The organism is Bartonella sp. AA126HLJHH (assembly GCF_042197425.1).
Taxonomy (GTDB): domain Bacteria; phylum Pseudomonadota; class Alphaproteobacteria; order Rhizobiales; family Rhizobiaceae; genus Bartonella.
In genome coordinates this window covers 59,209-116,879 of the sequence record NZ_JBHIRU010000001.1, presented here as the reverse complement: position 1 = coordinate 116,879, position 57,671 = coordinate 59,209, and the positions used below count along the sequence as shown (strand labels likewise).

The following is a 57,671-nucleotide window of genomic DNA, read 5'->3' as shown; positions in this document are numbered from 1 at the left end:
CAATACAATCCCACAACAGCGGATTTTGAAGCCCTTTTAACAGAATCTTTTCAAACTAATGATCTTAATGAAGGATCTGTTGTTAAAGGTCGTGTTATTGCAATCGAAAAAGACATGGCCATTATTGATGCTGGTCTTAAAGTCGAAGGACGTATTCCTCTCAAAGAATTTGGAGCTAAAGCAAAAGATGGTTCTTTGCAAGTTGGCGATGAAGTTGAGGTTTACATTGAACGCATTGAAAATGCGATGGGTGAAGCTGTTTTATCGCGTGAAAAAGCACGGCGCGAAGAAAGTTGGGTCCGTTTGGAGGAAAAATTCAATGCTGGTGCACGCGTTGATGGAGTGATCTTTAGCCAAGTAAAAGGTGGTTTTACAGTTGATCTTGATGGTGCCGTTGCTTTCTTGCCTCGCAGCCAAGTTGATATTCGTCCCATTCGTGATGTTTCACCCCTCATGCATAATTCACAGTCCTTTGAAATTTTGAAGATGGATCGTCGTCGTGGCAATATTGTGGTCTCACGCCGCACTGTTTTAGAAGAAAGTCGCGCTGAGCAACGTTCAGAAATCGTACAAAATCTTGAAGAAAACCAAATCGTTGAAGGTGTGGTGAAAAATATTACAGATTATGGTGCCTTTGTTGATCTTGGTGGGATTGATGGTCTCTTGCACGTTACAGATATGGCATGGCGGCGTGTTAATCACCCATCTGAAGTGCTCACAATTGGCCAAACGATTAAAGTTCAGATTATTCGCATTAATCAAGATACGCACCGTATTTCTCTTGGAATGAAACAGCTTGAAAGTGATCCTTGGGAAAGCATCAGTGTCCGGTATCCGATTGGTAAAAAAATTACGGGTGCTGTTACCAACATTACTGATTACGGTGGTTTTGTTGAAATTGAACCAGGAATCGAAGGGCTGATCCATGTTTCTGAAATGAGCTGGACAAAGAAAAATGTTCATCCTGGAAAAATTCTGTCTACATCACAAGAAGTAGAAGTGGTTGTTCTTGAGATTGATCCTTCTAAACGGCGTATTTCTCTTGGCTTAAAACAAACATTTGAAAATCCATGGGAAGCTTTTGCTAATAAATTTCCTGTCAATTCGCAAATTGAAGGAGAGGTTAAAAATAAAACAGAATTTGGTCTGTTTATTGGGCTTGAAGGCGATGTTGACGGTATGGTTCATTTGTCTGATCTTGATTGGAACCGTCCTGGTGAACAAGTTATTGATACTTACAATAAAGGCGATATCGTTAAAGCTGTGGTCCTTGATGTTGACATTGAAAAAGAGCGCATTTCTCTTGGAATTAAGCAGCTTTCCAGTGATAAAGTTGGAGAAGCAGCTGCTTCTGGCGAATTGCGAAAAGGTGCAGTTGTAACATGCGAAGTGATTGCTGTTAACGACAATGACATTGGTGTGAAATTGATTGACCACAACCTTGAGACAACCATTCGGCGTGCTGATCTTGCGCGTGATCGTGATGAGCAACGTCCTGAGCGTTTCGCAATTGGGCAAAAGGTTGATGCTCGCATCACAGCATTTGATAAAAAAACACGTAAAATTTCAGTATCGATTAAAGCTTTAGAAATTGCAGAGGAAAAAGAAGCTGTTGCACAATATGGTTCTACAGATTCAGGTGCTTCTCTTGGTGATATTCTGGGTGCAGCTTTGAAAAAACAAGAACAAGATTAATCATCAATCATTAAAGTTGGTGTTATTATTAAGGTCACTCATTAGGAGTGACCTTTTTATTTTCTAAAAAAAATTGTCTGCTTATTTTTAAATTATTGAAACAAAAATTATAAATGCTTGCAAATAAAAACAAAAAGTTTGTTTTTTGTCTAACAACGGTTCACTATTCAGATAAAATGCTTACAATTTAAATAAAAAACGATGTAATTAAATAACAATGGGACATGGCGTGCATAATACCCTTCATAAAATACTTTTTTCTCAAAAAGAGAAAAAAGATCATTTTATTAATACGGATTTTCCTCTTCGTGCAATCTATAAGGTACAGGAAGATCTTTATAACTTAGGGCATGATATAGCTTCTGGTAAAGAAATTTTACTCCCTGAATATGAAGGAGTAGGAGATTTTCGCAAGAGATTGAATGAAAATGCTAAACTTATTCTTCATGCCTTTCATACCAGTGATTTTGCTGCCCGAAATGATGAAACCATCGCACCATCTGCTCAATGGCTCATTGATAATCATTACACCATTGATAAAACCATACAAAAGCTACGTCGTAATCTACCCAAGTCCTTCATAAAGCAACTTCCTCTTTCTACACACAAAGCCGGCATACCACGAATTTTTGCTTTAACTTGGCTTTATATTGCGCATACCGATAGCAGCTTTTCACAAGAAACACTCACTGCTATGACCAACGGATTTCAAGAAGTTTGTGCGCTCACAATTGGTGAATTGTGGGCTCTTCCTTCAGTTATGCAAATGCTGCTCATTGAAAATGTCCGTCGTCTTTCAGTACGTATCGAAAAAGCGCGACATATGCGCCATCTTGCTAGTCAAGTAGCTGATAAAATTTCTCTTGTAGAAAATAAAACAAATCCACACTCTCTTTTTACGCAGTATAAACCATTTACTGTTGATCCAACTTTTTCAGCACATTTATTCTATCGCCTGCGCAGTGCATCTGTCGATTCAACCGTAGCATTAACTTGGCTTGAAAAGCAATTGAAAAGCCAAGGTAGTAGCTTAGAGATTGCAACAGCTGATGAACATACCCGACAAGCAGCAGATGGTGTGACCATGGGAAATATTATCCGTGCTCTTAAAGCTATAGATGATGTTGATTGGACAGCATGGTTTGAAACAGTGAGTTGTGTTGATTCTATTTTGCGTAAAAATAGTGATTTTTCTGAAATTGATGCTCACTCACGCAATATTTATCGACAAGTCATTGAAAAAGTTTCTCGCTTTTCGCCTCTTAGTGAACTGGAAGTTGCACATAAAGTTGTAGAAATGGCAAATTCCACTTCTAAAGATATGCCTCATCATTCTTGTGTGGGGTGGTACCTTGTTGATGATGGTCGTGGCATATTTGAAAAGGCTTGTGGGTATATTCCGCCCTTTCTCATAAAATGGACACGCGCTTCCTGTTGCTCAAAATTGAGAGTCATCGCCGTTCCTGTCTCTTTTCTGACGCTTGCTCTTTTGCTGGTAATTTACGCCCTTTTACAAATATCTGGCATGACACAATGGATATCTTTTTGCTTTACTGTATTGGCGCTTTTTCCTGCTATGGATGCTGCTTTTGCTTTATTTAACACTGTTGTTTCGTGGTTTGTCCCATCAAAACAACTCATTGGTTATGAATATAAAGAAGGTATTCCAAAACATGCACGGACAATGGTTATTGTACCTACTTTGATGACATCACGCGATGATATTGATGAACAAGTGCGCAATCTTGAAGTGCACTATCTTTCCAATCCTAAAGGTGCCATTCATTTTGCACTCATTACAGATTGGGTGGATGCTCCATTGAGAGAAACGCAAGATGATCTTGATTTATTGCACTATGCGCAAAAGAGTATTGATAAACTCAATAGTCGTTATCATCGTGATGAACTTCCGCTTTTTTTCCTTTTACATCGCCGACGCCTTTATAATACAAGCGAAAAATGTTGGATGGGATGGGAACGAAAGCGAGGAAAACTTCATGAACTTAATCGGCTCTTAAGAGGCGATAAAAATACAAGCTTTTATCCTCCCAATCCACATCTTCCTATGGATTGCCGTTTTGTTATGACGCTGGATTGTGATACACGTCTTACTCCAGAGAGCGTCGCGAAACTTGTTGGAAAGCTTAACCATCCACTCAATTATCCCGTTTTTGATCCACAAAGTGGAAAGGTTGTAAAGGGCTATAGCATTTTACAACCACGCATTATTCCTTCTCTTACAACAGGAAAAAAAACATCAATTCTCCAACGGGTTTTTTCTATAAACCGTGGCATTGATCCTTATGTTTTTGCTGTTTCTGATACTTATCAAGATCTTTTAGGAGAAGGCACCTTTATCGGTAAAGGTCTTTATAATATTGATGCATTTGAACAAGCACTTGATGGCAAAATTAAAGAAAATACTATTCTTAGTCATGATCTCTTAGAAGGAGGTTATGCTCGTACTGCTCTGGTAAGTAGCATAGAAGTCATTGAAGACTATCCAACCGCTTATAATATTGATGTTATGCGTTATCATCGTTGGGTCCGCGGTGATTGGCAGCTTTTGCCTTATCTTTTTTCCCACCGTCAAATAAGTTCCGTGACGCGTTGGAAAGTGCAGGATAATTTACGTCGTTCTCTCACTCCACTTATGTGGTTAATCGCAGCATTTGCAGGATGGGCTTTTTTGTCTTTAAAGAGTGCAATCGTCTGGCAACTATTCTTGTTGTTTAGCTCCTTCATTTCACCCATTCTATGTGTATTAAAAACGCTTGTCTCATCCAATATAGATCATTCTTTGCGTGGACATTTTCAATTAATTTGGAACAAAATTGCTCTTACAAGCGCTGATATATTTCTTAAAACGACGTTTCTTGCTCATTCGGCGTATTTTATGACCGATGCGATTATTCGTACACTCTATCGTATGACGATTTCAAAACAGCATCTTCTTGAATGGAAAACTTCTGCCGCAACAAAATCAATACCCAATAGTTTGCGTTTCTATGTTTTTACAATGGCACCAGCATCGCTTATTGGTATTCTTACTATAGCACTCCCTCTTTTTTCTGATAGTTTTGCAAGCTTGGTTGCTTTGCCTTTTGGGATAGCATGGTTTTTTTCACCCTTCATTGCTTGGATTGTGAGTCAACCTTCAACCTTTCAAGATAGCCTTTATCTTTCTTCAAAAGATGAAAAAAAACTCCGTTCTATTGCACGGCGGACATGGCTTTATTATGCAACCTTTGTCAATGCACAAAACAACCATTTGCCTCCCGATAATTTTCAAGAAGATCCTGAACCTCTTGTTGCTCAACGTACATCGCCTACGAATATTGGGGTTTATCTCCTTTCTATTATTGCTGCACGTGATTTTGGTTGGATTGGTTTTGAAGAGACCATTACCCGTATTGAATGTACATTACGCTCTCTTGCAAAAATGGAAAAGTTCCGCGGTCATCTCTATAATTGGTATGAAACGGATACACTCAGGCCTCTTTTGCCTACTTATGTATCAACCGTTGATTCAGGAAATCTTGCCGGTCATTTGGTAACACTCTCTTCTGCCTTAAGTGAATGGGCTGAAAAACCTCATGTTTTTTTTCAAAGTGATCGAGAAGGCTTATCGGATGTTCTTGCTATTCTTGAAGAAACTGTCAGAGAAATTCCAGATCATCAACCCAGTTTACGCTCTTTACGCCAAAAAATCGAAGAAAACATCACTCGTTTTCATGATTCTATCTTCACTTTTATAGAACAAGAAAATACGATTCCTTCTCACATCATAGATCTTTCACTTGCAGCCCATGATATTGTGCACTTAGTCGGTGAACTTGACCACAAAATTCAAACGATAGAATCTGCTCGTGCGCTTTCTTGGGCTAAATGCCTTATCGACACCTGTAACGCTCATCATAATGATGCGACTGCTCATTGTGATACTGAAAAATTACGTAAAAAACTAAACAGGCTGGCTATAATGGCAAGGCAAATAGCCTTTGATATGAAATTTGACTTTTTAGAACAGCCTAAACGGCATCTCTTATCCATAGGATATCGTGTTCAAGAAAACAAACTCGATGAAAATTGTTATGACCTACTTGCTTCAGAAGCACGTCTTGCAAGCTTTTTTGCCATCGCAAAAGGAGATATAAAACTTAAACATTGGTTTCGTCTTGGTCGACTTCTCGTACCCATAGGTGGGAAAGGTGCACTCCTATCATGGTCTGGATCAATGTTTGAATATCTTATGCCATCTCTCGTAATGCATGAACCTTTAGGATCTCTCCTAGATCAAACAAATCGATTGATTATTCGTTGTCAAATACAATATGCCCATAAACGGGAATTGCCATGGGGTATTTCAGAAGCCGCATTTAATGCTCGCGATCATTTAATGAATTACCAATACGCTCATTTTGGTGTTCCAAACCTCGGACTCCAACGTGGTCTTTCACGCAATGCTGTCATTGCTCCCTATGCCAGCCTTCTAGCGGCACAATATGCTCCTGCTTGCGCTGTCGCTAATTTAAAACGACTCCGTGATCTTGGAGCTTTAGGAACATATGGTTATTATGACTCTGTTGATTTTACTCTAACACGCGTGAAAACAGGGGAAAAATACGCCATTGTACGCAATTATTATGCGCACCATCATGGTATGTCTATCCTTGCTCTTAACAATGTTATTTTTCAAGGGCGAATGCGTGATCGTTTTCACCGTGATCCCGTTATTGAAGCAACACAATTGCTCTTACAGGAAAGAGCGCCTCATCTCATTCCTATTATTCATACCAAAGCTGTTAATCGTATGCGCAATAAGTCTCAAGCATTTGACGCAGCCCCTTTGCGCATTATTACAAACCCGTTACTCAAACCACGAGCAACTTTACTTTTGTCTAATGGCTTTTATTCTACCATGTTAACAGCGAACGGTTCTGGTTACAGCCGTTGGCACGATTATGCGATTACGCGCTTTATTCCTGATGCAACAGAAGATCAACAAGGTACTTTATTCTTCTTACGTGATACGCATAGTGGACGGTGGTGGTCTGTTACTGGTGAGCCAACACGTGTTATTGAAGAAGACGCTGTCAGCATTTTTACAGATGAAAAGGCTGAATATACAAAAATGGTTGATGGTATTAAATCAACACTTGAATGTCTTATTACATCTGAAGGATGTGGCGAAGGGAGACGTATTCAACTGATGAATACGACAAATAAAGACCGACTCATTGAAGTGACTTCTTATGGTGAATTAGCACTTGCCACGATGGATACAGACCAAGTTCATCCTGTTTTTTCCCGTATGTTTATAGAGACAGAAATTACTGAAGAAGGTAAAACAATTTTTGCCAAAAGGCGCAAACGCTCGCCTAGTGATCCTGAAATCTATGTTACCCATTTTGTTTCTAGTACAACAGATATTCTCCAAGAGACAGAAGCTGAAACAGATCGCTCTCTGTTTATTGGTCGGGGGCGATCCATTCATCGACCCGCTGCATTTGACCAAAATGCTCGTTTCAGTAACAGTCAAGGTTGTGTTCTTGACCCTGTTATGTCATTGCGATGCCGTATAAAAATTTCAGCCCATGAAAAAGCAGAACTTATTTTTTGGACTTTTGCTGCTCATACAAAAGAAGCGCTAAATAATCATATTAAACATTATCGACAACCTGATATGTTTCAAAAAGAACTTTCAATGGCATGGACGCGCTCACAAGTCGCACTGTATCAGAGCGGAACCCAGCTTAAAGAAGCTATTGTCTATCAAAAATATGCAACACCGCTTATTTATCCAGAAAGAACGTGGCGTCTTCCTTCTGAAATATTAGCAAAAACGCTAGGAAAACAGTCTAATCTTTGGCCCATGTCTATCTCAGGAGACAATCCACTCTGTCTTCTTAGATTAAATAACGAGGGAAATATAACTGTACTGCGCGAGCTCCTTAAAGCACATGAATATTGGCGTATGCGTGGACTCATTGTTGATTTGGTCATTCTTAATGAACAAACATTTTCTTATATACAAAGTACACAACGCGCTCTTGAGTGGGTCTGTGAATCTTATTATCACCACACGCAAAAAGCAGATGAACGCCAACATATTTTCATGCTTCGACGCGATCAAATGAGTGAACAGAGTTTTAAAACGCTTCTTGCATCAGCGCGTATCGTTCTTGATGCCCAAAATGGCTCTTTATCTGAACAACTTAAACGACTTGATGAGAATGATTTTAATCTCACAATTCGTAAAAATTATCAAGAACCTTATGATCAATTAGACTTGCCAAGATATAACGAAGGACAGCAATTTACAACACAAACTGAACAAAATCTTTTTTCTTCCATTGGTCTTATTAGCCAACAAAAACCATCCTCTTTTCTCCCAAATGGAGAAGATCTAAGATATTGGAATGGTTACGGTGGTTTTAATCAGCACAATCATTATGTAATACGTCTTCATGGACGTACCACTACACCGCATCCGTGGATTAATGTCATTGCTAATCACAGATTTGGTTTTCATGTCTCTGCTGAAGGTGCAATTTTTACTTGGGCTAACAATAGCCGCGATTATCAACTAACTCCTTGGGCGAATGATCCAACGTCTAACCGACCAGGAGAAGCTCTTTATCTGGTTGATCGCCAGTCTTTAAAACGTTTCTCACCCGTTTCTACTGTTGAATGTGACGAAAATATTGTCTATGAGGCGTGTCATGGGTTTGGATTCTCAACTTTTAAATCAACACATTCAGAAATCGCATTAGAACTGACTCATACACTTGATCCCGAAAAACCTATTCGCTTTTCACGTCTTATCCTTACGAATGAAGGGAAAAAACCACGCAGTTTACGCCTTTATAATTATGTTGAATGGGTTTTGGGAAATGTCCGTACAAAATATGCCCCCTTTATTGTTTCCTCTTATGAGACCAGATGGGGTGCACATTTTATTCAAAATCCCTATCACATCGAAAAATCTCAACAAGTTACATTTTTATCAGCGTCCGAAATGCCAACCAGCACGACGACCAATCGCGCTGAATTTATTGGTGCAACGGGAACCGTAACACGTCCAAATGCGATCCGTAAAGCCGCTGCTCTTTCGAATACCATTGAAGCAGGATGTGATCCTTGTTCAGCATTCGCCTATGATATTGATCTTCAACCAGGGCAAACAAAAGAAATCATCTTCTATCTTGGCAGTGCTGAAAATAGGCAAGAAGCTGAAAAATTACTCAATCAAGTACGTGCAAGTGATTTTGAAATTCAGCTCACAAAACAAAAACAGCAATGGAGTGATTTTGTTTCTCCTTTCCAAGTCAAAACACCTGATGCTTCTTTTAATCTTATGGTCAACCATTGGCTTCCTTATCAAATCTACGCATGCCGCATCATGGCACGCGCAGGCTTTTACCAAGCGAGTGGTGCATTTGGTTTTCGTGACCAGTTACAAGATAGCTTGTCTTTGTTATTGCTGGAACCACAATTAGCACGTGAACAATTGTTAAATGCAGCAGCGCACCAATTTCTTGAAGGTGATGTGCAACATTGGTGGTTGCCTGACACAAATGCTGGTGTTCGTACATACATTTCTGATGATATCGTTTGGCTTGCATATGCAACAGCTCTTTATGTCACTACCACTGGTGATGACGCTTTTCTTGATACGCTCATTCCTTTTATTGAAGGTGATGTTCTCAAAAGTGGGCAACAGGATGCTTATTTTCAACCCACCCAATCCCCAAAGGTTGCAACAGTTTATGAACATTGTGTTGTAGCTTTAGACCTTGCCATTAAACGCTGCGGATCACATGGTCTCCCTCTTATTTTAGGTGGGGATTGGAATGATGGCATGAATTTGGTCGGTGTGGAAGGAAAAGGCGAAAGCATTTGGTTAGGATGGTTTCTTGGGTACACATTACAAGCATTTATCTCTTTAGCCAAAAAACGTGGTGACAATAGCCATATGCAAATATGGAGTACGTACCTTGAACATTTAACAAAATCCCTAGAGAAAAATGGTTGGGATGGTGCTTGGTATCGACGTGGTTATTTTGATGATGGAACACCTCTTGGCTCTAAAATCAATGATGAATGTCAAATTGATACCATTGCTCAATCTTGGGCTGTCATTTCTCAAATGGCATCGCCTGAACGTCAAAAACAAGCAATGACATCAATGTTGGAACATCTCTATGATAAAAAAGGCGGACTCATTCGCCTTTTTTGGCCGCCTTTTGATAAAAGTACGCTCGAGCCTGGTTATATAAAAGGTTATCCTCCAGGAATTCGAGAAAATGGTGGTCAATACACGCATGGTGCCATTTGGAGTATTTTTGCGTTGGCTGAAATGGAACAAAACGATAAAGCTTATGCTTTATTTTCTATGATAAACCCAATTACCCATGGACAAGATCCTGAAATTTATCGTGTTGAACCTTATGTAATGGTCGCAGATATTTATGCTGTTGAACCACGATGTGGTCAAGGCGGTTGGACTTGGTATACAGGTTCAGCCGGTTGGTTTTATCGCGCCGCAACACAAGCTATTCTTGGAATACAGCGTCAGGGAGACCTATTGTTTTTGCAGCCACATTTACCCTCTATTTGGCCAAAATATGAAGCAACAATGAAGTTTTATGATGCCATTTATCGCATTAAAGTAAAATGGGGACCTAAAAATATGCTCTATATTAATAGCAAAGAATATACCGAAGTTCATACAGGGATAAAGTTACAAAAAACAGGTCAGCATGAAATTATACGTATTGTCAAATCTTAAAGATTAAAGATGAAAAAAGAGAGCAGACTTTTTATTCTTGTCCAAAACTGTAGAGTTGTTATATTGCACCGCCTATATTAGCCGTGTTGGTGCATAATATTTTAGATTTTATGAAAATGAAAGAAAAAGGTTATGAATCATCCGGATATTGCTAGACGTGTTTACAATCACACTTGGAAACTTGATCCCATTATTCGGTCACTTCTTGATACGGATTTTTATAAGCTTCTAATGGTGCAGATGATTTGGGGGTTATATCCTAATGTTAATGTTACTTTTTCCCTCATAAATCGCTCTAAAACAATACGTCTTGCCGATGATATTGATGAGAGTGAATTGCGTGCCCAACTTGATCATGCTCTTAGTTTGCGCTTTACAAAAAAAGAAATGATTTGGCTTGCTGGTAATACATTTTATGGACGCAAACAAATTTTTGAACCGGATTTTCTTCAGTGGCTTGAGAATTTTCAACTTCCAGAATATGAACTCACCCGCAAAGATGGCCAATATATCCTTCATTTTCATGGACCCTGGGCCCATAGTTCCATGTGGGAAATTCCTGCCCTTGCTATTATTAGTGAATTACGTTCACGTGCTGCTCTCAAAAAACTAGATCGTTTTGCTCTTGATGTACTTTATGCGCGTGCTAAAGCAAAAATGTGGAGTAAAGTTGAACGTCTCAAAAAATTGCCTGATATTAAAATATCTGACTTTGGGACAAGGCGTCGCCATTCTTTTTTATGGCAGCGCTGGTGTGTGGAAGCATTAAAAGAAGGCATTGGTCATTCTTTTACTGGAACTTCTAATGTTCTTCTTGCCATGGATACGGATTTAGAAGCTCTTGGAACCAATGCACACGAATTGCCTATGGTTATTGCGGCTCTCAGCAACAATGATGATGAATTACGCAGAGCTCCGTATCAAGTCTTGCAAGATTGGAATCGTTATTATGGTGGAAATCTTCTCATTGTATTACCTGATACCTTTGGTACAGAAGAATTTTTACGCAATGCACCAGATTGGGTCGCTGATTGGACGGGTTTCAGACCCGATAGTGCGCCTCCTATTGAAGGTGGTGAACGTATTATTCAATGGTGGAAAGAAAAAGGAAAAGATCCACGCAAAAAACTTTTAATTTTTTCTGATGCTCTTGATGTCAATACAATTGAAAAAACCTATCATCATTTCCATGGTAAAGTGCGCATGAGTTTTGGATGGGGCACGGATCTTACCAATGATTTTACAGGCTGTGCACCTCAGGAAATCGAAACTCTTGATGCTCTTTCCCTTGTTTGTAAGGTGACCTATGCCAATGGTCGACCAGCCGTAAAACTTTCAGATAATCCTGAAAAAACGATCGGTGATTCAAAAGAAGTACAACGTTATCTCAATTTTTTTGGTAATAAAAAGCGAATTGCTAGACCTATAAAGACATAGTTTCCGGTTCTTTAAAACAAGTATATTGATCCATCATATTGTTTATAAGATTGATTTTTGTCCTACCCTAAGGACGAGGATTCTTAACCTTTGCTGGTCTGTAAACAGTTCGGCTGTTTTTGAGCAGATTCTACTTGGCCTACCACGTATACGCTTCACTTACATAAGGCGCGATAGATAAGACTTAAAAATATTTACGACGCATTAAAAAAACACTTAACGTGCCAAGGAAGTTTAGCCAAGGAGATTTTCTCATTTTAACCCTGTTAAATCAAGCACACTCATCTCCTTGCATGTATGAAGGTTTTCAAGTTCTAAGGGTTATTGTTGTAGTTTGACAGTAGGTTTTATACTAAGTAGGAAGAGGTTGGATTAAGTAGGAATACGTGGTAATTTGTTGTTTTTATGTACAATTTTGACCATTAAATGCGCGTTTTATCAAAATAGATTTTGACACCTAAAATTGCAAAAATTACCGAAAATCAGAAAAAAGTGCGTTTCCATAAGTAAAAATGAGAAAAGGCTTTCAAAACCCTTTGAGAACATCTTTAAACTCTTTGAAAAAAATAAATTGGTACAAAATTTAGTGTCAAAATATACAAAACCAGATGACAAGCTATAATTGTAGCATTAGGAATTACTAAGGCAACATTGGAGGATGACAAATAGCATGGTGACTGTCGGTGTGTATTTTGCAAGGCAAGGATGATGGTGCTCAAATAGATTTTATACATGTTACAGGAGATTTTACTTTATCCATGTATAGTCTGCTATTATGAAATGAGTAAAGCGTTGAGAAATGTTTCATTAAAAATAAATGTGTAAATAACATGATTTGGGAGACCTTTTGTTTTACTTGAGGGGCATGACTTCATTAAAAAACAAAGAATGCAATAATATTTTTATTTCGAATAAGCTTTATACAAAGACAGAAAAATTATTTATTCGCATATTATAATAAGAATGCGTGTATATATAAAACCATTTGAAAAACTCTGTTGTTTCTTATGAATTATTCTTAAGTTAATAACAGATGTAACATTAAAGATTGATATAATAGACCGGCTTCTTAACTGTATAAGTATAAAAATGATGGTGTTTAGTAAGCTTTGTATTATATCCTCATTAAGAAATATGAAAAAAACGAAATGTCTTTTAGAAAGAAATGACTATCATATCAATGACTTTTTAATGATGTATATGTAGAGATTCATACAAACATGCTTTACAGAAATAAAGACTCTCTTCCATGAATGTGATTTATCATTGTTTACCAAGAGAGAACATTTTGAGTGTTCATAAACAATTTTCTTTGTTCATAAAAATTATTTCACAAACATATTATTAATTAATTGCGTTCAAAAAGCTTGCTATTTCATATGCATTTTGGAAATGGAGAGCTTATATTCAAAACTTAAAAGTTCTCATAGTTTTACAAATAAGCCGAAGCTAAAAAGAGTATCCCATAAAGCCTTTTTTATCATTAGGAAGATGGACGTGTTACAATATAAATGGCAATCAGCAATAATATAACCGCAACAAGTAAAGAAATCCACAAAGGAGGGTGTAGCATTACAAAAAAGGATAAAAATCCTCCTGTCATACTCATCATTGCAAAAACTTTAACAAATGGAGAGATTGCTTTTTTTTCTTCCCATCGCTTAATAGGGGGACCCAAAATACGATGATTATTCAACCATTGATGAAAACGTGGAGAAGAACGCGTAAAACACCATGAGGCAACCAATAAAAAAGGCACAGTTGGCATAATAGGTAATACGACACCGATAATACCTAATATAACCATCGCCCACCCTGCTATATAATAGCAGATACGTAAAGGGTGCGATATCTTCAAATCTTTTTTCATTTTCTCGTACTATTTTCCTCTACGCAAAACCCTATACAAAAACATTGTATCTGTTTTTTTCTGTTTACATGTCTGAGTGCACAATTACGCTCTACCCCTTCATGTGTAAGTGTCTTTGCTGTTATAAGTTCCTTGAAAATACCGAATAGCTTACACAATATTATAATCATTTTAAATGATTTCAAGAAAAGAGGAGAGATTTTAGAAAAACAAAAAAATAAAAAGGCTGCAGAAGAAATCAATGCAGCCTCTTAATTAAGAATGCAGTTTTGGGGGGAGAAAATTTACTGCATTCACCTGCTAGATATTAGGAGGAAAAATAACCTAGCACCCCGGACTCTAATTAAAATAAAAATGAGAAACAATATATAAAAATGCATGGCTGATATGCATGAATTTTAACACTTTCAAGTCTCTTGAACTGTGTTTCGACGAAAGAAAATCATCATGAAAATAGCCATAAAAATCAACGTCAAGATCAACACAATTGTGGAAGCAGAATCAGAGCCGATAAATAAGCTGAGATAAATCCCTAAAAAACCAGAAAAAGCTGCAACAAGTATCGCGATCATTAACATAAAAGAAAACCGCTTTGTGACAAGATAGGCAATTGCTCCTGGTGCTATCAGTAAAGAAATAACGAGTACGATACCTACAGCTTTCAAAGCTGCAACAATTGTAAGAGAAATCATCGTTAGCAGGGTATAGTGGAGTAGAGATATTGGTAACCCCATTGCACGTCCTTGAACTGTGTCAAAAATATACAGCATAAAGTCGCGCCATTTTGCTGCTAAAATAAAAGTGACAACAGCAGAAATGATTGCTGTCTGCGTTATATCAAGCCAGTTAACACCCAAGAGATTACCAAATAGAATATGATTCAAATCTAAGCTACTATAAATAGACGTGGCTAAAACAAGCCCCAAACCAAACATTGAAGAAAAGACCACACCCATCACCGTGTCCTGTTTGATACGGCTATTGCTCCCTAAAAAACCCGTTAATAGTGCACACACCATTCCTGCAACAAAAGCACCGCAAGTAATCAAAGTCATTGTAATATTCTCTGGACGCATATGCTGAAACCAAGCAAATGGCAAAGAAGTTAAAAATGCGATTACCCATGGTGTTGTCATATAACCAACAACAACACCTGGAAAAACTGCATGAGAAATGGCATCGCCTAACAGCGCCCATCCTTTCAAAATAAGAAAACAGGAAAGCATCGCCATGGGAATAGAAAGAATCATGACAATAAGCATACCCTTAAGCATAAAAGAAAACTGAAACGGAAGCAGTAATTGATCAATCATGATAATATTACACCCTTTTTTGCCGCATTTATGCGTAAGCGCGCAGCAATAAACCCATGTTTAGGAGCAAAAATAAAAGCCAAAACAAATAAAGATGCTTGAAAAAGCACTACAACCCCCCCCGTTTGTGCATTCAAAAAATAACTCACATAAACACCCAAGACACTTGTGAAGGTTCCAATTACAACTGCAATAACCAAGATGTTCACGAAACGATCACTTAAAAGATAGGCCGTTGCCCCAGGTGTCACAACAAGACAAATGACTAAGAATGCTCCAACGGTTTGCATCGCAGCAACGGTACAAGCGGCAAGCAATGTGAAAAAGAGAATCTTTAAAAATTTTACGTTTAATCCAATGGCATGCGCATGCGTTTCATCAAATAATGACACAAGAAGATCTTTCCATTTCAAAAGCAATATAAGCAACGAAACAAAGCCGATAAAAGCCAATTGTAGAATATCTGTTGAACTCACTGCTAAAATATTTCCCAAAACAATCGTATCAATATTAACAGCCATTGGTTTTAATGATTTGAGAAACAACCCAAAGGCAAAAAAGGAAGAAAAAATGAGCCCAATAATGGTATCTTCTTTAAGCTTTGTCCGGTGGTTAAAAAAGAGCATTGCTGCTGCTGCAAGACCACCAGAAAAAAAAGCGCCGAGTGAAAAAGGTAACCCTAAAAGGTAAGCTCCTGCTACACCAGGAACAATCGAATGGGAAAGTGCATCACCAATCAATGACCAACCTTTTAACATCAAAAAAGCTGAAAGAAAGGCACAAACACACCCAACTAACCCAGAAACCCACATTGCATTCACCATATATTGATAGCTCAGTGGCTCAAGCAACCAAGAAATCATGCAACGTGCTCCACTCTTTCAATATCTTCACAAACGGTAGACTGCTTTCTTCCCATGAAAACATCATTTTTTTTTGTGGTTTGAAGATCAAAAATATGGTGATGCAAAGACCCTCCAAAAGTTTTCTCCAGATTTTCCTTTGTAAAGATTTTTTCTGTTAACCCAGAAGCTAAAACAGTACCTTTTATTAAAACTGTATGATCACAAAATTCGCGAACAGAACCCAAATTGTGAGTTGAAACCAAGATCACTGCTCCTTCTTTACGGAGATCTTGTAACAAAGCAATGATTTTATCTTCTGTTGTAACGTCAACCCCTGTAAACGGCTCATCTAATAAAATAGCTTTTGCTTTTTGTGCAAGCGCGCGCGCTAGGAAAACACGCTTTTTCTGTCCACCAGAAAGTTCTCCAATTTGGCGCTTGGCAAAAGCCAACATATCAACGCGTTCTAAGGCAATACGAACGGCCTCATAATCTTGTGTACGGGCATAGCGAAAGAAATTCATATGACCGTATCGCCCCATCAATACAACATCTTCAACCAAGACAGGAAAATTCCAATCAACATCTTCACTTTGAGGAACATAAGCAATAAGATTTTTTTTCAAAGCTATATCAACGGGCAAATCAAACATACGAATTTTTCCCTTTGAGGGGCGTACAAACCCCATAATCGCTTTAAATAACGTTGACTTACCGGATCCATTAACACCAACCAATGCCGTAATAGAACCCTTTGGACTTTCAAAATTCACTTCGCGTAAAGCTGTATGTCCATTACGATATGTTACCGTTACTCCTTGGGCAAAAATTCCACATTCCGTCATTGGTTTTTTACTCCCTCTACTAAAGCATTGCTAATACGCCCACTCGTGACACGTAATAAATCAATATAAGTGGGTACCTCACCATTTTTCTCACTTAAAGAATCAACATAAAGAACACCACCGTATTTAGCTCCTGTTTCTCTGGCAACCTGCTTAGCAGGCGCAGGGGAAATAGTGCTTTCAGAAAAAACTGCATGAATATTGTATTTGCGAACCATATCAATAACATGCTTGACCTGCTGTGGTGTTCCTTGTTGGTCAGCATTGATGGGCCATAAATAAAGTTCTTTTAGATCAAAATCACGCGCCAAATAGCTAAAAGCCCCCTCACTGGTCACAAGCCAACGTTTATCTTGCGGTACAGCTTCTAATTCAGCCCTAATTGGATCAATCGTTGCACGAATTTTCTGTTTATAAATTTCAGCATTCTGTTTATAAATTTCAGCATGTTCAGGATCATATTTTACAAAAGCATCGCGAATATTATCAACGTAAATCAAAGCAGAGGTCGGTGACATCCACGCATGAGGATTGGGTTTACCGCTAAAGGGGCCCTCACCAATTTTAATGGGTACAATACCTTTTGAAACAACAACACTTGGAACATCCTTGATATTTTGAAAAAACTTTTCAAACCAAAGCTCTAACTCTAAACCATTCCACAATACAAGGTTAGCTCCCTGAGCACGCATAAGATCGCGTGGGGTGGGTTGGTATTCATGAATTTCCGCACCTGGTTTTGTAATGGATTCAACATCAGCGGCATCACCTGCTACATTGCGTGCCATATCAGCAATGATAGTGAATGTCGTAACAGCTTTAAATTTACCAGCACACAAAGCAAAATTGGGTGTAAAAAAAATAACACTTCCAAAAACTATGGTGAAAAACGTTCTTACGTTCATTGATTCTCTCTTTCCTTTATATGCCTTCTTTTTATTGCAAATAATTTGCATTATCATTTAGCAATAGCAGTTATCTTTTACATTTGCAATGAAGGATTAAGAGAAAAAATAACTTTTCAAGATGTTTAAAAACAGTTTTTTCATATTGAAAAAATTGATGATTTAAGCAGCTTGTTTTGGTAAGGAGGTTCCCTTTCAAGAAGTTCTATAGCTCTTGAATGCCAAACAAAAAGGGAGCACGCAAAGATGCTCCCACTTCATGTAAAATATCTCATAAAAAATGAGAATACTCAGTAGCGCAAATATGCACCTGTCATTTTGGTAACATTATCCACGATCTTTGAGGCAAGCTTTTCTAAATCTTTATCTGTTAGAGTCCGTTCTATGGGCTGAATAGTTACTTCAATTGCAACAGATTTTTTATCTTCACCAAAGCTTAAATCTTCAAAAATATCAAAAACCCGCACTGAATGAATAAGTTTTTTATCGGCTCCACTTGCCGCCCGAATAATAAGAGAAGAGGCAACAGTTTTATCCGCTATAAAGGCAAAATCACGCCGCACCATTTGAAAAGGTAAGAGTTTCAAAGGAGGACGGCTTTTGGTCGTTTTTTTCTTTGATTCTGGAATTCGATCTAGAAAAATTTCAAAGCCGCATAAAGGGTCACTGACATCTAACTTTTCTAATGTAGCAGGATGAAAAACACCAAAAAAACCAAGAATAATCTTTGATCCAAGTTTTATGACACCTGAACGACCAGGATGATACCAATCCGGTGCTCCAACTTCAATCTGCACTTTCCCAACATCCATATCGCATGCTTCTAAAATAGCTAAAGCATCTGCTTTGGCATCAAAAACATCAACGACGGTTGCATTTCCATTCCAAAAACGCCCAGCCCCTTTAAATTGCTCTGTTCCGCGACGAATTCCACTAACAACACGGTGTTGTTTATCAGGGGTGTCGCCCTCATAAATACTTGAAACTTCAAACAAAGCAAGATCGGAAAAACCACGATCAGCATTTCTTTGTGCCGCCATAATCAAGCCAGGTAAAAGGGAAGGACGCATCATTGACATATCAGCAGCAATAGGATTAACTAATTTAAGCTCTTCTTGACCTCCTCCAAAAGCAAGAGCTTGATTTTCAGAAATAAAAGACCATGTCACCGCTTCTTTCATACCACGTTGCACTAGAGCCAAACGTGTAGCACGTGAACGAATTTGTGCGCATGGTAAAATTTGATCTTTTCCTTCTGCAAAGTTTTCCAAAGGAATAGGTTTAATTTTATCTAACCCATAAATTCTCATAACCTCTTCCACCAAATCGGCTTTACCCATAATATCAGGGCGCCATGATGGTACTTTTACCGTAACGACTTCTCCTTTTCCTTCAACAAAAAATCCAAGTTTTGTTAAAATAGAGATGACTTTTTCAGGTTCTATTTCCAAATTTGTTAAACGTTTAATTTCAGAAAAAGGAAAAGCGATCTGTTTGATTTCTTGTTGCTGATAGCCAACGATCTTCTTTTTAGATACTTCACCACCACAAAGACGTAAGACCAATTCTGTTGCAATCTCAAGTCCTGTTTCTATAAAAGCCGGGTCAACACCTCGTTCAAATCGATAACGTGCATCACTGATAAGACCTAATGCTCTTCCTGTTTGTGCAATGCTTCGCGCATCCCAAAGCGCCGATTCAATAATAATGCGATGTGTTGTTTCATCACAACTCGTTCTTTCACCGCCCATGATACCGGCAATCGAAACAACCCCCTCGTCATCTGCAATGACACAATTTTTAGGGCCCAGATGATAGATTTTTCCGTTCAGTGCTTGAAGTTGCTCTCCTTCACGCGCGCAACGTACACACAAATTACCTTTAATTTTATCTGCATCAAAAACATGGAGTGGACGACCAAGGTCAAAACTGATGTAATTGGTCATATCAACAAGCGCATTAATCGGTCTCAGACCAATTGCATTCAAACGCTGTTGCATCCACTGTGGTGATGCACCATTTTGAACATTGCGCACTTCACGCCAAGCAAAACCTAAACATAATGATGAATCTTGCAAAAAATCTAATGAAACATCGAGAGGTGTTTCAAAGGAAGGATCAAATTTTGACAGGGATAATTCTTTTAATTTTCCCATTCCAGCGGCAGCAAGATCACGTGCAATACCACGAACACCTGTGCAATCGGAACGATTAGGGGTCAAACCAATATCAATAACCGGATCATCTAAACCAGCATAAGCTGCAAATGAACCTCCAATAGGACTATCTTCTGGAAGTTCAATAATCCCATCATGCTCATTTGATAATTCAAGCTCCGCTTGTGAACACATCATCCCAAAACTTTCAACACCTCGGATTTTTCCTACAGATAATGTTACATCAAGTCCTGGAATATAAGTGCCTGGTAGTGCCAGAACACCAACAAGACCTGCGCGTGCATTTGGTGCTCCACAGACAACTTGAACAGGTGTGGAAGTCCCTGTATCGACTGATAAAATTTGAAGTTTATCTGCATCAGGATGCTTTATTGCTGTTAAAACTTTTGCAATCACAAAACCTTTTAAAGAAGACCGATCATCAACGTAATCAACCTCAAGACCTATAGCGGTTAATTTTTCACAAATTTCATTCAAAGATGCATTTGTTTCTAAGTGATCTTTTAACCAGGACAATGTAAACTTCATTTTAAAACCTCACATGAAAGCGATGACTAAGATCACACATTTCTATTAGGAAAAAAAGCAGGCATATCAAAGCAACGAAAGCCATAATGGTCTAACCAACGCAGGTCAGCATCAAAAAAAGCCCGCAAATCAGGCATACCGTATTTCAACATGGCAATACGATCAATGCCCATGCCCCATGCAAAACCTTGATATTCATCTGGATTTAAACCAACATTTTTCAACACCTGGGGATGCACCATTCCGCATCCTAAAATTTCCAACCAATCCTGTCCTTCTCCGAACTTTACTTCTGAACCAGAACGATCACATTGAATATCTACCTCCATAGATGGTTCGGTAAAAGGGAAAAAAGAGGGACGAAAACGCATTTTTACAGAGGGAACTTCAAAAAATGCTTTACAAAAGGTTTCATGTAGCCACATCATATGGGCTATGGTGGAGGTTTTATCGATGACAAGACCTTCTACCTGATGGAACATGGGAGAATGTGTTGCATCCGAATCCATGCGGTAAGTTTTTCCAGGAATAATGATCCGTATCGGTGCTTTTTGTTTTTCTAGTGTACGAATTTGTACGGGTGATGTATGGGTTCGCAATAATTTTCGTTCTCCCATTTTATCAACATCAAAAAAGAAGGTATCATGCATTTCACGCGCTGGATGCCCTTCAGGAAAATTCAATGCTGTAAAATTATAATAATCTGTTTCAATATCAGGTCCCTCTGCAAGAGAAAAACCCAACTTTGTATAAATGGCAATAATTTCCTCAATCACTTGTGAAATAGGATGAATGCGTCCCCGTTCTATAGGTGAAGAGCGAACAGGCAAGGTAACATCAACTTTTTCACGAGAAAGACGGGCATCCATTGCCTGTCTTTTCAGAAGATCACGCTTTTGTGCCCATAATTCTAAAATGCGATTTTTTAATCCATTAAGAACTGGTCCAACTTTATGGCGCTCGCCAGCATCCATTTTTCCTAATTCTTTTAATTTTTCAGAGATACTACCTTTTTTACCCAATGCTGCAATACGCACTTCTTCAAGTGCTTGTTCATCACCTGCTGCCTCTAAGGCTAAACAAATTTCTTGTTCCAGACGCTCAATATCATTCATATTTTTGCCTATTTTTTAATAAAGAAAAACCCGCACTCGCAATAGCCAGCACGGGACCTCGAATAAATGAATGCTTTAAGAGAACACGACTGGCTTATTTGACAGCGCCTTCGAAAGCATTAGGTGTCGTATCTTTTAAATATTCTAAAGCTTTTTTTGCCGAAGCTACTAAAGCAGAAAATGCTTCTGCCTCATGGATTGCTATATCTGAAAGAACCTTACGATCAACCTCAATACCGGCTTTTGATAAGCCATCAATAAAACGTCCATAAGTTAAACCTTCTGCGCGAACAGCCGCATTAATTCTCTGAATCCACAAAGCACGGAAAGTACGTTTCCTATTTTTGCGATCACGATAAGCGTATTGCTTTGAACGATCAACCGCTGCTTTAGCTGCACGAATGGTATTTTTACGACGACCGTAAAAACCTTCAGCCTGTTTAAGAACTTTTTTGTGCTTAGCGTGTGCTGTCACACCTCTTTTCACACGAGCCATATTATAATCTCCTCAAAATCAAAAGCGTAAGGTTTAAATACCATTCGGCAAATAATGCTGAATGACTTTTTTAGCATCTTGTTCACACAAAACCATTGTTCCACGTGCATCGCGAATAAATTTATTCGAACGCTTAATCATGCCGTGGCGCTTACCGGCAGCTGCTACTTTAATTTTGCCTGACGCAGTGATTTTAAACCGCTTTTTAGCGGATGATTTGGTCTTCATCTTGGGCATTTTGCTACTCCGTACATTAATTTATTCAATCAAACATTTTATTCACTCAAGCGGACCAACGCTTGAACAAGCATTTAAACAGCCACGGCATGCCCTGCCGGGCGGCTCTTAAAGACGTTTTCATAAGCTAGTATACACAAAATAGCAAGACCGTATTACAAAAAAATCGGCGCTCCATTGTCTTGAAGCTCAACCAAAGGTGCTGGAATTGCATTTGTTTTGATGGCTGCTTTACATAAATCGGCAATAATGCATTGCGTACATTGTGGTTTACGGGCTTGACAAATATAGCGACCATGTAAAATCAGCCAATGATGCGCATGGCGAATATAATGAACCGGTATAATCTTTAATAATTTTTTCTCAACAATTTCTGGTGTTTTTCCAGGCGCCAAACCAAGACGGTTGCTTAAGCGAAAAATATGTGTATCTACTGCCAATGTAGGCTGACCAAAAGCAACATTCAAGACCACATTAGCCGTTTTGCGCCCAACTCCAGGAAGGGCCATGAGTGCTTCACGCGTATCGGGTACTTGACCACCATATTGATTAATTAAACAGTTGCAAAGCGCATAAACATTACGTGCTTTTGCACGCCAAAGGCCAATTGAACGGATATGATTTGCTATTTCTTCTTCCCCTAATGCAACCATTTTTTCCGGTTGATCAGCAAGGAAAAATAATTCTTTTGTCGCTTTATTAACGCTTACATCTGTCGCTTGAGCCGAAAGCACAACGGCAACTAAAAGTGTAAAAGTATTTATATAGTTAAGATCACTCTTAGGTGTTGGGCGTTGCACAGAAAAACGGCGAAATATTTCCGCAATTTCATCTTTATTATACAATATACTAGATAAATTTCGCACCTTTGATAATTTTATGTTACTTTGAGGCATTGAACTCTCTTAAATCTTCTCTCTTGAAGTTATCATTCATGCTCGCCATATGAGAGGAGTGCAGCGAACACTTTTATAGAGTTTGGTCAAGTAAAGCCGTTTTAAAGAGGATACTCATGAATGACACATGTGACGCCTTTCTCCAATCCTTTTCTTTTAGGGTTTGAAACCGTAGAAAAAATATTGCAACGTATCGGTAAAGCTGATGAGGCTTACCCAGCCTATAATATTGAACGTTTGCATAAAAGTGATGATGCAAATCATATCCGGATAACTTTGGCTGTTGCTGGATTTAAGATTAACCATCTTAATATTTTACTCGATGATAATCAATTGGTTATTCATGGTAAACAAACAGACAACCAAAATCATCAATATTTATATCGCGGTATAGCTGCGCGACAATTCCAGCGAACCTTTGTTCTCGCGGAAGGGATGCATGTTACAAATGCAGAGTTGAAAAATGGTCTTTTATCAATTAATCTGTATCAACCAAAATTAAAAAAAGAAATAAAACAGATTCCAATTAAAGTCAGTAGTGGTGAGTCATAAAAGTTAAGGCGTAAAGGAACAGTGAAATGGGAGAACACAAACAAAACTTGTCGTTTCAGAACACATCCTACTCTGATGCGGGACAGATTGCCTATTTAAAAAAAGTTTGTACAGATGATCTGGCTAAAAACTTTCCAGATCTTCCACCAATGACCCCAGGCATTACGATATGGGCTCTCTTTGGTGAAACAGGTTATCCTATCATTTTATCCGATGAGCGTTCTATCGCCCTTGCTGGAGCCAATGAGCATGAACTACAAATTGTAACTCTGCACTAGATTACCTTACGAGAAAAAGCTGTACTCTTTATAAATTCTATCTGTTTTTTCGTAAAGGGTGTAATGTGAGTTATAATTAGATTAAGTATTGATTTATATTCATAATTAATTTTTTACAACTGGAATGAGAGTCCCAAATATCATAAGGTTCTCTCATTTGAGATCTTCTTATATTGAAACAATTAAAGTCACTTGCTTGATGTCATAAGCAGGGAGAGCCATGTGGATAAAAACACTTGAAGAAAGGAATAAAAATATCTCTTTTTAATTGTCTCAATTACCAAGGACGTTCACGATATGGGGATAAAAAAATGTATGATGGTGTCAGTTTTCTTCTTCATAAGTGTGAAGATGTCCCTTATAGATTTATATTATTCACGGGGGCTGTTATACCATTCATAGGCGCTATCGTGAAATGGGCTCGAGTGCAATGAGTATAAAGGCTATACAAGTGTATTTTGTTTGGTGTGTTTTGTTCTTCCTGAGGGGAGTAGCTCTATTGAAGAGTGTAAAAACAAAAGCATGAGATAATGCGTCATTATTATTTAAAAGATATTTTTATGAATGCGTTTGAAAGGTGTAAAGCTGAATTATAAGGAGATGATAGATTTTTATCACGATTTCTTTATATTCTTTCCAATTCCAGAAATTACGCAAACAGATAGATGCAATATACTAACCAAATCTGGCATACAAAAATCTGGAACAGTTCGTGTCATACTGAAGCGTTTTGATATTTGTCTCAAACGTGGACTCGCACAGGGATTAGATGTTGATTAACAGGTAATAAAAAACAAAGGCTTTATGAAAAAGTTTATGCAGAGCTTTTAATTTTGTGCTTCAAATGCCGCAGTACAAGGTATTTTTCTCTTTTGAATATTAAAGCTCTTGTTTTTATAATGAAGTTACAGCACAACAAGCAAAATGGAATTATTTGAGGGGAAAAAAATAATGCCTTCTTACCGTTCAAGGATATCGACCCACGGGCGTAATATGGCAGGAGCCCGCGGACTTTGGCGTGCAACAGGGATGAAAGATACTGATTTTGGTAAACCCATTATTGCGATTGCGAATTCTTTTACACAATTTGTACCAGGGCATGTCCATTTAAAAGATCTTGGGCAATTAGTCGCACAACAGATAGCAGTTGCCGGTGGTGTTGCGAAAGAATTTAATACCATTGCTGTAGATGATGGAATTGCGATGGGGCACGATGGAATGCTCTATTCGTTGCCCTCACGTGAAATCATTGCTGATTCTGTAGAGTATATGGTTAATGCACATTGTGCAGATGCACTTGTTTGTATTTCTAATTGTGACAAAATTACGCCTGGTATGTTAATGGCTGCTTTACGGTTGAATATTCCGACAATCTTTGTTTCAGGCGGTCCTATGGAAGCAGGTAAGATTAAATGGAAGGATCAAGATCTAACGGTTGATTTGGTCGATGCCATGGTTGCAGCAGCTTCAGAACAAAATTCAGAAGAAGAAGTTGCTGAAATGGAGCGTGCTGCTTGTCCTACATGTGGTTCTTGTTCAGGAATGTTTACGGCCAATTCTATGAATTGCTTAACGGAAGCATTGGGGCTTTCTCTTCCCGGAAATGGATCAATGTTAGCAACACATGCAGATCGACGAATGCTTTTTGAAGAAGCTGGAAAACAGATTGTTGCATTGGTTAAACGTTATTATGAAGAAGATGATGAAACAGTTTTGCCGCGCTCTATTGCTTCACGCAAGGCTTTTGAAAATGCAATGACCGTTGATATTGCCATGGGGGGATCAACCAATACAGTACTGCATCTTTTAGCTGCAGCGCAAGAAGGTGAGGTGGATTTTACCATGACGGATATTGATCATCTTTCACGTTGTGTTCCTGTTTTATGTAAGGTTGCTCCTGCTGTTGCAAATGTACATATGGAAGATGTTCATCGCGCTGGTGGTATTATGGGGCTTTTAGGTGAACTGGATGCGGCAGGACTCATTGATACATCAACTTATACGGTTCACGCAAAAACAATGAAAGAAGCTCTTTACCGCTGGGATGTAAAGCAAACTAATGAGCCAACAGTTCATGCATTTTATCGTGCCGCTCCAGGTGGTATTCCAACACAGACAGCTTTTAGTCAATCTTGTCGCTATGAGACCCTTGACCTTGATCGTGAAAAAGGTGTGATTCGCGATAGGGAACACGCATATTCACAAGATGGAGGATTGGCAGTTCTTTATGGAAATCTTGCAAAAGATGGCTGCATTGTAAAAACAGCAGGCGTTGATCAATCAATTTTAACTTTTAAAGGTCCGGCAAGAATTTTTGAAAGCCAAGATTCAGCTGTTTCAGCTATATTAACTGATAAGATTAAAACAGGTGAAATTGTTTTAATCCGTTATGAAGGCCCACGTGGTGGACCTGGAATGCAAGAAATGCTTTATCCAACGAGTTATCTCAAATCTAAAGGATTAGGCAAGGTTTGTGCACTTGTTACAGATGGACGTTTTTCAGGTGGAAGTTCAGGGCTCTCAATAGGACATATTTCACCAGAAGCTGCTGAAGGAGGAGCAATTGCGTTGGTGGAAGAGGGGGATATCATAGAAATTGATATTCCAAATCGTAGAATTCATATGTTGGTGGATGACGTTGAGATGAAGCAGCGCCGTTCTAAGATGGAAGCAAAAGGAAAAGGCGCTTGGCAACCGATTGAGAAGCGTCAGCGTAAAGTTTCAAAGGCTCTCAAAGCCTATGCAGCGATGACCACATCTGCTGCAAAGGGTGCAGTACGTAATATTTGATGAGTTGAATAGAGATAGTGCTCTGATTTTTTGCATCTTTTGCACGATATTCTAAGCTAATTATTTTATGAGTTTATGAACTTATCAGAATATTTCGAGTCATGATGAGTATGATTAAAAAGCTATCAATACAACTAAAAACTGCGGTAGATTGCTTATTTTAGCAGCTATGTAAAACAGATACAGTATAATTACTTTTCATATCATATTCCAATCTTATATGAGATTATGATTTCTTATTACTCATATTTATGAAAGATATTTATTGTACTGGTGGCATTATCTTGTTGTACCGTAAAACACTGTCATTTAGGACTGTGATATACGGCATCTTCCTTAAATATTAAGTGTGTTTTTAGTGTGTGGTGAATATTCTTAGACTTGTTTGTAAAGCTTTGAGTTTAAGAGAAGCGCATGATTAGGAAGTCAAGGAAAATCCGTTAGAAGTTGGACTATTTGCAGACTTGATTCGAATGAAAATCCTTATCCATTAAGGTGTGGGAAGGAGTTGAAGGATGTTTATGAAAATAAAGTACAGCTGTGATATATCTGATTATATGTTTCATATGAAAACAGTAAAAGAGCTCTTTATAACTTAAAATGTGAAGAATAACTTAAAATGTGAAGAAAATACGAGACCCATTATCCATGAATTTATTATGCAAAATGGGATGGTATTCCAACACTGACAGTTTTAAACTAAAAATATTGCTATGATAACAATAATATTGATCGTGAAAAAGCATAATTCATTAAATATGGCGTATTTGCAACGTGGAGGAGATTTCATGACAATCTTTACAAAAAACGACTATCTTGTAAAAATAGTCGATCTTGACCAATTTTTTGTATAAGAGCCAATATTAATCTAAGGGAATATGAAATATAATGCATAGGGTTTTGCCTATAGGCAATTACACTTATCAAAATATATTATGTAGAAAAGCGATGGGAATACGATAAATAACTGTTTATGCTGTGGTATATCAAAAATGGTTACGTTATCTCCTATTAAGAAGGTTTTTTAATAAAAAATAACATCTGTTTTCTATAAAGGGTTACTCTTTTCAAGCTGTTTGAGGTGGTAAATTGCTTCTAAAGCTTGTTTAGGAGAGAGTTCATCGGGATGAATATTTTTTAAAGCTTCGTGAAGTATACAATGTTTGTTTTTTGCTTCATTGACGGGAGATGTTGCTTTAAGAGAAAAGAGTGGTAAATCATCAATGAGTTTATGTCCTTTTCCAGCCATTTCGCCTTGTTCTAATTGATGGAGTACATCTGTTGCTCGTGTAATAACGGCTGGGGGAAGTCCAGCAAGCTTTGCGACTTGTACACCATAGGAACGGTCAGCCGCTCCTGGTGTGACCTCATGAAGAAAAACTACATCACCATCCCAGTTTTTGACTTTCATGGTTACATTATGCAGTCTGTCAAGTTTTTCGGTAAGTGCGGTCATTTCATGAAAATGGGTAGCGAGAATAGCACGACAATGGTTAACTTCATGGAGATATTCAACAGCAGCCCAAGCAATAGAAAGTCCATCAAAGGTTGATGTTCCACGTCCTATTTCATCAAGAATAACAAGGGAATGGTGGCTAGCATGATTGAGAATCGTTGCTGTTTCAACCATTTCCATCATAAAGGTTGAGCGCCCTCGTGCAAGATCATCGGAAGCTCCAACGCGACTAAATAGGCGATCTACGACACCAATATGTGCTGAAGTTGCTGGAACGAAGGACCCCATTTGCGCCATAATAGCAATAAGAGCATTTTGCCGCAAAAAAGTTGATTTTCCTCCCATATTAGGCCCTGTCAACAGCCAGATTGCTGCATATTGCTGATTTTCTTGCACAGAGAGATCACAATTATTGGCAATAAAAGGTTCTGCTGCTTGTTTGCGGAGTGCTTGCTCGACGACAGGATGGCGTCCTGCTGTAATGCGAAAGGTAAGTGAAAGATCAATTTTAGGGCGGCAATATCCTTGTTCTTCAGCAAGATATGCTAAAGCGACAGAGACATCTAAAATAGCAAGTGCTTCAGAGGCTTTACGAATAAAATCAACTTGTTCGGTAATTTCATGAACGAGAATATCAAAAATCTCTAGTTCAAGTGTCAATGCGTGATTGGCAGCATGGGCAATACGGCTTTCAAGGTCAGCGAGCTCTGTTGTCGTAAAACGCATAGCGTTTGCCATTGTTTGCCGATGAATAAAACGTGCTTTAGCTTGTGGATTATTTGTAAGGGAAGATGCTTGTGTGCTGGTTACTTCAATGAAATAACCTAGAATATTATTATGCTTTATTTTAAGCGTCTTAATATCTGTTTCTTGGGCATATTGCGCTTGAAGTTCAGCAATGACACGGCGAGATTCATCACGTAAAGCACGCATTTCATCGAGCTCTTTATGATAATTAGAACGAATAAAACCACCATCACGTTTAAGGAGTGGGAGATCATCAGCTAATGCCTGTTCTAAATGAAAGTATAACGCTGTGGGTAATTTTGAGAACACCTGTTGTACATCACTTATTTCTTGAGGCAGAAGCTCATTATCAAGAAGTTGATGCAATTCACGAATGATTTCAAAGCCACGCTGGATTGTCGCCATATCACGGGGACCTCCTCGTCCAAGAGCCAAACGTGAAACGGCGCGGGGCATATCTGGTCCCCCCTTTAAAATAAGCTTTATCGCTTCTGCAAGAGAAGGATTACGTAGAAAAAAATCGATAGAATCCAAACGCATATCAATAGCTGAAGGAGTGGTGAGGGGAGCAATAAGGCGGTCAATAAGAAGGCGTGATCCTCCTCCTGTTACAGTGCGATCAATAGCTTTTAATAAACTTCCATCCCGTTGACCTGATGTCGTACGAATAAGTTCAAGGCTTAATCTGGTTGCGGCATCAATAAAAAGAGTCGCACTTTCATTTTGGCGCTCAGGCTGCATGAGGGGAGGGCGATGTGTGATTTGTGTTTTTTCGATATAACGAATAGCAGCTACAATTGCAGAGAGTTCACAGCGTGAATAATCGGCAACGCCTTTAAGAGTTGAGAGTTTAAAATAATTGCAAATATCGCGTTCAGCGGTGAGTGCATCAAAGAGACAAGCAGGTTGAGGTGAAACGATACGATCAAGAACACTAAAAAGTGACTTGTGAAATTTATCATGAAAAAATGAATCAGCAACAATGATTTCTTGTGGATCAACACGCATAATATCTGCTAAAAGTTTTTCTTGGCGGCTTTCTGTTACACGAAATATGCCTGTTGAGATATCAATCCAAGAAAGAGCAAATTCCTCTCCATCGCTAGTTTTTATACGGGAAAGTGTCATCAAATAATTTGCGCGTGTTGGATCAAGGAGTTTTTCTTCTGTTATTGTTCCTGGTGTTACAAGGCGAACAACATCACGCCGAACAACAGATTTTGAGCCACGTTTTTTTGCTTCAGCAGGATCTTCTATTTGTTCACAAACAGCAACTCGGTAACCACAAGCAATCAGTTTTTGTAAATAATCATCAGCAGTATGAACGGGAACACCACACATAGGAATATCTTGTCCTAAATGTTTTCCACGTGCTGTGAGTGTAATTCCTAAGGCCTGAGCAGCTTCAATCGCATCATTAAAAAATAATTCATAAAAATCCCCCATTCGGTAAAAGAGAAGGGAATCATGATGGACGGCTTTGATTTCTATGTACTGCTCCATCATAGGTGTAAGACGTTCTTGAGAGGAAGCAGATGGGGAGGCAGGCTGTGGAATTAAATTATTTTTATGATTGTTTTTTTTATCCATTTGTACGAGGCCTGTTTCCTTTAAGTGAAGTTTTTACTCTTTTTTGTTTACTTCAATATCTATTTATCTCTAAATTGCAACGCATCATCAGATTTGCTAAGGCAAGAATAGCGATTTCTAATATATGAATCAAATTTAATGACTATACGCATTATCAAGCAAAATTTACACTGTTTTTGGAGAAAATAAAGTGAGATGAAAAAGAGCGAGCAAGATCAGAAAATGTCTCAAACTGTTTACAGTGCGAGCGAAAGAGAAGCTCTAGATTTTCATAGTCGTGGTCGACCAGGAAAGCTTGAGATTGTTGCAACAAAGTCTATGGCAACACAGCATGATTTAGCACTTGCTTATTCACCAGGTGTTGCCGTTCCAGTTAAGGCAATTGCTCAAAATCCAGCGCTAGCTTATGATTATACAGCAAAAGGCAATCTTGTTGCTGTTATTTCAAATGGTACAGCTATTTTAGGGTTAGGCAATTTAGGTGCACTTGCCTCTAAGCCGGTCATGGAAGGCAAAGCAGTGCTGTTTAAGCGTTTTGCGGATATTGATTCCATTGATTTAGAAATTGATATAAATGATACGGAAAGTTTTATCAATTTGGTGCGTCATTTAGAACCTTCTTTTGGTGGAATCAATCTTGAAGACATTAAGGCACCTGAGTGCTTTATGATTGAAAGCCGCCTACGCGAGGTGATGAATATTCCTGTTTTTCACGATGATCAACATGGTACAGCGATTATTGTTGCTGCGGGTGTTCTCAATGCTTTGACTTTAACAGGGCGCGATATGCAAAATACGCGGTTAGTCTGTAATGGTGCTGGTTCTGCTGGGATTGCTTGTATTGAACTGATTAAAGCAATGGGCTTTCGTTCTGAAAATATCATATTATGTGATACAAAGGGTGTGGTCTATGAAGGTCGTAAAGAGGGAATGAATCAGTGGAAATCTGCGCATGCTATTCAAACGGATAAACGTACGCTTATGGAAGCAATGGAAGGAGCAGATATATTTTTCGGGGTTTCTGCTAAAGGTGCTCTTACCCCTGAAATGGTAAAATCCATGGCGCCGCAGCCGATCATTTTTGCTATGGCCAATCCCGATCCAGAAATTACACCGGAAGAGGTTATGCAAGTGCGTCATGATGCTATTGTTGCAACAGGGCGTTCCGATTATCCAAATCAGATTAATAATGTTCTCTGTTTTCCTTATATATTTCGTGGTGCGCTTGATGTGCGTGCAACAGTTATTAATGAAGACATGAAGATTGCTGCGGCAAGGGCTCTTGCCGATTTAGCGCATGAGGAAGTACCTGACAGCGTTGCAGAAGCTTATCGTGGAAAGCGATTAAAATTTGGTCCTAATTATATCATTCCCGTTCCTTTTGATCCGCGTTTGTTCACAGTTGTTTCAATAGCGGTAGCAAAAGCAGCAATGGAAAGCGGTGTTGCACAAAAGAACATAGATGATTTAGAGGCCTATGAGCGTGATTTAAATGCGAGGCGTGATCCTACTTCTTCGATAATGCGTGGGGTTTATAACCACGTTCGTCAAGCGCCAAAACAAATTGTTTTTGCAGAAGGTGAAGAAGAACAAGTTATGCGGGCAGCCGTTTCTTATGTTCATCAAAAATTAGGACAAGCGATTTTGGTTGGTCGGGAAGAGCAAATAAGAGAAGCAGCTGTTATCGCTGGAATTGATTTGGAGCGTGAAGGTATTTCTATTATAAATGCCAAGCTTTCTTGCCGTACAGATGCTTATGCGAATTATCTTTATAAAAAGATGCAGCGTCAAGGCTGGCTGTTGCGTGACTGTCATCGTCGTATCAATAATGATCGCAATTATTTTGCTGCGTGTATGGTGGCACTAGGAGATGCTGATGCAATGGTTACAGGGGTGACACGCAATTATGAAACAGCGTTGATCGATATACGTCGGGCAATTGATGAAAAACCAAAAGAACGATTGATTGGTATTTCAATGGCCATTTGCCGTGGCCGAACTGTGTTTATTGCCGATACAGCTGTTTATGAAAATCCTAATGCTGAAGAATTTGCTGATATAGCGGAACAAACAGCTTCGTTTGTACGTGGATTTGGGTATCAACCACGGGTAGCATTTTTAGCATTTTCTACGTTTGGCTACATGAAAGGGCAGACGACGCAGCAAATTCAGGATGCAATTAATATTTTGCACGAACGCAAGGTTGATTTTGAGTTTGATGGAGAAATAAGCGCTGATGTGGCGCTCAATTCCAAATTGATGCAGCAATATCCATTTATGGGATTAACGGAGCCTGCTAACATTTTGGTTATGCCTGGATATCACGCATCTTCCATTGCAAGCAAAATGTTACAAGAACTCGGTGAAGCAACTATCATTGGTCCTATTTTAATTGGATTGGAAAAATCTGTCCAAATTGTACCGTTTAGTGGGAGCGATACAGATGTTGTCAATATTGCAATGCTTGCGGCTTATCATGCCGCAAAAGTCGTCTAAAGGAAAAAAGCCCCTAATATACCAATAATATATCAAGGGGCTTTTTGATAGCAAAAAAATAAATTTTTTAAGAGGGCTGTATTTGATTGTCTTTTTGCTCTTCAGAAAGACGCTTTTGGAAGAGTGCTGCAAAATCAATAGGATCAATCCACAAAGGTGGAAAACCACCACTTTGAGTAGCATCAGATATAATTTGGCGAGCAAATGGAAATAAAAGACGGGGACATTCAATAAAGACCAGTGGCATAACATGTTCTTGTGGAATGTTTTTAAGGTGGAAAACACCACCGTAAATAAGTTCTACATGAAATAAGGTTTCAGTTTCATCATTGGCTTTGACGGAGAGAGACAAAACGACATCATAATTGTCATCACCAATTGGGTTAGCATTGACGTTAATATTGATATCAATTTGTGGTGATTTTTCACGTGCACGTAATGAACGAGGAGCACCAGGGTTTTCGAATGATAAATCTTTTAAATATTGAGTTAATACAGCAAAAACCGGCTCTCCACCACTGTTATTCATTTCATCTTCGGCCATACGACAAACCTCTTCCATTATAATATGTATATTTATTTTAGATCTAAAGACCAGATTGGTTATCACGCCTTGCAAAAGGTTGCAAGAAATGCGCTCTTTATCTTGAATATTTTTTTAGTTTGTTACAGATTTTTTAGGCATTTCAATGGTTATCATCATTTTTGCGCCATGGAGATTCTGTCGTATCATGAATTGTGTAATCTTCTGCTTTTAGATCAATTATTTTTTCAGAGTCATTTTTTCTTTTAGTATTGGGATTCATTTTGTTTTTTAATGATGCAAAGAAATGCCAAGCAACAGAGCGAATTGGTTTAATAAGAAGTAATATTCCCAAAAGGTCAGTTACAAAGCCGGGAAGAATAAGTAAAATTGCACTAAACATGATGAAAGCATCATTAATAATATTATTCTCTAATGTGCGTCCTTGGATAAGTTCATTTTGTATATTTTTTAAGAGGCTAATCCCTTGAATTCGCAATAAAACAACCCCAACTATGGTTGTGAGAATAACCAAGCTCAAGGTTGCCAAAATACCAATTTCTTGACCAACAAAGATAAAACCAGCAATCTCGATTAAAAGAATGCAAAGAAAGATAACAACAAAAAAACGAGGATTTATAGAATAAAGTTTTATCACATGAAAGTTTCCTTCTAGATGAGTAGGGGGAGAAATTCTTAAGAGAACTCCGTTTAAATACAAAATCTATAAAAATATTTGAATGATAAGATTCCTTATTTTACATATTTATTGATAAATGGTATTGACTGCAATGTTTATTAGAGACTTAAGCTTTGGAGATTGACAGCGCCTATGGAATTTGACGTTATACTTGTCATAGCTCTTGTTGTTATGGTTGTTATTTTTGTGCAACTCCGTAATGTATTAGGGAAACGAATTGGGTTTGAAAAGCCACCCTTTGATCCTTATTCACGACGTTCTAAAAAACAAGTTGAAGCAGAAACGGCTGATAATATTGTTTCGTTCCCTCATCAGAAAAATTCACAAAAAGACGACTTTAGTGAAATTGATAAAATTTCACCGGAGGGGAGTGTTTTGAATAAAAATTTGCGGGAATTTCATAGAATTGATCCTCATTTTTCTCCTCAACTTTTTATAAAAGGTGCACAAATTGCGTATGAAATGATTGTAACAGCTTTTGCCAAAGGTGATCGCAATCAACTTAAAAGCTTGCTTTGTCAGGATGTTTTTGAGAGCTTTTGTATGGCTATTGAGCAACGAGAAAAAAATAAAGAAAGAATAGAATTCACTTTTGTTGGAATTAATAAGGCCGAATTTGTTGCGGCGGCAATACAAGAAAAAGATGAACTTTTAACGATACGTATTGTCAGTGAGATGATTTCTGTTACTTATAATGAACAGGGCGAGCGTATAGACGGTGATCCTGATGCTATTGTAGAAATCAGGGATATTTGGACTTTTGTTCGCAATAGTTTATCGTCAGATCCCAACTGGAAGCTTTTTGCTACAGAAAATGAAAATTAAAATACTTTTTGTTTTTCTTCCATAAGCATTCAATGATTTATGAGAAATTAAAATGTCCTCAAGTAAATGGAGACAAAAAAGAGATTTATTGGCTTCACAAGATCGTCTTTTATGGGAGATGGTTTGTCGTACGATAACACCGCTTCACGGTAAGATGCTCTCTTCTGCTTCAGAAACTATTGCAAATATTAATGATAAAAAACAGCCTGTAACTCAAATCTCCTCATTGTCTCAGGAAAATCAACAACCCTCGACAATTATTAAAAGAGAAAAGAGGTCAGTTACACAAGCACAAAAGATTCATTTCTTTGATCATGTTGCATATCGTAAAATTTCCCAAGGTCGTTGTCCTCTTGAGGCGCGTCTTGATCTCCATGGTTATATGCAGGAAGAAGCTTATTTTTTCTTAAAAAAATTTCTACAGTCCTCTCAGCAGAGAGGATTGCGTTATGTCCTTGTGATTACAGGAAAAGGACGATCCGTTGGGAGCGATGGAGCTTTGTATAGATTTGTTCCGTATTGGTTATCAACACCAGCTTTTCGATACTATGTCCACGCGTTTGAGCAAGCAGCGCGTCAGCATGGCGGAGAAGGTGCGCTTTATGTTTGGTTGCGCCGTTTTGTGTCGGGAGAAGGAAAGTGATGTTATTGTGGTCGCTCTAGATTTTATATTTATTTATACTTATAATTTATTGTTTTTGTATATTTCGTAAGAGCCTTGAATACAATATTCCCTTCTTTATAATTTTTTATAAAAAATTATAAAGATATTATTTTACATTCTACGTATTGCTTCACGCTTTTGTTTATCGCATTCTTTAACGGGGCACATCCCTCACGCAAAACAGAATGATATTGAATTGCATATATTCACAGGCTTGTTTTAAAGAAACATCTCTCAACGCTCCCAAGCCTATTTTGCGACGGCATCCATGAAGAGTATAATGATAAATCCATGAAGCACACCCTATCTTTATACTTAATAAAAGGGCAATCTGGCATCATCACACACTTTGCCATCTCCCAATGTTGCAACAACCCTTTAAGTCCTTGGCACTTGAAAGCATTTATAAGAGGCATGCTTTTCTTTAAGTGTTTTTAACTCTCCACAGTTCTCATCTCGCTCGTGACGCCCAAACAAAAGATTTTGATTGATTCAATATAAGAGGACTTAAAATGAGAGAGATATAAATGGATCTCATTCAGGTTGCAAAGCGATAAATTATTTTTATAAACCACAGCATTACTCTATATAAATACACGAAGAATAAAAACATGAGAAATTGAGAAACTAGCTTATTCAAAAGATGTCACTATGGATAGTGTTAAAAGCAGTACAACTAAATTAAAGAAAATTGTGAAAATAAACAGGAATATAACTTTACAACACACAGCTGCGCAATAGCACCAAAAGATACAGTTTCGTTGAATAGTTTCATGAAGAAATTTTTTCATTTATTAAAAGCTCCATTAAATTTCTTTCTCATAATAATTCGATAATTAAAATTTAATAGCGAAGCGCAGAAGGCGTAGAATACGAGATTCAATTGAGGATATTACACTCTTATCCGACGTCTTTCAGATATTGGTTGAAATGCTAGCTTAGCATGAAAGGCACAATAGGGGCTATTTTCATCAGAATCTGCACCACAAAAATGAAAATCTGCTGATAATGGATCGCCAACCGGCCATCTACATGTATTTTCACTCAATTGTAGAAGATTAAGTTGACGTGATATAGGCACAACTACATTGGATTTTGTGGACATATCAACTTCTTTTACATCTTCCACTACAAATTCTGTCTTTAAAGCGGTTTCTTCAATACTTACAGATGATGTGTTTATTGGCGATACCGTGGATGTGTTGCGACGCACACGTGGAGATGATGGGCTGCTACTTCCCACGGGAGTTTTTTGCGCACGCGTGCTTCCTTGTGCTGTCTTACCACGTCCTGGTAACTTTAATCGATGTACTTTGCCGATGACTGCATTTCTGCTGACTCCACCTAATTGAGCAGCAATTTGACTTGCACTTAACCCTTCACTCCAAAGCTTTTTAAGAAGCTCAACGCGTTCACATGTCCAACCCATACCAGCACTCCATTCCGATTACGTCACTAAGATGCTCTCCCCCGTTGCATCTTCAAATGTTTAAATAATGTTTTCATTACGCTGAATGAAAGAACTTTACACTCTACGTGAGCATAAAAAAATCATCCAACCTGTGGATTTACAAATCAAAACACATCATCTTGCTTATTATATTGTAAATTACAATATGCACTCACTCTATGACAAGAGTCTTTACCTCTTGAAGAGTTTATTTAGAATGTTTTCCCCAACTTGCAAATCAATCATAGGTTAAACTTTCACTTTTGTTTAAGGCTTTTTCCCAAAATGCTTATTTGTAGAACCTTCATTGACTTTTTTTCAATTGGTGTAATGATCTATTCTATAGGTGTAATCACTAATCGTAATGAAATGTTGAAAGCACCGTAACGAAATATACCATGCTGTTTTATTTGTAGTGTTGCTTTATATATATATTGAAAAGACTAAAATATAAAGGGAATTATGATGGATGCCGTCTCTATACAACCACTTTATGAATGCTTCGCAAGACGAAATTTGCATTTTGAACAGGGGCATGGTGTATGGCTTATTTCCGATAAAGGAGACCATTATCTTGATTTCACATCTGGCATTGCTGTTAATGCATTAGGATATTCACATCCAAAATTGGTTGATACGCTCAAGATACAAGCTGAAAAACTTTGGCATGTTTCTAATATTTTTCAATCTCCTGAACAAGCATCTTTTGCCACGCGGCTTTGTGCAAATAGTTTTGCGGATAAGGTTTTTTTCTGCAATTCAGGCACTGAAGCATTGGAGTGCGCATTCAAAACGGCACGTCATTATTACTATGCTACTGGTCATTCAGAACGCATTGAAATAATTACTTTTGAAGGGGCATTTCATGGACGTACACTTGCTGCACTTGCTGCGACTGGGCATGAAAAGTATCTTGAAGGCTTTGGACCTAAAGCTGGTGGATTTATTCAAGTACCTTTTTGTGATGAAATCGCTTTGCGTAACGCTATTAATAAAAATACCGCCGCTATTCTTATTGAACCTATTCAAGGAGAAGGAGGAATACGAACGGTTTCTCATGAATATTTAAGATTTTTGCGTAAAATATGCGATGATAATGGTCTGTTGTTGATTTTGGATGAAGTGCAAACGGGCATGGGACGAACAGGAAAGCTTTTTGCTTATGAATGGAGTGATGTCACGCCTGATATTCTTACCCTCGCAAAAGGACTAGGAGGTGGATTTCCATTGGGCGCTTGCCTTGCAACGGATAAAGTTGCAAAAAGTATGATACTTGGAACGCATGGATCAACCTTTGGAGGAAATTTGCTTGGAATGGCTGTAGGAAATAGTGTTCTTGATGTTTTGTTAGAGCCAAGTTTTCTCATCCATGTTCAGCGCATGGGTGATAAACTAAAAAGTGGGCTTTTGCACATTCTCAATATCTATCCTGATATTATCTGCGCAGTTCAGGGGATGGGGCTTATGTTGGGTATTCAGTGTATTGTGCCTTCAAATCTTGTCGTTAATGCTTTGGAAAATGAATATCTCTTAAGCGTTGCAGCCAACAACAATGTTGTGCGCTTATTGCCTCCTCTTATCATTAGGGAAGAAGAAATAGATGAAAGTTTGCATCGTATTGAAAAAGCAATTTCCTATCTTTCGCAAATAAATAAAGAAAGACAAATATCACACATATGACAAATGCTCTTCGTCATTTCACGGATTTATCCATTTTAACGCCAGCAATGGCACGTGCACTGATTGATTATGCAAAAATTCTTAAAGCATCTTTTAAGGCAGGAAAAGGTTCAAAACCTTTTATAGGTAAAACACTCGCGATGATTTTTGAAAAACCATCCACACGAACCCGTATTTCATTCGATATCAGTATGCGCCAGCTTGGCGGAGATACGATCATGCTCACGGGTTCAGAGATGCAACTTGGTCATAGTGAAACCATAGCTGATACGGCGCGCGTTTTATCCCGTTTTGTGGATATTGTGATATTGCGAACAACGAAACACCAACGTATGCTCGAATTGGCGCAATATGCACAAATTCCTGTCATTAATGCCCTTACAGATGATACACATCCTTGCCAAATTCTAGCAGATATCTTAACCTATGAGGAACATAGAGGGCCTATTTCTGGTAAAATATTTGCGTGGATGGGGGATGGTAATAATGTGCTCCATTCCTTAATTGAAGCCGCAGCTCTTTTTGGTTTTCATTTGCGTATTGCTACTCCAAAGGGCAGTGAACCACAGGAAAAATTTATACATTGGGCACGTGAGCGAGGAGCACATCTTATGCTAACCCATGATCCCCAAAAAGCAGCTCAAGATGCTGATTGTATTATGACCGACACATGGGTCTCTATGGGACAAGAATTTCGTGCTCGCAGTCGTTCTATTTTTCAGCCTTATCAAGTCAATGAATCTCTCATGAAATTAGCAAAACCTGATGCTCTTTTTATGCATTGTCTTCCTGCTCATCGTGGTGAAGAAGTGGTTGATTCTGTGATTGATGGACCGCACTCCGTTGTTTTCGATGAGGCTGAAAATCGTCTTCATGCTCAAAAAGCAATTCTTTCTTGGTGTTTACAAGATGCGTTTTTCTCTCCACAATAGCCTCCCTACAACAAATTATATAAAAAAGGCAAAGCTATGAGTGAACAAGCTAAAGATGAAGCCTCTCTCAACAACAACTTCTTGCATGAAGATGATAGTGTTATTCCCTTTCAAGTTGAAGAACTTGATATCCGTGGACGTGCCGTACAACTTGGGGAAACTTTAAATTCTATTCTCACAAGACATCAATACCCTGAACCGGTTTCTTATCTTCTAGCAGAAGCTTTACTTTTAACGGTTCTGCTTGGAACTTCTCTAAAACTTACGGGAAAATTTATTTTACAAACTCATTCCGATGGACCAGTTAATATGTTGGTGTGCGATTTTTCGCCTCCTTCCAGTTTACGTGGATACGCTCGTTTTGATAAAGAACAGCTTAAACAAGCCATAGACAATAATCAAATCTCTTCAGAAATACTTTTAGGAAAAGGCACTTTAGCTTTCACAATTGATCAAGGTCCCCATATGCAACCTTATCAAGGGATAGTTGCATTAGATGGATCAAATTTACAAGAAGCTTCTCGTATTTATTTTGATCAATCAGAACAAATTCCTACCGATATCCGTTTGGCTGTTGCTATATTAATTAATCGTGACCAACAAGGAAAACCGCAGAAAAGCTGGCGAGCTGGAGGTATTTTGACCCAACTTTTGCCCCAATCATCGTCTCATCACAAGCGAGAAGAAACGAAAACTCATATCCAATTGGATAACCAATGGCAGGAAGCTAAAATACTCATGAAAACGATTGAAAGTTCAGAATTAACGGATCCCCAGGTCGGTAGTAAACAGCTCTTGTTCCGTCTTTTTCATGAACAAGGTGTTAGAGTTTTTAACCCTTTTTCTCTTGTTGATCAATGTTCTTGTTCACACGAAAAAATTAAAGGAATCCTAGAAGGCTTTTCTATTGATGAACGCAATAAAATGGTTCAAAATAAATATATTTCAGTTACATGTGAATTTTGCTCAAAAATGTATCGTTTTACAGCGCAAGAATTTTTGGAAGAAAAAACATAATCAAACATTTTTCATTAAAAAATGATGATTGCAACAAAAGCCTATTTTATTTGCGTCATAAAAGTTTACGCATAAGCTCATATGAACTTCTAGAATATTTCTTTCTTTAGCTTTTTTCGATGTATGCCAATGATCTTTCTTTTGCAATCAGTATTAATATCATACAGTACCTTCAATATATTGATTTATAATAGTAATTTATCGTTTTGCATGTTGAATGAGAGTCCAGAATATTGTAAAGTTCTCTCATGGCAAATCTCTTTTATATTGCATCAATTAAAATCACTTGCTTGCACGTTACAAGCAGAGCTGGCGTGGGGGTAAAACACGAAAAAAGGTGTAAAAATCCTTCTGAATCGTCTCAAGTGCCAAGGCTATGTCGTAATACCCCAGAGCTGGCAAAATGTGTGGTGATAATAGCTTGCTATTTATATTAAGCGTAAAAATGGTGGTGCTCTATAAAACGGTATACATAGCGTGGTAAAACTGGATGTTTTTACTTACAAGTCTGCATTATTATATTTTTCAACTTAAAATATTGCCAATTATTTTCATATTTAGATGATTCATAAAAAGTATTTTTAGCCTTTTCTTAAACATTTTTTTAATTCAACATAAAGAAATTTGAAAAAATCTCATAGTATTCGGTGTTTTCATTTAATAGATAAAAATGGTAAAAATTATTTAAAATCAATATGTCGATATTTTATTTGTCTTCTGTCATAATCGCTTGTTCAATTTTTGGTAGAATTTTTTTTTGATAAATTTGCCATGTTAAGGGACCAGCATGTTTGGCAATAATAATACTCTCTTTATTCAAGAGAAAGGTTTCTGGTGGTCCATACACCCCCCAGTCAATAGCTGTATATCCTGAGACATCAAAGCCAATAAATTTAAAAGGATTACCAAAACTGTTTAAAAAGCGCAGGGCGTTTGTTTTATTGTCTTTGTAATTAATACCAATCAGATCAAAACGTTTATCTTGTGCAATTTGCATAAGAATAGGATGCTCTTCGCGACAGGGCAAACACCAAGAGCCCCAAAAATTGACCAATGTAACACGTCCTTTAAACTGTTTTGAATTGAGATAACTTTCTTTATCAAGAAGAGGAAGATGAATATTGGGAGCAGGTTTTTCAGCCAATGCGTTTGGGAGAAGAGAAGAATCTTGAAGGTGTTTTTTATCCATAAAGTTGAAAAAAAACATCATGAGAAGAAGAAAAAGCACAAATGGTCCAAAAAAAACAAGCAGAACAGGTAAAGATATATTTTTTTTAAGTTTTAGAGGGATGTTTTTCATTATACTTTTCTTTTTGGGACAGCTCTTTTTTGTTTAGCTGTTGGAGAATTTTTTTTTGGTATAGGGCTTTGCAAAGAATATATCCAATAAGACATAAGAGGGATATTGCAGAAAGCACATAGCTTAAAACAACAATTTGCTCGTGTTTAAGGGTGCTCAGGAAAAAATCAATTTTCTGAGATAGATTTCCTAAAAGTCCGCCGTGGATGCCATTTAGGTCGAGCATGATGAAGCGTCCTGTTGTTGTGCACGACGGGATTTTTTAATCTGAAGTATTCGGATATAATGACGATTGATTTCATTTCGCATAGCCATCAAATAAAGAGCAATAAACATAAAGATGAAACAAAAGAGCATTGTTATAAGGGGCCATAACATAGCATTGTCGATTGTTGATCCTCCAGCACGTAACAATGATGCTGGTTGATGCAATGTATTCCACCAATTAACGGAAAATTTAATAACAGGGATATTAACAAATCCAACAAGTGTAAGAATTGCAGTAGCACGAGCGGCTTTTACTTGGTTGTCAAAAGCACGCCCAAGCAGGATAATGGAGAGATAGATAAAAAGCAGAATTAAAACTGATGTTAATCGTGCATCCCAAACCCACCATGTTCCCCATGTAGGTCGCCCCCAAAGCGCTCCTGTCATGAGAGCCAAGGCGGTAAAAATTGCCCCAATAGGCGCTCCACATTTAAGTGCTACATCAGCAAGATGATATTTCCAAATCAGGTTTCCTAAAGCCGCTGCACTCATCGTTACATAGCAGAATGTAGACAACCACGCAAAGGGTACATGAAGGTACATAATCTTAACAGTAATGCCTTGTTGATAGTCATCAGGGGAATGCATCACTAGAATAAGCCCTAAGATAAGGAAACACAATGTTATGCCGGCCAACCAAGGTAAGACGACTCTGCTTATTTTCATGAAAAGGGTGAAACTTGCAGGGAGTAACCTGATTTTATATGTACGAGATAGTTTATTCATAAAATTCATAATAGGCAGAGTTTTGCTATGCGGCAATCATCTTTTATTATTCTGATAAAAGTTTAAGCGTTATCGCAGCAACAAAAGAGCTAAAGAGACTCAAAAGAAGTGAAAAAGCGCTGAGAAGAGCTAGAGAAGTGAGAAAAGAGGTATTTGGGTTTATTGGGGCTGTAGCAGCGGAAACACCAAAAATCATAATTGGAATGATCCACGGCAAGATAATGATAAAAATAAGCAAAGTACTGTGCAACAATGAGGTTGCGAGTGCAGCGCCTATAGCACCAATAAAAATAATAGCTGGTGTTCCGCATAAAAGCGTAAGTATTGTTGTAAAAGTTATTACTACATCTAAATGGAGCATGAGGGCTAAAATAGGTGTGGCAAAAATAAGAGGAAGCATTGTTCCTACCCAATGGGCAAGACATTTTGTAAAGACAATTAGTGTAAAACTTTGTCTTTTTCCTGAAAGGATAAATTGGTCGAGATTACCATCATCGCGATCGATTTGGAAAAGTTTGTTCAGATTGAGGAGTCCTGCAAGAAGGGCCCCAAACCACAATATACCTGGTCCTATTTGTGCAAGAGTTTTGGGATCTGGTCCAATGGCAAAGGGGGTTATGACAACAACAGCGATAAAAAACAATAATCCTGTTAGTGAAGTGGCTTGTAGCGCTAATAATAGTTTAAGATCACGCCAGAACAGTGCTTTCATTTTATTCTCTCCTAGAGAGGTAAAAATTTTTCCAGAGCGATTTTATGGTTTTCTGGAATGCCTATGGAATTATGAGTTGCAGCGATAATCATACCACCTTGATTGAGATGACGCTGGAAAATACGAGCAAGGAGTTTTTGAGCATGGTTATCAAGCCCAGATATTGGTTCATCTAAAATCCAAAGAGGACGATAGGAGAGCAAAAGGCGAGCAATAGCTACGCGTCTTTGTTGTCCAGTTGACAGAGCGTTAAAGGGTAAATGTTCAAGGTTAGAAAGACCAATATCGGCAAGAGCTTCATGCGCAAAACGTAAATGTTGACCGTAAAAATCTGCCCAAAATTGCAAATTATCAATAACAGATAAGAGAGGTTTCATAGCATTTTGAGGACCAAGATAATGACAAGCAGTTGCAACAGGGTATATTTGATCATGGTCTTTAAGTATTATATAACCTTCAGCAGCCTCAAGAAGACCGACAATGATTCGGAGTAATGTAGACTTTCCGATACCATTAGGACCGGTGATTGTCATAAGTTGCTGTGAAAATAAACAAAAAGAAAGACCTTGAAACAGAACTTCCTCGTTTCTGTAAGCGGCTAAATCTTTGCCTGATAACACCATGTGATTGCCTATTTTGTTTTTATTTTCATATTCTTTATTGCATTATAGAATAAAAAACACATTTTTTATGCAATTGTACCTAGAATAGTTCTAGAAATAGTTCTATAAGGGATGCCTTGCATCAATATCTGGTGTAAAATGGTTTCTGGCGCTGATTTCCGCATTATGCCTAGAGGGTGGAGGGGAAATGGATGGCGGAGGTAATTGCGTCTGCGCTCAAGCTGCGACCTTGACTCGTAGTTTGTGTTGTTCATTCCTGGAAATTGGGTGGTTATAGTATGAGGGTGGACAGTCATGACTCAAATTGATAGCTTTAATTGTCGTAGAGTATTAAATGTTGGTGGCAAAGAATATACTTATTATAGCTTGATTGAAGCGGAGAAGAACGGACTTGAAGGTGTTTCTCGTTTACCGTTTTCGATGAAAGTTATTCTCGAAAATTTATTGCGATTCGAAGATGGTCGCACAGTTAAAAAAGAGGATATCTTCAATGTTGCTAAGTGGTTAAACGACAAAGGGAGCGCTGGGGCAGAAATTGCTTACCGTCCTGCACGTGTTCTTATGCAGGATTTTACAGGTGTTCCAGCAGTTGTTGATCTTTCTGCAATGCGTGATGCTATGGTTAAACTTGGCGGTAACGCTGAAAAAATCAATCCTCTCATTCCCGTTGATCTCATCATTGATCACTCAGTTATTGTTGATGCTTTTGGCAATTCCATGGCTTTTAAGGAAAACGTTGAGCATGAATATGAACGTAATGGTGAACGCTACCGTTTCCTTAAATGGGGGCAACAAGCCTTTCAAAATTTTCGCGTTGTTCCTCCAGGAACAGGGATTTGTCATCAGGTTAACTTAGAATATTTAGCACAATGTGTATGGATGAAGAATGAAGAGGGCTGTGAGACGATTTATCCTGACACCTGTGTGGGAACTGATTCGCATACGACTATGGTAAATGGTTTAGGGGTTTTAGGTTGGGGTGTTGGTGGTATTGAAGCAGAAGCAGCAATGTTAGGCCAACCTGTTTCTATGTTGTTACCTGAAGTGATTGGTTTTCGTCTAACAGGTAAACTTAAGGAAGGTGTAACAGCCACCGATCTCGTATTAACGGTGACCCAAATGCTACGTCGGAAGGGTGTTGTCGGTAAATTTGTTGAGTTTTTTGGTCCTGGTTTGGAGCATATGACGCTTGCTGATCGGGCAACGATTGGAAATATGGCACCTGAATATGGAGCAACGTGTGGTTTTTTCCCAATTGATAAGGAGACAGTGCGTTATCTCAATATGACAGGGCGTGATGAAAGTCGGATTGCCTTAGTGGAGGCTTACACCAAAGCACAAGGGATGTGGCATGATGAAATGGTGGCTCATCCCATTTTTAGTGATACAATTGAATTAGATATGGGAACCGTTGTCCCTTCTATGGCTGGTCCTAAACGTCCTGAAGGACGTATTGCATTGGAAAATGTTGGGCAGGGTTTTGAGAAGGCATTGGTCGAAGACTATAAGAAGACTTCTGGACAAGATAAGCGTTATCAGGTTGAAGGTGAAGAATATACGCTTGGTCACGGTGATGTGGTGATCGCTGCGATTACGTCGTGTACGAATACATCGAATCCAAGTGTTCTTATTGCTGCGGGTCTTTTGGCACGAAATGCTGTGGCAAAGGGTCTTAGGAGTAAACCATGGGTAAAAACTTCTCTTGCACCTGGTTCACAAGTCGTTGAAGCTTACCTTCAAAATTCGGGTCTGCAAAAAGATTTAGATGCATTAGGATTTAACTTAGTAGGATTTGGGTGCACAACATGTATTGGGAATTCTGGTCCTTTGCATCCAGCTATTTCCAAAACGATTAATGACAATGGTATAATTGCATCTGCGGTTCTTTCAGGAAATCGTAATTTTGAAGGGCGTGTTTCCCCTGATGTGCAAGCGAATTATTTAGCTTCACCACCGTTAGTTGTTGCACATGCGCTCATCGGGACGGTGTGTAAAGATTTAACCAAGGAGCCTCTAGGTGAAGATTCAAATGGCCATCCCATTTATTTGAGAGATATTTGGCCAACTTCTCAAGAAATACAGGAGTTTATCGAAAAAAATGTCACGCGGAAGGTTTTTGCCGAAAAGTATGCAGATGTTTTTAAGGGAGATAAAAATTGGCAAAAAGTTCAGATTCCTACGGGTTCTACCTATTCTTGGGATGAGCAATCCACCTATGTACGCAATCCACCTTATTTCGATGATATGCAGAAAACACCTGATATCTTACCAGATATTAAAGATGCACGGATTTTAGGTTTATTTGGTGATAAAATCACGACGGATCATATTTCTCCTGCTGGTTCTATTAAAGCAGCTTCTCCTGCCGGAAAATATTTAATGGATCATGGTGTTAAAGTGGCTGATTTTAATCAGTATGGAACGCGTCGTGGGAATCATGAAGTTATGGTGCGTGGGACCTTTGCCAATATTCGCATTCGTAATTTCATGTTAGGGGAAAATGGTCGAGAAGGAGGTTATACGGTTCATTATCCGTCAGCGGTAGAACAAACTATTTACGATGCAGCAATGGCGTATAAACAAGAAGGTATTCCACTCGTTGTTTTTGCAGGTATTGAATATGGTAATGGATCATCCCGCGATTGGGCTGCCAAGGGGACCAATCTTCTTGGTGTCAAAGCAGTGATTGTGCAGTCTTTTGAAAGGATTCATCGCTCTAATCTTGTTGGTATGGGCATTGTCCCTTTTGTCTTTGAAGAGGGGCTAAGTTGGAAATCTTTAGGCTTAAAGGGAGATGAAAAGGTGACAATTGAAGGGATTCATAACTTGAAACCTCGTCAAAAGACTGTAGCGAAAATTACTTTTTCTGATGGTACGGTAAAAACCGTTCCATTATTATGCCGTGTTGATACTGAAGATGAGCTAGATTATTTGCATCATGGTGGAATTTTGCAATATGTCTTGCGTAAGTTAGCCGTTTAAATTCTTTTGTTTGTTAAGGAATATCTATTATTAAGCTATAAAGTTGCGGATCAAAGAGTTTAGCTTCGTTTTTTTATGGCTATCTTTGAAAATCTAATTGACGTTAGCTTTAGGATTGCGCTATAATCCACACGGTTATAGGCAGATTTATAGTTTTGCTTGGGTTGGATTTATTTATATTGGTAGAGTTGTTATTGAGACTCATTTTACCAAGGTGTTGAAAGAGAGATTATATTTATGGCGAATACACCTTCTGCTCGAAAAGCGGTGCGCAAGGTTGCGGCGCGCACACAGGTTAATAAGGCCCGCCGTTCACGCGTTCGTACTTTTATACGTAAGTTTGATGACGCTTTAGCGGGTGGCGATAAGGCATCTGCAGAGATTGCATTTAAGAATTTTGAGCCTGAAATTATGCGTGCAGTTTCTAAAGGGATTTTTCATAAAAATGCTGCTGCGAGGAAAGTATCACGTTTAGCTAAACGTTTGAAGGCTCTCAGCGTTTAAGCTTTTCTCCTTTAATTGAGAACAAAGCCAGTATCCATGAGGATGCTGGCTTTTTGTTTATTATTTCAAAAAGTTTCTATTGAAAATAAGAATCGATAATGATTCTCCACTTGAAAAAGGAGAGAAAGTTTATAGGGGGAGGTATGGTTATCCACAAGCTTTGTGGATTTGTACAGAGTCTTTTTTGTCAAGCATTTTATTTTTTTTTTTAAATCTGAAGAGATTCTTTAATTATTGGTAAATTTAGAGAAAAAAAATGAATTGAATCAATATTTTTTTCAGTCCTCATTAATATAAGCATTTTTTTTGGGTTTTTTGATTTTATTTTGACCTCTTGCATTTTACCTCTGCTGTTTTGTATGGTTCTTATGAAGACTAAGAAGCATGAAGGGGTCACATCAGCGCATTATTCTGTATTTTGTTGAATACAAGATGTTTTGATTTAGGCTTTTCGAAACTTTTGTGTTGGAGAGGTTTTCTGACGGTTTTTTAGTTTTCTTAATGGATATGTTTACCATTTTAGAAGGGTGGGTCATATCATGAGTGCAAATAAATCTTATTGGTCATCTTTGTTAGTGGGGTTGTGATGAGGCTATCCTAGGGGAGGGTGAGTAATCTTATTTGGGGTAGGGCGTTTTGCCTTCGCTAGGTTTATTTTAGTTGTTTGGCAGGACAAAATTTTATTTTTATCAGGATGGAAGATGGTGGATAAATTGAACTCTAAAGCTAGTTCCTTTAAAAGGGTTTCGGTAAATATCCTGTCGGCAGAGAACATAATAAAGAATAGGATGACGGAAAGTGATGAGAACGTTTGTAGAAATGCTTCTATAGGGCATTCTATTGTTTCAGAGGAGGAAAGTGCGGCGGCTTTTATACGTGTTATGGCGCAATTAAAGGTGCAGGTTGGTGTTGAGGCTTATACCAGTTGGTTTGGACGTGTGAAGCTTGCTGAATATAGTCATACTCTTGTAAAGCTTTCTGTTCCTACTGCTTTTTTACGTTCATGGATTAATAATCACTATGGTTCTCTTTTGACTCATTTATGGAAACAAGAGAATTCAGCAATTCTTCGTGTTGAAGTTATTGTTCGTGGTATGGAACGCGTTTCAAGAGATGTCGTTTGTAAAAGAAGTGTTCCTCCTGTTGTGCTAGAGGAGCAGGCGACTTCATCGTTTGTTGAAAGTTGCGCAGAGCATTCAGTTAAGAATTCTCAAACGGGAGTTTTTGGATCTCCACTTGATTCTCGCTATACTTTTGAAAGTTTTGTTGAGGGGGCTTCTAATCGTGTTGCTTTAGCAGCTGCGCGTTCCATTGCAGAGGGGCATAAAAGTGCCTTACGTTTTAATCCTCTTTTTATTCACGCATCTGTTGGCTTAGGAAAAACACATTTGCTTCAAGCGATTGCTGCTTCTGCATTGAAGCGTTTAACGTCTGTGCGCGTTATTTATTTAACTGCTGAATATTTTATGTGGCGTTTTGCAACAGCTATTCGTGATAATGATGCTCTTTCTTTTAAAGAACAGCTTCGTGATATCGACCTTTTGATTATTGATGATATGCAGTTTTTGCAGGGTAAGTCGATACAACATGAGTTTTGCCATTTGCTTAATATGTTACTTGATAGTGCAAAACAGGTTGTTGTCGCTGCAGATCGTCCACCAGCAGAATTAGAATCGCTTGATCTTCGCGTTCGCTCTCGTCTTCAGGGAGGGGTAGCTCTTGAAATTGAAGCACCAGATTATGAAATGCGTTTGCAAATGTTGCGCCAGCGGTTGAAGGTGGCACAACAAGATGATGGCATGGTATCAATTTCTGATGATATCTTGGAATATATTGCGAAAACGGTTTTAGGGTCGGGGCGTGATATTGAAGGTGCGTTTAATCAGCTCTTGTTTCGTCAATCTTTTGAGTCTGATTTATCTTTAGAGCGGATTGATGAATTATTAGGTCATTTGACACGTCCTGGTGAACCTAAGCGTATTCGGATTGAAGAAATTCAGCGTACGGTAGCACGCCATTATAATGTTTCTAAACAGGACTTGTTATCTAATCGTCGAACACGTACGGTTGTGAAGCCACGGCAAGTTGCAATGTATTTAGCAAAAGTATTAACTCCTCGCTCATTACCAGAAATTGGGCGCCGTTTTGGTGGGCGAGATCATACAACAGTTTTACACGCTGTGCGTAAAATTGAAGATTTGGTTTGTGGTGATCAGACCTTGGCTAAGGAACTTGAGTTGCTTAAGCGGTTGATTGGAGAACAGGCTGTATAGTGTTTATCGTTTCTTTCTTTGGAGAGACTTTAAAGAATTTAATGAAAAGATTTATTTTTTCTTATGCAGGAGTGACTTGCCATTTTAAGAGAGGTTTAATAAACTCTAGCAGGCGATTCTCTAAAGGGATCTATTCTTTAATTCTAAGGAATTCTTATAGTTTTTAGTAAATCATACGGGGCTTTTATGCGTATTACAGTTGATCGCAGTCAATTTCTCAAGTCTCTTGGTCGGGTTCACCGTGTGGTAGAGCGCCGTAATACTGTTCCTATTTTATCGAATGTGTTGATTGATGCAGAAAATGGCCGTGTACAGTTAAAAGCAACAGACCTTGATTTAGAGGTTATGGAATCTTTTGCAGTTAATGTTAAACAAGCTGGAGCAACAACTGTTCCGGCACATTTGCTCTATGATATCATTCGAAAACTTCCTGATAGCAATGAAGTTGTATTATCCCTCGATGAGAATCAAGCAGGTACAATGTCCATTGTTTCGGGTTGTGCACATTTTCAGCTTCAATGTCTTCCGAGGGCAGACTTTCCAGAGTCGCTTCCTGGGCAATTTGGTTATCGTTTTTCTCTATCGGCATCAGGCTTAAAACATTTACTTGATTGTACACAATTTGCTATTTCTACTGAAGAAACCCGTTATTATCTTAATGGTATTTATTTCCATATTATTAATGATGGTGTTTTGAAATTGCGTTTGGTTGCAACTGATGGTCATCGTTTGGCACAAGTTGAGATGGAAGCTCCTTCGGGAGTTGAAGGAATGCCTGGTGTTATTGTTCCCCGTAAAGCTGTAGGAGAATTGCAAAAACTTCTTTCAGAAGAAAATGATAGCGATGTATGTATAGAGCTTTCGGAGACAAAAATTCGTTTTTCTATAGGCTCTGTGATTTTTACATCAAAATTAATTGATGGAACATTTCCAGATTATCAACGTGTTATCCCTCTTGGAAATGATAAAGAATTAATTGTTAATAGGCAGGACTTTTCTTCTGCAGTTGATCGTGTTTCAACGATTTCAAGTGATCGGGGGCGTGCAGTTAAATTAACGATTGAGCATGGACAGTTAAGGCTTGTTGTTAATAGCCCAGATTCGGGCAGTGCAGAAGATCAATTATCAGTAACTTATGCATCTGAACCGCTTGAGATAGGATTTAATTCACGTTATCTTTTGGATATTGCTGGGCAGCTTTCAAGTGATGAGATGGTTTTTATGTTGGCTGAGGCTGGAGCACCAGCTCTGATTCGTGATAATGATGATGCGGATGTGCTCTATGTACTGATGCCTATTCGCGTTTAGGGGCAGTTGTTTTGCAATGCATAGCCAGTCATGTGCACAAAGTGGCAGTGAGGCAGCTGAAGCTTTTACGTTATCGCAATTATTCTTTTTTCAATATTCATTTTTCTGGTCAGCATGTGGTTTTTACTGGGCATAATGGTGCTGGTAAGACGAATCTTTTAGAGGCGTTATCTTTTCTTTCTCCTGGTCGTGGTTTGCGGCGTGCTGTTTATTCTGACGTTAGTTTTGTAGATGGTGGTGGTGGAGGATTTGTTGTATTTGCGCGTCTTGAATGCGCTCTTTATGGTGAAGTAAAGATTGGTACAGCTTTTGAGGTTAGCGATAACAGTCGAAAGGTCCATATTAATGGTGTGAATGAGTCGAGTGATTGCCTAACAGATTATTGTCATATTAGTGTCCTAACACCGTCTATGGATGGTCTTTTTACAGGTCCTTCACTTGAGCGCCGTAGTTTTTTGGACCGTATGGTTTTGGCGATTGATCCCTTGCATAGGCGCCGCATAGCCGATTATGATAGAGCTATGCGCGCACGTAATCGTTTGTTTTTAGATGGAAATGAAGATTGTGCTTGGTTTGATGCTTTAGAAAAGCAAATGGCAGAATTGGCGACAGCTATTTCTGCGGCGCGTGTTGATGTTATTCGTCTTTTAAATGACATGTTTACACAAATGCCCTCACAGATACCTTTTCCACGAGCTTTTTTGCAAATTGATGGTTTTTTAGAAACAGCTCTTAGTGAAATATCAGCAACTGAAGTTGAAGAACAATTTTGTGATCGATTGCGGCATAATCGCGCAATGGATCGTGCTGCTGGTCGGACGTTAGAAGGACCACATCGTGCAGATTTGCAGGTTTTTTATGCTGATAAAAATAGAGCAGCAACATCTTGTTCAACAGGTGAACAAAAAGCGCTGCTAACAGGTTTAGTTTTGTGTCATGCACGTCTAACAGGTATGATGTCGGAAAGATCTCCCATTCTTCTTCTTGATGAAATGGCTGCCCATCTTGATTCGCATCGACGTGCTGCTCTATTTGATATTCTTGATGATTTAGCTGTACAAACATTTATGACAGGAACAGATCGTCTTTTATTTGATGACTTAAAAGGACGCGCAGAATTCTTTGAGATTAAGGATGGAGCTTTATTGCCGTAAAAACATGCTAAATATTTTTTTAATAAGTGATAGGTCTGAAAGAAAAGGCTTGCTATGTCAGAGATAATAACGATTTTAAATGGTCCTAATTTAAATTTTCTAGGTCAACGTGAGCCAGAAATTTATGGAACTGAAACTCTAGAAGATATTGAAAAAAGATGCAGAGAATGGGCAAAAAAAAATGATATTATAATAAATTTTTATCAAAGTAACTATGAAGGGCAATTAGTGGCATGGATACAAGAAGCAATAGAGGCAAGTTCTGGATTGATCATTAACCCAGCGGCTTACAGTCATACATCTGTTGCACTTCTTGATGCCCTAAAAATGTTTTCAGGGCCGAAAGTAGAAGTTCATTTATCTCATATTTATCAGCGTGAAGCTTTTCGTCACCATTCTTATACATCTGCAGGTGTAGACGCTATCATAACTGGGTGTGGAGGTGATGGATATCGGTTTGCACTTGAGTATATTGCAAAACAATTAAGCAAAACAATTAAATTGTGATAGGTAAAGAGTAAGCGTTTAATAAGAGTAATATAGGCATTTAATTCTCTTGATAATTATTTTCAAATCTGTACAATGTGAGGTATATATTTATGACAGTTTTTAGTGCGTATGACGGGGGTAAATAGAGATGAAAAGCTTTGTTAGACAATTAGAAATGCTTGTGATTTTAGGGGGAGCACTGCTTTTGTCTGGTTGTAAAATTGATGTTATGCAGCCATCAGGTTATGTTGCACGTCAACAGCTCATTTTGATCGTTGTTTGTGTGGTGGTGATGCTTTGTATTGTTATCCCAGTTATGGTAAGTGTGGTATTTTTAGCTATAAAATATCGTGCATCGAATATGAAAGCGGACTATTCTCCTGATTGGGCACATTCAAATAAAATTGAAGCATTGATGTGGGGTATTCCAGTTGTAATTGTAATGGTTTTAGGTTCATTAACAGCTTATTATACCTATAAGCTTGAACCTACAAATCCTCTTCCAGTGGAAGTTGTAGGTGAAGGAAAGCCATTACAGATTGATGCTGTTGCTCTTGATTGGAAATGGCTTTTTATTTATCCTGAATACGGTGTTGCATCGATTAATGAGATTTATGCGCCTGAAGGACGTCAAGTTTTATTGCAATTGACGTCAGAGAATTCTGTCAATGCTTTTTGGGTTCCCAAATTGGGTACAGTTCTTTACGCTATGCCGCAGATGAATGCTAAGTTGCATTTGGTCGCTGAAGAGCAAGGAGTATTCAAAGGAGCCTCAGCAAATTATAGTGGTGATGGTTTTTCGGGTATGCGGTTTAAGTGGCATTCTGTGTCTTTGCAGGATTTTGAGGATTGGATTGTAAAAGCTCGGGCTAATGGTCGAGTACTTGATCGTTCATCTTATCGTCAACTTTCTATTGCGCCTCGTATGGGTGATATTGCTGCGAAGGAAAAAGATGCTGAAGTTCGTTATTTTGCACCTGTTGAGAAGCGGCTTTACTATCGTGTTGTTAATCGATGTGTCGATGAAAAGACGGTATGTAATGAAGATTTAATGAAACGTGCTGCTGCTCAGACGCTATGGGGTGCACTATGTTCAGTATTTGATCCTGATGTTATTTAACAGAGTCAATAAAGTAAAGAGCCCTTTTAACAAAGGTTTCTTTTAAACTTGAATTTCATTTGAAATGGGTTGAGAAATGTTTGGAAGACTTACAGATCCTACGGCAGGTGCTTTTCATGCGCTTGCACATGAACCGATCGTTTTGTATACATGTATTGCGATTGTTTTGGTTGGTTTAATTGCTGTTATTGCTCTAACAGTACTTGGGTGGTGGGGGATTCTATGGCGAAATTGGATTACAACGGTTGACCATAAACGCATAGGTATTATGTACATCGTTCTTGGAATTATTATGCTTGTTCGCGGTTTTGCGGACGCACTTATGATGCGAACGCATCAAGCTTTAGCTCTTGGGAGTGAAACAGCAGGTTATTTGCCCCCTGAGCATTTTGATCAAATTTTTTCGGCGCATGGTACGATCATGATTTTTTTCATGGCCACGCCTATTTTATTTGGTCTTTTTAATTATCTTATACCACTTCAAATTGGTGCGCGTGATGTTGCTTTTCCCTTTGCAAATAATCTAGGTTTTTGGATTACGGCTGCAGGGGCGATATTGATTAACATATCCCTAGGTGTTGGGAATTTTGGTCGTGGTGGTTGGTTGATGTATCCACCTTTTACAGAATTGCAAACGAGTCCAGATACAGGGGTAGATTATTATTTATGGTCACTTCAGCTTTCTGGTATTGCAACAACAATGGGATCAGTGAATTTTATTGCAACGATGATTAAAATGCGTGCTCCTGGAATGACAATGATGAGAATGCCTATTTTTTGTTGGAGTGCTTTTGTCAGCAATGTTCTTATTGTAGTCATTTATCCTGTTTTGGCTGTAGCATTTGCACTCTTGGCATGTGATCGTTATTTGAACATGAATTTCTTTACCAATGTTGGTGGCGGAAATCCGATGGTATGGATTAACTATGTTTGGGTTTTTGGTCATCCTGAGGTTTATGTTTTGGTTGTTCCTGCTTTTGGAATTGTTTCTGAAGTTGTATCAACTTTTTCTTCAAAACGCCTCTTTGGTTATACTTCAATGATATGGGCCATGTTGGTTATTTTGATTCTTTCGCTTCTTGTTTGGGGACATCATTTCTTCACAATGGGTGGGGGTGAAGCTGTAAATACCTTCTTTAGTATTGCTACGATGATTATTGCAGTTCCAACCGGTGTAAAAGTTTTTAATTGGCTGCTTACGATGTATAGAGGTCGGATTCGCTTTGAGCCTCCTATGCTTTGGTGCATGGGTATGATCTTTACATTTGTTGGTGGTGGATTAACAGGTGTTTTATTATCTATTGTTCCTGCTGATTGGCAGTTTCATAATTCGCTCTTTTTGATAGCACATTTCCATCATACAATTATTGGAGGTGTGGTTTTTGCGTACTTAGCAGGGATTGCATTTTGGTTTCCAAAAGTTTTTGGTTATAAACCAAATCGCATACTAGGTATTACATCTTTTTGGTGTTGGTTTATTGGTTTTTACCTTGCCTTTTTCCCCGTTTATGCGCTTGGTTTAATGGGGGCGACGCGTCGTTTGCAGCATTACATGGAACCTAGTTGGCAGCCGATGTTTATTATTGCTGCATTGGGTGCTTGTATTATCTTACTTGGTATCCTTTGTTTTGTGCTACAGGTTGTTTTGGCGATTTGGTACGGTATTAAGCATAAAGGGCACTTACCGGTAACATTAAATGATTCTTGGGGTGATGCACGTACACTTGAATGGTTTACCTCTTCACCGCCTCCTTCTTATAATTTTGCCCTCCTTCCAAAGATACAGTCTGATGATGCTTATTGGAATATGAAGAAAAGTGGTTATCAACGGCCGACAAGTGGATTTACAAAAATTCATATGCCATCGAATACATCGGCTGGAATTATTGCTGGCTTCTTCTCATTAGTTGTTGGTTTTGCGCTTGTTTGGCATATTTGGTGGCTTGTTGCGGTTGGACTGGTTGGTTTTATTGCAACGCTTGTGTGTCATTCATTAACAGGTGATCATCATGGTTACTATATTCCAGCTGAAGAAGTGCAAAAAACTGAAGATGCCTTTACGGCTGTTCTTAAAGAACAAGGAGTGACAGTATGAGTGCTGTAACAATGAATAACGCGAGTACTATAGATGAACTTCACCACGATAGTAGCTCGGTAATGACGTTTGGTTTTTGGGTCTATATTCTTTCAGACTTAATCCTGTTTTCGACACTGTTTTCAAGTTTTGCTGTATTTTCTGCTTCTTATGGTGGTAGTAAAGCGGGCAGTGAGTTTATAGATTTAAAGTTTGTTTTGGTTGAGACTGCTTTCTTGTTGTTTTCGTCCGTCACTTATGGCTTTGCAATGGTACAAGCACATAAAAATAACATCAGTGGTGTGCGTTTATGGATGGCTATTACCTTTGTATTGGGGTGTTGCTTCATTGGTATGGAACTTTACGAATTTCATGAACTTTTGAGTGAGGTTTTTTATTTTGATCCAAATGCTTATGCGGGTATTGATCCTGCAACAGGTTTACAGCTTTTTGGACGGGAAATTCTCTCTGCTTATTGGTCAGCATTTTTTGCTTTGGTTGGCACCCATGGACTTCACGTAAGTGTTGGCCTTCTTTGGATGGTTGTGATGTTTTTTCATCTTCGTCGTAATGGCTTGGATCAGAACAATAAAACACGTTTAGCATGTCTTTCCATTTTTTGGCATTTACTTGATATTGTATGGATTGGTGTTTTCACCATGGTTTATCTATTAGGAGCGTTGTGATGAGCGTGCAAAATGAAACACATGGTCCCAGTACTGGTTCCTATTTGGTTGGTTTTATTCTAGCTGTATTTTTCACTTTGGGTTCTTTTATTCCTGTGATGTATGGAATGATGGAAAGTTGGGCAGTTAGTACAAAGGTTGCGTATCTTATTGGGATGGCGATTATTCAGATTATAGTACAAATTGTTTTCTTTTTGCACTTGAATTCTGGTCCAGACGCCAAGTGGAATTTAAGCGCGTTGTGGTTTGCTGCTATTTGCGTTTTTGTTATTATTGGGGGAACTTGGTGGGCTATTTCTCATTTGAATTATAATATGATGGGTGGTTCAGGACGTGTTATTGAACCGGAAATATCAAGTAGAGATGATTCTTCAGTGTCTGAGCAGTTATCAAACAAAGATATCTCCGTAAGAAAACAGCCAGAAAAGATACAGGGCTCAGAGGTTTCGATGGAGCAAGGTGCAAGTACGCAAACTCCTGTAGATCAAGCACCTGGTTCAGAAATGCCCATGGGGCAGGGTCTAAGTACGCAAACTCCTGTAGATCAAGCACCTGGTTCAGAAATGCCCATGGGGCAGGGTCTAAGTACGCAAACTCCTG

42 protein-coding genes and 1 pseudogene (1 of these 43 running past the window's edge) are annotated in these 57,671 nt (G+C 38.4%); 23 read left to right on the top strand and 20 right to left on the bottom strand.

Translation table 11 applies throughout. The annotated features are described in order from the left end of the window. The 3 genes from rpsA to pncB all read left to right on the top strand — a co-directional run. A protein-coding gene (gene rpsA / locus ACFIQC_RS00380; protein WP_026500132.1) for a 30S ribosomal protein S1 crosses the window boundary here: on the top strand, window positions 1-1,695 show its 3' portion. The gene continues 6 nt to the left of window position 1, outside the view; 1,695 of the gene's 1,701 nt are visible here — the last part of the coding sequence; its start codon lies beyond the left edge, outside the window; its stop codon occupies window positions 1,693-1,695. Window positions 1,696-1,924: 229 nt separating this feature from the next. Then, entirely contained in the window at window positions 1,925-10,489 is an 8,565-nt protein-coding gene (locus tag ACFIQC_RS00375; RefSeq protein WP_375706592.1) for a GH36-type glycosyl hydrolase domain-containing protein, read from the top strand. Window positions 10,490-10,621: 132 nt separating this feature from the next. Beyond that, a complete protein-coding gene (gene pncB / locus ACFIQC_RS00370; protein ID WP_375611404.1) occupies window positions 10,622-11,926 on the top strand; it encodes a nicotinate phosphoribosyltransferase in 1,305 nt (434 codons plus the stop codon). A 1,483-nt stretch (window positions 11,927-13,409) separates the two neighbouring features. Here the strand turns inward: pncB and ACFIQC_RS00365 are convergent. The 10 genes from ACFIQC_RS00365 to nth all read right to left on the bottom strand — a co-directional run bounded on the left by ACFIQC_RS00365 (window position 13,410) and on the right by nth (window position 23,153). Further along, window positions 13,410-13,796 carry a YbaN family protein gene (locus tag ACFIQC_RS00365; protein ID WP_375633686.1) on the bottom strand — a complete coding sequence of 129 codons (387 nt, stop codon included), beginning with the start codon at window positions 13,794-13,796 and terminating at the stop codon, window positions 13,410-13,412. Between the two features lie 407 nt (window positions 13,797-14,203). Beyond that, window positions 14,204-15,109 (bottom strand): metal ABC transporter permease, encoded by a 906-nt coding sequence (locus ACFIQC_RS00360; RefSeq protein WP_273790250.1) that lies wholly within the window; start codon window positions 15,107-15,109, stop codon window positions 14,204-14,206. Next, a complete protein-coding gene (locus ACFIQC_RS00355; RefSeq protein ID WP_375611406.1) occupies window positions 15,106-15,972 on the bottom strand; it encodes a metal ABC transporter permease in 867 nt (288 codons plus the stop codon). The genes ACFIQC_RS00360 and ACFIQC_RS00355 overlap by 4 nt, the downstream gene beginning before the upstream one ends. After that, window positions 15,969-16,799, bottom strand: a complete 831-nt coding sequence (locus ACFIQC_RS00350) for a manganese/iron ABC transporter ATP-binding protein (protein WP_375639514.1) — start codon at window positions 16,797-16,799, stop codon at window positions 15,969-15,971. The genes ACFIQC_RS00355 and ACFIQC_RS00350 overlap by 4 nt, the downstream gene beginning before the upstream one ends. Beyond that, the gene (locus ACFIQC_RS00345) at window positions 16,796-17,704 is read right to left on the bottom strand and encodes a metal ABC transporter substrate-binding protein (RefSeq protein WP_375611408.1); all 909 of its coding nucleotides are present in this window, start codon (window positions 17,702-17,704) and stop codon (window positions 16,796-16,798) included. The genes ACFIQC_RS00350 and ACFIQC_RS00345 overlap by 4 nt, the downstream gene beginning before the upstream one ends. Window positions 17,705-17,994: 290 nt before the next feature. Continuing rightward, window positions 17,995-20,409 carry a phenylalanine--tRNA ligase subunit beta gene (gene pheT / locus ACFIQC_RS00340; RefSeq protein WP_375706591.1) on the bottom strand — a complete coding sequence of 805 codons (2,415 nt, stop codon included), beginning with the start codon at window positions 20,407-20,409 and terminating at the stop codon, window positions 17,995-17,997. 32 nt (window positions 20,410-20,441) lie between these two features. Continuing rightward, window positions 20,442-21,524 carry a phenylalanine--tRNA ligase subunit alpha gene (pheS, locus tag ACFIQC_RS00335; protein ID WP_375639716.1) on the bottom strand — a complete coding sequence of 361 codons (1,083 nt, stop codon included), beginning with the start codon at window positions 21,522-21,524 and terminating at the stop codon, window positions 20,442-20,444. Between the two features lie 94 nt (window positions 21,525-21,618). Further along, window positions 21,619-22,020, bottom strand: coding sequence for a 50S ribosomal protein L20 (gene rplT / locus ACFIQC_RS00330; protein ID WP_012754515.1), 402 nt, complete (start codon window positions 22,018-22,020; stop codon window positions 21,619-21,621). Between the two features lie 33 nt (window positions 22,021-22,053). Continuing rightward, the gene (gene rpmI, locus ACFIQC_RS00325) at window positions 22,054-22,257 is read right to left on the bottom strand and encodes a 50S ribosomal protein L35 (protein ID WP_183193590.1); all 204 of its coding nucleotides are present in this window, start codon (window positions 22,255-22,257) and stop codon (window positions 22,054-22,056) included. 155 nt (window positions 22,258-22,412) lie between these two features. Beyond that, window positions 22,413-23,153, bottom strand: coding sequence for an endonuclease III (gene nth / locus ACFIQC_RS00320; RefSeq protein ID WP_375639713.1), 741 nt, complete (start codon window positions 23,151-23,153; stop codon window positions 22,413-22,415). A 120-nt stretch (window positions 23,154-23,273) separates the two neighbouring features. Here nth and ACFIQC_RS00315 point away from each other — a divergent pair, with 120 nt between their 5' ends. From ACFIQC_RS00315 to ilvD, 4 genes are all read left to right on the top strand, one after another. Continuing rightward, window positions 23,274-23,705, top strand: coding sequence for an Hsp20 family protein (locus tag ACFIQC_RS00315; protein ID WP_375612819.1), 432 nt, complete (start codon window positions 23,274-23,276; stop codon window positions 23,703-23,705). 26 nt (window positions 23,706-23,731) lie between these two features. Beyond that, window positions 23,732-23,983 (top strand): DUF1150 domain-containing protein, encoded by a 252-nt coding sequence (locus ACFIQC_RS00310; RefSeq protein ID WP_012754519.1) that lies wholly within the window; start codon window positions 23,732-23,734, stop codon window positions 23,981-23,983. Between the two features lie 600 nt (window positions 23,984-24,583). Further along, on the top strand, window positions 24,584-24,763 hold the full coding sequence (locus ACFIQC_RS00305; protein WP_375611413.1) for a hypothetical protein: 180 nt from the start codon (window positions 24,584-24,586) through the stop codon (window positions 24,761-24,763). A 171-nt stretch (window positions 24,764-24,934) separates the two neighbouring features. Then, window positions 24,935-26,773 (top strand): dihydroxy-acid dehydratase, encoded by a 1,839-nt coding sequence (gene ilvD, locus ACFIQC_RS00300; protein WP_375620847.1) that lies wholly within the window; start codon window positions 24,935-24,937, stop codon window positions 26,771-26,773. 1,048 nt (window positions 26,774-27,821) lie between these two features. Here the strand turns inward: ilvD and mutS are convergent. After that, entirely contained in the window at window positions 27,822-30,566 is a 2,745-nt protein-coding gene (mutS, locus tag ACFIQC_RS00295; protein ID WP_375706590.1) for a DNA mismatch repair protein MutS, read from the bottom strand. Window positions 30,567-30,761: 195 nt separating this feature from the next. Here mutS and ACFIQC_RS00290 point away from each other — a divergent pair, with 195 nt between their 5' ends. Next, the gene (locus ACFIQC_RS00290; RefSeq protein WP_375706589.1) at window positions 30,762-33,062 is read left to right on the top strand and encodes an NADP-dependent malic enzyme; all 2,301 of its coding nucleotides are present in this window, start codon (window positions 30,762-30,764) and stop codon (window positions 33,060-33,062) included. A gap of 67 nt (window positions 33,063-33,129) precedes the next feature. Here ACFIQC_RS00290 and secB read toward each other — a convergent pair whose 3' ends face one another. Both secB and ACFIQC_RS00280 read right to left on the bottom strand, forming a co-directional pair. Continuing rightward, window positions 33,130-33,606: a protein-export chaperone SecB gene (secB, locus tag ACFIQC_RS00285; RefSeq protein WP_375611417.1), complete on the bottom strand. Its 477-nt coding sequence runs from the start codon at window positions 33,604-33,606 to the stop codon at window positions 33,130-33,132. Window positions 33,607-33,748: 142 nt separating this feature from the next. Next, complete coding sequence (locus ACFIQC_RS00280) at window positions 33,749-34,243, bottom strand: FxsA family protein (protein WP_375612822.1); 495 nt, start codon at window positions 34,241-34,243, stop codon at window positions 33,749-33,751. 174 nt (window positions 34,244-34,417) lie between these two features. On the opposite strand from ACFIQC_RS00280, the gene ACFIQC_RS00275 reads away from it, so the two are divergent. Then, the gene (locus ACFIQC_RS00275) at window positions 34,418-35,110 is read left to right on the top strand and encodes a Tim44/TimA family putative adaptor protein (RefSeq protein ID WP_375612823.1); all 693 of its coding nucleotides are present in this window, start codon (window positions 34,418-34,420) and stop codon (window positions 35,108-35,110) included. Between the two features lie 52 nt (window positions 35,111-35,162). Then, complete coding sequence (locus tag ACFIQC_RS00270; protein WP_375611420.1) at window positions 35,163-35,753, top strand: Smr/MutS family protein; 591 nt, start codon at window positions 35,163-35,165, stop codon at window positions 35,751-35,753. A 135-nt stretch (window positions 35,754-35,888) separates the two neighbouring features. Here ACFIQC_RS00270 and ACFIQC_RS00265 read toward each other — a convergent pair. Further along, window positions 35,889-36,137 (bottom strand): annotated as a pseudogene (locus ACFIQC_RS00265) (Arm DNA-binding domain-containing protein); the annotation flags it as partial. Window positions 36,138-36,666: 529 nt separating this feature from the next. Next, on the bottom strand, window positions 36,667-37,203 hold the full coding sequence (locus tag ACFIQC_RS00260) for a GcrA family cell cycle regulator (protein WP_375617530.1): 537 nt from the start codon (window positions 37,201-37,203) through the stop codon (window positions 36,667-36,669). A gap of 486 nt (window positions 37,204-37,689) precedes the next feature. Here ACFIQC_RS00260 and ACFIQC_RS00255 point away from each other — a divergent pair, with 486 nt between their 5' ends. The 3 genes from ACFIQC_RS00255 to ACFIQC_RS00245 are packed head-to-tail and all read left to right on the top strand — an operon-like array spanning window position 37,690 to window position 40,853. Beyond that, window positions 37,690-38,904: an aspartate aminotransferase family protein gene (locus ACFIQC_RS00255; protein ID WP_375706624.1), complete on the top strand. Its 1,215-nt coding sequence runs from the start codon at window positions 37,690-37,692 to the stop codon at window positions 38,902-38,904. Continuing rightward, a complete protein-coding gene (gene argF, locus ACFIQC_RS00250; RefSeq protein WP_375629244.1) occupies window positions 38,901-39,836 on the top strand; it encodes an ornithine carbamoyltransferase in 936 nt (311 codons plus the stop codon). The genes ACFIQC_RS00255 and argF overlap by 4 nt, the downstream gene beginning before the upstream one ends. 36 nt (window positions 39,837-39,872) lie before the next feature. Beyond that, the gene (locus tag ACFIQC_RS00245; RefSeq protein WP_375620842.1) at window positions 39,873-40,853 is read left to right on the top strand and encodes an Hsp33 family molecular chaperone; all 981 of its coding nucleotides are present in this window, start codon (window positions 39,873-39,875) and stop codon (window positions 40,851-40,853) included. A 706-nt stretch (window positions 40,854-41,559) separates the two neighbouring features. On the opposite strand, the gene ACFIQC_RS00240 is transcribed toward ACFIQC_RS00245, so the two are convergent. From ACFIQC_RS00240 to ccmA, 5 genes are read right to left on the bottom strand one after another with little or no spacing between them, the layout of a single operon-like run. Further along, window positions 41,560-42,153 carry a DsbE family thiol:disulfide interchange protein gene (locus ACFIQC_RS00240; RefSeq protein WP_375620841.1) on the bottom strand — a complete coding sequence of 198 codons (594 nt, stop codon included), beginning with the start codon at window positions 42,151-42,153 and terminating at the stop codon, window positions 41,560-41,562. Continuing rightward, complete coding sequence (locus ACFIQC_RS00235; protein WP_375612828.1) at window positions 42,128-42,379, bottom strand: hypothetical protein; 252 nt, start codon at window positions 42,377-42,379, stop codon at window positions 42,128-42,130. The genes ACFIQC_RS00240 and ACFIQC_RS00235 overlap by 26 nt, the downstream gene beginning before the upstream one ends. Next, window positions 42,367-43,146, bottom strand: coding sequence for a heme ABC transporter permease (locus ACFIQC_RS00230; protein ID WP_375611426.1), 780 nt, complete (start codon window positions 43,144-43,146; stop codon window positions 42,367-42,369). The genes ACFIQC_RS00235 and ACFIQC_RS00230 overlap by 13 nt, the downstream gene beginning before the upstream one ends. A 46-nt stretch (window positions 43,147-43,192) precedes the next feature. Further along, window positions 43,193-43,858 carry a heme exporter protein CcmB gene (ccmB, locus tag ACFIQC_RS00225; protein WP_375611427.1) on the bottom strand — a complete coding sequence of 222 codons (666 nt, stop codon included), beginning with the start codon at window positions 43,856-43,858 and terminating at the stop codon, window positions 43,193-43,195. Window positions 43,859-43,869: 11 nt separating this feature from the next. Beyond that, window positions 43,870-44,481, bottom strand: a complete 612-nt coding sequence (gene ccmA / locus ACFIQC_RS00220; RefSeq protein ID WP_375706588.1) for a heme ABC exporter ATP-binding protein CcmA — start codon at window positions 44,479-44,481, stop codon at window positions 43,870-43,872. 294 nt (window positions 44,482-44,775) lie between these two features. On the opposite strand from ccmA, the gene acnA reads away from it, so the two are divergent. The 10 genes from acnA to cyoD all read left to right on the top strand — a co-directional run. After that, window positions 44,776-47,463, top strand: a complete 2,688-nt coding sequence (gene acnA / locus ACFIQC_RS00215; RefSeq protein WP_375629256.1) for an aconitate hydratase AcnA — start codon at window positions 44,776-44,778, stop codon at window positions 47,461-47,463. A gap of 237 nt (window positions 47,464-47,700) precedes the next feature. After that, entirely contained in the window at window positions 47,701-47,967 is a 267-nt protein-coding gene (gene rpsT, locus ACFIQC_RS00210) for a 30S ribosomal protein S20 (RefSeq protein WP_375620840.1), read from the top strand. A gap of 701 nt (window positions 47,968-48,668) precedes the next feature. Then, window positions 48,669-50,240: a chromosomal replication initiator protein DnaA gene (gene dnaA / locus ACFIQC_RS00205; protein ID WP_375620839.1), complete on the top strand. Its 1,572-nt coding sequence runs from the start codon at window positions 48,669-48,671 to the stop codon at window positions 50,238-50,240. Window positions 50,241-50,426: 186 nt separating this feature from the next. Next, complete coding sequence (dnaN, locus tag ACFIQC_RS00200) at window positions 50,427-51,548, top strand: DNA polymerase III subunit beta (protein ID WP_375620838.1); 1,122 nt, start codon at window positions 50,427-50,429, stop codon at window positions 51,546-51,548. Between the two features lie 20 nt (window positions 51,549-51,568). After that, window positions 51,569-52,702 (top strand): DNA replication/repair protein RecF, encoded by a 1,134-nt coding sequence (recF, locus tag ACFIQC_RS00195; RefSeq protein ID WP_375611469.1) that lies wholly within the window; start codon window positions 51,569-51,571, stop codon window positions 52,700-52,702. A 54-nt stretch (window positions 52,703-52,756) separates the two neighbouring features. Further along, entirely contained in the window at window positions 52,757-53,209 is a 453-nt protein-coding gene (gene aroQ / locus ACFIQC_RS00190) for a type II 3-dehydroquinate dehydratase (protein ID WP_375611431.1), read from the top strand. A 130-nt stretch (window positions 53,210-53,339) separates the two neighbouring features. Beyond that, the gene (gene cyoA, locus ACFIQC_RS00185; protein ID WP_375611432.1) at window positions 53,340-54,311 is read left to right on the top strand and encodes a ubiquinol oxidase subunit II; all 972 of its coding nucleotides are present in this window, start codon (window positions 53,340-53,342) and stop codon (window positions 54,309-54,311) included. Between the two features lie 76 nt (window positions 54,312-54,387). Continuing rightward, the gene (cyoB, locus tag ACFIQC_RS00180) at window positions 54,388-56,406 is read left to right on the top strand and encodes a cytochrome o ubiquinol oxidase subunit I (protein WP_375611433.1); all 2,019 of its coding nucleotides are present in this window, start codon (window positions 54,388-54,390) and stop codon (window positions 56,404-56,406) included. After that, window positions 56,403-57,071, top strand: coding sequence for a cytochrome (ubi)quinol oxidase subunit III (locus tag ACFIQC_RS00175; protein WP_375706587.1), 669 nt, complete (start codon window positions 56,403-56,405; stop codon window positions 57,069-57,071). Before cyoB ends, ACFIQC_RS00175 begins: the two co-directional genes overlap by 4 nt. Next, a partial coding sequence (gene cyoD / locus ACFIQC_RS00170; RefSeq protein WP_375640007.1) for a cytochrome o ubiquinol oxidase subunit IV occupies window positions 57,071-57,671 on the top strand: 601 nt, incomplete at its 3' end. The genes ACFIQC_RS00175 and cyoD, both read left to right, overlap by 1 nt.

Coding starts and splice junctions, on each gene's coding strand:
- pncB (WP_375611404.1), top strand. CDS start 10,622: ATGAATCATCCGGATATTGCTAGACGTGTTTACAATCACACTTGGAAA.
- ACFIQC_RS00365 (WP_375633686.1), bottom strand. CDS start 13,796: ATGAAAAAAGATTTGAAGATATCGCACCCTTTACGTATCTGCTATTAT.
- ACFIQC_RS00360 (WP_273790250.1), bottom strand. CDS start 15,109: ATGATTGATCAATTACTGCTTCCGTTTCAGTTTTCTTTTATGCTTAAG.
- ACFIQC_RS00355 (WP_375611406.1), bottom strand. CDS start 15,972: ATGATTTCTTGGTTGCTTGAGCCACTGAGCTATCAATATATGGTGAAT.
- ACFIQC_RS00350 (WP_375639514.1), bottom strand. CDS start 16,799: ATGACGGAATGTGGAATTTTTGCCCAAGGAGTAACGGTAACATATCGT.
- ACFIQC_RS00345 (WP_375611408.1), bottom strand. CDS start 17,704: ATGAACGTAAGAACGTTTTTCACCATAGTTTTTGGAAGTGTTATTTTT.
- pheT (WP_375706591.1), bottom strand. CDS start 20,409: ATGAAGTTTACATTGTCCTGGTTAAAAGATCACTTAGAAACAAATGCA.
- pheS (WP_375639716.1), bottom strand. CDS start 21,524: ATGAATGATATTGAGCGTCTGGAACAAGAAATTTGTTTAGCCTTAGAG.
- rplT (WP_012754515.1), bottom strand. CDS start 22,020: ATGGCTCGTGTGAAAAGAGGTGTGACAGCACACGCTAAGCACAAAAAA.
- rpmI (WP_183193590.1), bottom strand. CDS start 22,257: ATGCCCAAGATGAAGACCAAATCATCCGCTAAAAAGCGGTTTAAAATC.
- nth (WP_375639713.1), bottom strand. CDS start 23,153: ATGCCTCAAAGTAACATAAAATTATCAAAGGTGCGAAATTTATCTAGT.
- ACFIQC_RS00315 (WP_375612819.1), top strand. CDS start 23,274: ATGACACATGTGACGCCTTTCTCCAATCCTTTTCTTTTAGGGTTTGAA.
- ACFIQC_RS00310 (WP_012754519.1), top strand. CDS start 23,732: ATGGGAGAACACAAACAAAACTTGTCGTTTCAGAACACATCCTACTCT.
- ACFIQC_RS00305 (WP_375611413.1), top strand. CDS start 24,584: ATGATAGATTTTTATCACGATTTCTTTATATTCTTTCCAATTCCAGAA.
- ilvD (WP_375620847.1), top strand. CDS start 24,935: ATGCCTTCTTACCGTTCAAGGATATCGACCCACGGGCGTAATATGGCA.
- mutS (WP_375706590.1), bottom strand. CDS start 30,566: ATGGATAAAAAAAACAATCATAAAAATAATTTAATTCCACAGCCTGCC.
- ACFIQC_RS00290 (WP_375706589.1), top strand. CDS start 30,762: ATGAAAAAGAGCGAGCAAGATCAGAAAATGTCTCAAACTGTTTACAGT.
- secB (WP_375611417.1), bottom strand. CDS start 33,606: ATGGCCGAAGATGAAATGAATAACAGTGGTGGAGAGCCGGTTTTTGCT.
- ACFIQC_RS00275 (WP_375612823.1), top strand. CDS start 34,418: ATGGAATTTGACGTTATACTTGTCATAGCTCTTGTTGTTATGGTTGTT.
- ACFIQC_RS00270 (WP_375611420.1), top strand. CDS start 35,163: ATGTCCTCAAGTAAATGGAGACAAAAAAGAGATTTATTGGCTTCACAA.
- ACFIQC_RS00260 (WP_375617530.1), bottom strand. CDS start 37,203: ATGGGTTGGACATGTGAACGCGTTGAGCTTCTTAAAAAGCTTTGGAGT.
- ACFIQC_RS00255 (WP_375706624.1), top strand. CDS start 37,690: ATGGATGCCGTCTCTATACAACCACTTTATGAATGCTTCGCAAGACGA.
- argF (WP_375629244.1), top strand. CDS start 38,901: ATGACAAATGCTCTTCGTCATTTCACGGATTTATCCATTTTAACGCCA.
- ACFIQC_RS00245 (WP_375620842.1), top strand. CDS start 39,873: ATGAGTGAACAAGCTAAAGATGAAGCCTCTCTCAACAACAACTTCTTG.
- ACFIQC_RS00240 (WP_375620841.1), bottom strand. CDS start 42,153: ATGAAAAACATCCCTCTAAAACTTAAAAAAAATATATCTTTACCTGTT.
- ACFIQC_RS00235 (WP_375612828.1), bottom strand. CDS start 42,379: ATGCTCGACCTAAATGGCATCCACGGCGGACTTTTAGGAAATCTATCT.
- ACFIQC_RS00230 (WP_375611426.1), bottom strand. CDS start 43,146: ATGAATAAACTATCTCGTACATATAAAATCAGGTTACTCCCTGCAAGT.
- ccmB (WP_375611427.1), bottom strand. CDS start 43,858: ATGAAAGCACTGTTCTGGCGTGATCTTAAACTATTATTAGCGCTACAA.
- ccmA (WP_375706588.1), bottom strand. CDS start 44,481: ATGGTGTTATCAGGCAAAGATTTAGCCGCTTACAGAAACGAGGAAGTT.
- acnA (WP_375629256.1), top strand. CDS start 44,776: ATGACTCAAATTGATAGCTTTAATTGTCGTAGAGTATTAAATGTTGGT.
- rpsT (WP_375620840.1), top strand. CDS start 47,701: ATGGCGAATACACCTTCTGCTCGAAAAGCGGTGCGCAAGGTTGCGGCG.
- dnaA (WP_375620839.1), top strand. CDS start 48,669: ATGGTGGATAAATTGAACTCTAAAGCTAGTTCCTTTAAAAGGGTTTCG.
- dnaN (WP_375620838.1), top strand. CDS start 50,427: ATGCGTATTACAGTTGATCGCAGTCAATTTCTCAAGTCTCTTGGTCGG.
- aroQ (WP_375611431.1), top strand. CDS start 52,757: ATGTCAGAGATAATAACGATTTTAAATGGTCCTAATTTAAATTTTCTA.
- cyoA (WP_375611432.1), top strand. CDS start 53,340: ATGAAAAGCTTTGTTAGACAATTAGAAATGCTTGTGATTTTAGGGGGA.
- cyoB (WP_375611433.1), top strand. CDS start 54,388: ATGTTTGGAAGACTTACAGATCCTACGGCAGGTGCTTTTCATGCGCTT.
- ACFIQC_RS00175 (WP_375706587.1), top strand. CDS start 56,403: ATGAGTGCTGTAACAATGAATAACGCGAGTACTATAGATGAACTTCAC.